The sequence below is a fragment of the Streptomyces sp. NPDC004435 genome (assembly GCF_042873895.1).
Lineage (GTDB): Bacteria > Actinomycetota > Actinomycetes > Streptomycetales > Streptomycetaceae > Streptomyces.
Genome location: NZ_JBIAMB010000001.1, coordinates 57,159 through 111,771 on the forward strand (window position 1 = coordinate 57,159; position 54,613 = coordinate 111,771).

The window sequence follows — 54,613 nt, forward strand, 5'->3', positions numbered from 1 at the left end:
TCAAGCGCTCCTGACCAGCACCGTCTCGGCATCCGGGCCGCTCCGTACCAACCCTCGGTACGGAGCGGCCCGTCTGCTTATCCTGTCGGCATGCTGACCATCACCCGGGACCTGTACGACCGGATCGTGGAACACGCCCGCGCGGACCACCCCGACGAGGCCTGCGGCGTCGTCGCCGGGCCGGTCGGCTCGGGCCGCCCCGAGCGGTTCATCCCGATGCTCAACGCCGCCCGCTCGCCCACCTTCTACGAGTTCGACTCCGCCGACCTCCTCAAGCTCTACCGCGAGATGGACGACCGGGACGAGGAACCCGTGATCATCTACCACTCGCACACGGCGACCGAGGCGTACCCCTCCCGCACCGACATCACCTACGCCAACGAGCCCGGCGCCCACTACGTGCTCGTCTCCACCGCCGACACCGACGCCGCCGGACCCTTCCAGTTCCGCTCCTACACGATCGTCGACGGCGTCGTGACCGAGGAGGACGTCAAGGTCGTCGAGGCGTACGAGTAGTCTGACCCCGACCTTCAGGGCGGCAGGAACCAGGAAGCCGGTGCGAATCCGGCGCGGTCCCGCCACTGTGACCACCCCGCGTGGAAGCCAGGAACTGACCTGCCGCCTTCTCACCACCGATCGGGGACGTGGAAATCCCCGGAGGAGGCCCTCGCCATGACCCGGCGCCCCCGGCTGCTCGCCGCCACCGCCCTGCTGCCCCTGCTCGCCGCCTGCGCCGGCCCCGCGAGCACCCAGGACGCCGCGAAGCCCGCCCCCGGCTTCCCGTACACCGTCACCAACTGCGGCGAGACCACCACCTTCCAGGCCCCGCCGAAGCGCGCGGTCACCATGAACCAGCACGTCACCGAGATCCTCCTGGCCCTCGGCCTGGAGAAGTCCCTCGCCGGCACCGCCTACCTCGACGACGCGATCCTGCCCGCCTACCAGAAGGCGTACGACTCGGTCCCCGTCCTCTCCAAGGAGTACCCCTCCAAGGAGGCGCTGCTCGCCGCGAACCCCGACTTCGTCTACGGCGGTTACGCCTCCGCCTTCGACGCCAAGGACGGCCGCGGCCGCGACGACCTGGCCGAGGCCGGCATCACCACCCGCCTCAACAGCGAGTCCTGCCCCGCCGGCACCCCCTCCGTCGACGACCTCTACCGCGAGGTCACCGAGGTCGGCCGCACCTTCGGCGTCCCCGACCGGGCCGAGAAGTGGAACAAGGAGGCCCGCGCCACCGTCGCCGCCACCGAGAAGCGCCTCGGCGGCCTCGACCCCGTCTCCGTCTTCGTCTACGACAGCGGCGACAAGACCGCCTTCACCGCCGGCGGCAAGGGCATCGGCAACGAGCTCATCAGCCGGGCCGGCGGCCGCAACGTCTTCGCCGACCTCCCCAAGGCCTTCGGCGACGCCGCCTGGGAACAGGTCGTCGCCCGCAAGCCCGAGGTCATCGTCATCTACGACTACGGCTCCACCACCGTCGAGCAGAAGAAGAAGCGCCTCCTCGACGACCCCGCCCTCAAGGACGTCCCCGCCGTCAAGAACCGCCGCTTCGCCGTCCTCCCGCTCTCCGACACCGTCCTCGGCGTCCGCGTCCCCGCCGCCGTCGACAAGCTCGCCGCCCAGCTCCACCCGGCCACCGGCCGATGACCGCCGTCGCCGCCGCCCCGGCCCCTCCGGCGGCGGCGACGCCCGGCCGGGGCCGGTACGCCCTCGTCGTCGCCGGGCTGCTCGCCGCCCTCGCCGCCGCCGTGCTCGGCTCCCTCGCGCTCGGCTCCGTACGGATCCCGCCCGGCCAGGTGCTCGAAGCCCTCACCGGGCGCGCGGACCCCTCCCCGTACCGCACCATCGTGCTCGACGTCCGGCTGCCCCGGGTGATCCTCGGGATCGTCGTCGGCGCCGGGCTCGCGGTCGTCGGGACCGTCCTCCAGGCCCTCGTCCGCAACCGGCTCGCCGACCCCTTCCTGCTCGGGATCTCCTCCGGGGCCTCCACCGGCGCCGTCCTCGTCCTGGTCCTCGGCATCGGCGGCGGGCTCACCACCACCCTCGCCCTGCCCGCCGGCGCCTTCGCCGGCTCCCTCGTCGCCCTCGTCCTCGTCTACGCGCTGGCCCGCCGCGGCTCCACCATGACCGGACCCCGGCTCGTCCTCGCCGGCGTCGCCGTCTCGTACATCCTCACCGCCCTCACCACCCTCATCCTGGTCGCCGCCGCCCGCCCCGAGCACTTCCAGGAAGCCCTCTACTGGTCCTTCGGCGGCCTCGGCTCCGCCCGCTGGGACACCCTCGTGCTGCCCGCCGCCGTCCTGGTCCTCGGCACCGGCGTCCTGCTCGCCCTCGCCCGACCGCTCGACCTCCTGCTCACCGGCGACGAGGGCGCCACCGTCCTCGGCCTCGACACCGGACGCTTCCGCGCCGCCGTCTTCCTCCTCGCCTCCCTCGTCACCGCCGTGATGGTCGCCGCCAGTGGCGCCGTCGGCTTCATCGGCCTGATGGTCCCGCACGCCGCCCGCCTCCTCGTCGGAGCACCACACCGCCGGCTGCTGCCCGTCGCCGCCCTCGGCGGAGCCGTCGCCCTCGTCGTCGCCGACCTCGGCGCCCGCACCGTCGCCGCCCCCCAGGACATCCCCGTCGGCGTCCTCACCGCCCTCACCGGCGGCCCGCTCTTCCTCTGGCTGATGCGCCGCCGCCCCGAAGGAGCCGCCTTGTGACCGGACTGCGCATCGAGGGCCTCTCGTACGAGCACCGGCTCCGCGACGCCCACCTCACCGCCCGCCCCGGCGAGACCGTCGGCCTCATCGGCCCCAACGGCAGCGGCAAGACCACCCTCCTGCGCTGCGTCTACGGCACCCTCGCCCCCACCGCGGGCCGCGCCCTGCTCGACGGCGCCGACCTGCGCGCCCTCGGCCCCAAGGCCCGCGCCCGACGGGTGGCCACCGTCCCGCAGGACTCCACCCTCGAATTCGAGGTCACCGTCCGCGAACTCGTCACCCTCGGCCGCTCCCCGCACAAGCGGTTCTGGGAGGGCGACACCGCCGTCGACGCGGCCCGCACCGACGCCGCCCTCGCCCGCGTCGGCCTCACCGCGCTCGCCGACCGCGCCTACCCGACCCTCTCCGGCGGCGAACGCCAGCGTGCCCTGGTCGCCCGCGCCCTCGTCCAGGAACCCGAGCTCCTCGTCCTCGACGAACCGACGAACCACCTCGACATCCGCCACCAGATGGACGTCCTCGCCCTGGTCCGCACCCTGGGCACCACCAACCTCCTGGCGCTCCACGACCTCAACCTCGCCGCCGCCCACTGCGACCGGATCTACGTCCTCGAAGCCGGCCGGGTCGTCACCGGCGGCACCCCGGAAGAGGTCCTCACCCCCGAACTCCTCGCGGCCGTCTACGGGGTGGAAGCCGACGTCGTCCCGCACCCCAGGACCGGCGCCCCGACCGTCCTCTACACGCCGAGCCAGGCGGTCGGTCCGGCCCTCGGTCAGAAAACATCCAGCATCTGAGATCACATTCCGAAACCCGGACCGGGAATCGATACGATGACCGCATGGTTTCCCACGACGTGAGCGAAGAGACGCCAGGCACCCTGCTGCTTGTGGCGCGCCTGCACGTCGACCTGTGCCGCCTCGCCAGCGCGATCTGTCCGTCCCGCGCTGCGCTCTGAGCGACCGGCCGAGCGCACTCACGCACGACCCCCCTCCGCGCGGGGGCCCCAGCAGCGCGCCCACCACGTCACTTCCGACAGGAGCCCACGCCATGGCCATCGAGGTCCGCATCCCGACCATCCTCCGCACCTACACCGACGGCGAGAAGGCCGTCGCGGGCAGCGGCGCGACCCTCGCCGAGCTCTTCGCCGACCTGGAGACCCGCCACGCGGGCATCGAGGCCCGCATCGTGGACGGCGGCAAGCTCCGCCGCTTCGTCAACGTCTACCTGAACGACGAGGACGTCCGCTTCCTCGACGGCATCGACACCAAGCTGGCCGACGGCGACAGCGTCACGATCCTGCCGGCCGTCGCCGGCGGCATGGTCTGATCCACATGCGCTACGACTCCTCGCTGGCGGCGGTCGGCAACACGCCGCTCGTCCGCCTCCCCCGGCTCTCGCCCTCGGACGACGTCCGCATCTGGGCGAAGCTGGAGGACCGCAACCCGACCGGCTCGGTCAAGGACCGCCCCGCGCTCCACATGATCGAGCAGGCGGAGAAGGACGGCCGCCTCACCCCCGGCTGCACCATCCTGGAGCCGACCAGCGGCAACACCGGCATCTCGCTCGCCATGGCCGCCAAGCTCAAGGGCTACCGCATCGTCTGCGTCATGCCCGAGAACACCAGCGAGGAGCGGCGGCAGCTGCTCGCCATGTGGGGCGCGGAGATCATCTCGTCCCCCGCGGCCGGCGGCTCCAACACGGCGGTGCGCGTCGCCAAGGAGCTCGCCGCCGAGAACCCGACCTGGGTGATGCTCTACCAGTACGGCAACCCGCACAACGCGGGCGCCCACTACGCCACCACGGGCCCGGAGATCCTCGCCGACCTGCCGTCGATCACCCACTTCGTGGCCGGCCTCGGCACCACCGGCACCCTGATGGGCGTCGGCCGGTACCTCAGGGAGCACAAGCCCGGCGTCAAGATCGTCGCCGCCGAGCCGCGCTACGACGACCTCGTCTACGGGCTCCGCAACCTCGACGAGGGCTTCGTACCGGAGCTGTACGACGCCTCCGTCCTCACCACCCGCTTCTCCGTCGGCTCCGCCGACGCCGTCACCCGCACCCGCGAACTCCTCCAGCAGGAGGGCATCTTCGCGGGCGTCTCCACCGGAGCGGCCCTCCACGCGGCCATCGGCGTCGGCAACAAGGCCCTCAAGGCCGGCGAGACCGCCGACATCGCCTTCGTCGTGGCCGACGGCGGCTGGAAGTACCTCTCGACCGGCCTCTACACGGCGGCCACCACCGAAGAGGCGATCGAGGCGGTCCAGGGCCAGCTCTGGGCCTAGCCCCGAGGGCCCGGAGCCTGCCTCCGGGCCCGGCGCCCGGGCCCGCGCCCCGTCAGCGCGCGAGATGGCGGACCTGGTCCCACACGACCGGGTCCGCCTCCCCGACCCTCCGCCGGAAGTCGCCCACCGGCACGTCCCGCAACTCGTCGGTCTCCAGGAAGCTCGGCCGCCCCCGCGCGTCACCCACCGCCCCCGGCGGCAGCGCGATCACCCCGGCCCGCTCGTCGTGGTACCTGCTGGTGATCTTCGCGACCAGCGCGCGCTGCCCGCGCACCGACAGCACCAGACACGGCCGGTCCTTCGACCCCGGGCCGTCCTCGAAGGGCACCTCGGCCCACCAGATCTCCCCGGCCCGGGGCGCCCGCGCCCCCTTCTCGCGCCCCGCCGGCCGGCCCGGCGGACGGGTCCGCCCCGGAGGCCGCGTCCTTCCCGAGGGCCGTGTCGGACCCTGCGCCCGGGTCCACCGACCGGCGACCGCCACCACCAGCGCGATCACCACGACCGCGACCAGCGCGGGCCACCACGACGTGTCCATACCCCATGACGTTACCGGCGCCCGGGTCACCGCGCCGCCGCGCCCCGCCGTCCATCCGAACCGGTGACAGAGCCCGTGAGTTGCCCCACAACGGGACGCCACGAAGGAGCGACCGGCCCCTGTGCGCCTTACGCTCGTCTGACCGCACGGCCTCCCCCCTCCCCTTTGCGTGCCTGACCGCACCCGTCCACGGAGGTTCACGCCCCTATGAAGCTCACCGTCGTCGGCTGCTCCGGGTCGTTCCCGTCCGCGGAATCGGCCTGTTCGAGCTACCTCGTCGAGGCCGACGGCTTCCGGCTGCTCCTCGACATGGGCAACGGCGCCCTCGGCGAGCTGCAGCGCCACATCGGCCTGTACGACCTGGACGCGATCTTCCTCAGCCATCTCCACGCGGACCACTGCATCGACATGTGCGGCTACTTCGTCGCCCGCTACTACCGGCACGAGGGCGGCCGCTGCGACGCGCTCCCCGTGTACGCCCCCGAGGGCGCCGAGCAGCGCCTGACCACGGCGTACGCCGACACGCCCTCGCCGAGCTCGATGAGCGAGGTCTTCGACTTCCGCACCCTGGGGTCGGGCACCTTCGAGCTGGGCCCGTTCACGATCCGCACCGAGAAGGTGTGCCATCCGGTGGAGGCGTACGGCATCCGGGTCGAGCACGGCGGCCGGTCGCTGGCGTACTCCGGCGACACCGGGGTCTGCGACGCCCTGCACGACCTCGCCGACGGGGTGGACCTCTTCCTCTGCGAGGCGTCCTTCACCCACGGCAAGGAGGACATTCCGGAGCTCCACCTCAACGGCCGGGAGGCCGGCGCCCACGCGGCCCGGGCCCGGGTGGGCCGCCTCGTCCTCACCCACATCCCCCCGTGGACGGACGGCGAGCGCAACCTGGCGGACGCCCGCGCGGTGTACGGGGGCGCGGCCGAGCTGGCGAAGGCGGGTGCGGTCTACGAGGTCTGAGCACCGGCGCGGACGCGTGCGCGGGCGTACGGACACGGGGAAGGCCCCGGAACCCTTCGGGGGTTCCGGGGCCTTCGCCTCGTACGGGGGAGGGGCTCACGCCTTGGTGAGGTCCTCGACCTCCTCCTCGGGCTCGCGGCCCGGGGTGGTGAGGTTGAACTTGGTGATCGCGAAGCGGAAGACCACGTAGTAGATCGCCGCGAAGACGAGACCGATCGGGATGATCAGCCACGGCTTGGTCGCCAGGTTCCAGTTGAGCAGGTAGTCGATGCCGCCGGCCGAGAAGGTGAAGCCGGCGTGGACCCCGAAGGCCCAGGTGACGGCCATCGAGACGGCGGTCAGGACCGCGTGCACCGCGTACAGGACCGGCGCGATGAACATGAACGTGAACTCGATCGGCTCGGTGATGCCGGTGACGAAGGAGGTCAGCGCGAGGGAGACCATCATGCCCATCACGGCCTTGCGGCGCTCGGGGCGGGCGGCGTGCGCGATGGCGATGGCGGCGGCCGGGAGGCCGAACATCATGATCGGGAAGAAGCCCGACATGAAGATTCCGGCGCTCGGGTCACCGGCGAAGAAGCGGTTGAGGTCACCGTGGACGACCTTGCCGGCGGCGTCGGTGAAGTCACCGATCTGGAACCAGGAGACGGTGTTCACGAACTGGTGCATGCCGACCGGGATCAGCGCGCGGTTGATGAGGCCGAAGAGGCCGGCACCGGCGGCGCCGAGGCCCGTCATCCACTCGCCGAAGCTGGAGATGCCGTTGCCGATGGGCTCCCAGACCAGGCCGAAGACGACGCCGACGAGGGTGCCGACGAAGGCCATGATGATCGGGACGAGGCGGCGGCCGTTGAAGAAGCCGAGCCAGTCGACCAGCTTGGTGCGGTGGTACTTCTGCCAGATGACCGCGGAGATCAGACCCATGAGGATGCCGCCGAGGACACCCGGGTTGTTGTACTTCGCGGCGATGTCCTCGCCGGGCTGGATGACGGCCTCGGCGACGGGGAACGCCTTCAGCACGTTGCTGTAGACCAGGAAGCCGACCAGGGCGGCGAGAGCGGTGGAGCCGTCCGCCTTCTTGGCGAAGCCGATGGCGACGCCGATGCAGAAGAGCAGGGGCAGGTTGTCGAAGACCGCGCCACCGGCAGTGGCGAAGACCGACGCGACCTTGTCCCAGCCGAGCCCGTCCTTACCGAAGACGTCAGGCTGGCCGAGACGGAGCAAGATACCCGCGGCCGGCAGAACGGCGATCGGCAGCTGCAGGCTGCGACCGACCTTCTGCAGGCCCTGGAACAGGCCGGATCCGCGCTTCTTCGCGGGAGCGGCGGCCTGGGCGGTGGCCGTACTCATCAACTTCCTCCAGTAGGCAAGGCGCCGCCAGAGGACAGTGAAAAGGGGGTGACGGCGGCGTCTCGGGAACGCGGTGGTCTGGACCGCGTGGTCTACACCAATGAGTGGTGTAGACCAGTTGTAGCACGTGAGACTTAGATAAGGAACCTGCGAATTTTTCTCCGCCGGGCATAGTGATGAAGGCGTGACAAAAGGCCCCCGGACCACGAGGTCCAGGGGCCTTCGCACACCTCCGACCGGGGTCCGAAAGCCCCGGAACGGACGGTTCTACTTGGTGTTGTCCCGCTCCATCTCCTCCTGCACCTCCTCGGGCTCGCGGCCCGGGGTGGGGAGGTTGAACCTGGTGATCGCGAAGCGGAAGATCACGTAGTACACGACCGCGAAGGCGAGGCCGATCGGGATGATCAGCCACGGCTTGGTCGCCAGGTTCCAGTTGATGACGTAGTCGATCAGACCCGCCGAGAAGCTGAAGCCGTCCTTCACGCCCAGCGCCCACGTCACGCCCATCGACACACCCGTCAGCAGCGCGTGGATGGCGTACAGCACCGGGGCGATGAAGAGGAACGAGTACTCCAGCGGCTCCGTGATGCCCGTGACGAACGAGGTCAGCGCCACCGACAGCATCAGACCGCCGACCTCCTTGCGGCGGTTCGGGCGCGCGCAGTGGGTGATCGCCAGGGCCGCGGCCGGCAGGGCGAACATCATGATCGGGAAGAAGCCCGTCAGGAACTGGCCCGCCTCGGGGTCGCCCGCGAGGAACATGCTGATGTCACCGTGGACCACCGTCCCGTCCGGCTTCGTGTACGAACCGAACTGGAACCAGATGGGCACGTTCAGGAACTGGTGCAGACCGATCACCAGCAACGCGCGGTTCGCCACACCGAAGATGCCCGAACCCCAGGCCCCGAGCCCGACCAGCCAGTCGCTGAAGCTCTCCAGGGCGTCACCGATCGGCGGCCAGATCCACAGGCACAGCGCGGCGAAGAGGATGCCGACGAAGGACATGATGATCGGGACGAGCCGGCGCCCGTTGAAGAAGCCCAGCCAGTCCACCAGCTTGGTGCGGTGGTACCGCTGCCACAGATAGGCCGTCAGCAGACCCATGATGATGCCGCCGAAGACACCCGGGTTCTGGTACGTGTACCCCGCGAAGGAGTCGTCCGCGCCCAGGCAGCCACCCCCGATGTCCGTCGTCCCCGTCGGGCAGTCCTTCGGGAACTGGCGGAGCACCGTGTAGTAGACGAGGAAGCCGACCACCGCGGCGAGGGCGGTCGAGCCGTCCGACTTCTTCGCCATGCCGATCGCGACACCGATGCAGAACAGCAGCGGCAGGCCGAGGCTGCCGTCGAGCAGCGCACCACCCGCGCCGGCCATCACCTTGGCGACGTTGTCCCAGCCGAGACCGTCGGCGCCGAAGACGTCCGGCTGGCCGAGCCGGTTGATGATGCCCGCGGCGGGGAGCACGGCGATGGGGAGCTGGAGGCTGCGGCCCATCTTCTGCAGGCCCTGGAAGAAACCTCCCCACGAGACCCTCTTCCGGCCCGCTGCTGCGCTGTCCGTACTCATCGGCGACCTCCCTGTCCCGGAACAACCCGGGGCCGCGTCTCGTTGCACACTGGTGTAGACCACTTGCGGTAGGCTCCGGGAGCCCGCTGAGGGCAAGCCGCCGGTGATCGTCATCATTCGGCAGAACGGCGGCATGCGCTCGCGAAGTTGGGCCAACCGTGGGTTACCGTGACGAAGCGGACCGTCGGTGCGCCGAGATTCGCGTGTCCCGCGAACAGAACGGACAGGGAGAAAGACATGGCCAGCAAGGCTGAGAAGATCGTCGCCGGCCTCGGCGGCATCGACAACATCGAAGAGGTCGAGGGCTGCATCACCCGCCTGCGCACCGAGGTCAAGGACGCCGGCCTCGTCGACGAAGCCGCGCTCAAGGCCGCCGGCGCCCACGGCGTCGTGAAGATGGGCACCGCCATCCAGGTCGTCATCGGCACCGACGCGGACCCGATCGCCGCTGAGATCGAAGACCTGATGTGAGCAGCTGACACCAGCTGACGAGGGCCCGTTCCGGCAGGGGAACGGGCCCTCGTGCGTACCCCGCCACCGGCCCCCCGCGCGCCCCCGCGACCGGCCCCCAGCACGCCCCCGCCACCGAGCCCTCCCGCGTCCCCGGAGACCGGCCGGGACCCCGTACGGATGGGGCTAGGCTCGTCCCATGTCTCGCATCGACGGCCGTACCCCCGAACAGCTCCGCCCCGTCACCATCGAACGCGGCTGGAGCAAGCACGCCGAGGGCTCCGTCCTCATCTCCTTCGGCGACACCAAGGTCTTCTGCACCGCCTCCGTCACCGAAGGCGTCCCCCGCTGGCGCAAGGGCAGCGGCGAGGGCTGGGTCACCGGCGAGTACTCCATGCTCCCCCGCTCCACCAACACCCGCGGCGACCGCGAGTCCGTCCGCGGCAAGATCGGCGGCCGCACCCACGAGATCTCCCGCCTCATCGGCCGCTCGCTCCGCGCCGTCATCGACTACAAGGCGCTCGGCGAGAACACCATCGTCCTCGACTGCGACGTTCTCCAGGCCGACGGCGGCACCCGCACCGCCGCCATCACCGGCGCCTACGTCGCCCTCGCCGACGCCGTCGCCTGGGCCCAGGGCAAGAAGCTGGTCAAGGCCGGCCGCAAGCCGCTGACCGGCACCGTCTCCGCCGTCTCCGTCGGCATCGTCGGCGGCGTCCCCCTCCTCGACCTCTGCTACGAGGAGGACGTCCGCGCCGACACCGACATGAACGTCGTCTGCACCGGCGACGGACGCTTCGTCGAGGTCCAGGGCACGGCCGAGGCCGAGCCCTTCGACCGCGCCGAGCTCGACGCCCTCCTCGACCTCGCCGCCGCCGGCTGCGCCGACCTGGCCGACCTCCAGCGCAAGGCACTCGACGCCACGCTCTGAGCGCGGAAACGCCACCGGGCCGGCGGAAGGCCGGCCCAGTGGCCACGGACGTCACCAGCGCACGGTCACCGGTGCCCGGGCACCGGCCTCCGCTCAGCCGACCAGACCCAGCTCGGTCCCGTACCGGTCGGTCAGGACCCGCTCCAGCACCGGCGCGACCTTGAGGGCGAACCCCTCGGAGAGGTGGTGCCGGTCCCGGTACACCAGGGTGTCGCCCACCACCAGAGGGCACCTGCCGTTCGAGGAGCAGAGCCAGGGACGCGTCTCGATGACGTCGACACCGGTCTTCCTCGCCGCGTCCCGGACCGCCTGCGTGACGACCGGAGCGGCATCCGCGTTCTTCGTCGTGCGCTCGCAGGCCGGGAGATCGAGCGGCTGCGCCAGGGCGCAGTCCAGAGCGTGCTGCCGCAGGTACGGGATGTCGGTCAGCGCCGCCACCCGCGCCCCGCTCCTCCTCAGGTCCTGGTACCCCTCCACGAGCCCGCGGGTCCACTCGGTCCGCGGGTCCAGCTTGGAGTCGGCCAGCGGGTTCTGCACCGCGAACGAGGTCAGCACCACGTCGGGCTGGAGCGAGTCGATGTACTCGACGGCCTTCGCCCGCCACTCGTTGCACTGCTCGTACGGACCGCCGCGGCCCGCGTGGACCGTGGTGACCCTGCCAGGCTTGCAGTGCGCCTTGGTGAGGGACACGAGCCGCCAGTTGTGCTCCTTGGCCAGCGCGTCCACGGCCGGGAACCACTGCGTGACGTGCGAGTCGCCGAAGAGCACCACCAGCCGGTCGCCGTTCCTGTCGCCGTACTCACAGGGAGTCTTCAGCTCCACCGTGTCGGGCGAGGAGTGGCAGCCGTCCAGGAACGGCGTGTTCGGGGTGACGGTGATCTGGTCGATCCGCGGCCGCAGGTTGCCGGGAAGCCTGGTGGGCGCGACGTCCAGCAGCTCGGCCAGCGCGCCCTCCGGCTGCTCCGCCGCGGCCAGCGTCCGCCCGAGCTCGGGGGCGTCGGGGCCGGTGGCGACCTTCAGCGGGACCTGGGCGGCCAGCAGGGCGATCGCCGCCGACCCGGCCGACAGCGCCAGCCCGAGAGACAGGCCCCGCCACGACGCGCCCTTGAAGGCGCGGTGGAACCGCACCGGGTCCTCGACGAACTTCAGGGTCAGCCAGGCCAGGTTCAGCGCGAGGACGGCCGCGAGCAGCTTGACCAGGATCCGGTCGTCGCCGAGCTCCGCAGGCAGGATCACCATGAGCGGCCAGTGCCACAGGTACCAGCTGTACGAGAGCCCGCCGATCCACACCGCAGGCCTCAGCCCCAGCAGCGCGCCGGCGCCGTACCGCGGCCCGCCGTCCTTCATGCCCGCCGCGAGCACGGCCACCGCGCCGAACACCGGCACCACGGCGTACCACCCGGGGAACGGAGTGGACTCGTCGAAGGCCAGCGCCGCGTACGAGATCGCCGCCAGTCCCGACCAGCCCAGCAGGGCCGCCACCGGGCCGGGCAGCCGCGAGAGCCGGCCGGCCGCCAGCGCGAGCAGGGCGCCGGCCCCGAGCTCCCAGGCGCGGGCGGGTGAACCGAAGTACGCCCAGGAAGACGACGTCTCGATCCAGTCCAGATTGAGGAGGAACGATCCTGCGCACAGGGCGGTGAGCAGAACGGCGAGCACCAGCCGACGACGCGCCAGCCACCGTACGGCCAGCAGCATCACCAGCGGCCACACCAGGTAGAACTGCTCCTCCACCGCCAGCGACCAGAAGTGCTGGAACGGGGAAGGCGGAGCGTCGGCGTTCAGGTACTGGGTCCCGACGTCCGCCAGACGCAGGTTCACGAAGTACAGGGCGCTCGCGAAGGCGTCCTTCGTGTACTCGACGAACCGCAGCGGCCCGAGGAAGAGCCAGGCACCCGCCAGCGTGGTCAGGACCACCACGGTGGACGCCGGAAGCAGACGCAGCGCCCGCCGGGCGTAGAACCGCCCCAGGGCTATCCGGCCCGTCGCCTCGACCTCGCGCAGCATCAGCGAGGTGATCAGGAAGCCGGAGATGACGAAGAACACGTCCACGCCGACGTAACCGCCGGCCAGGCCGCCGATGCCCGAGTGCGACAGCACCACGAGGCCCACCGCGACGGCACGGAGCCCCTGGATGTCCAGCCGCATCCCCGCGCCCTTCGGCGCGCCACCCGCCGCGGAAGCGCCGGGCTGCGCGGGAACACCGGGCGGTGCGGTCGCCGCCGGCGTCCTCTGGGCTACATCTACGACCTGCACTTGATGCTCTCTCCCCTGGAGACACGCCGACGTCTGGTCGGTGGGCGAATATATCCCAAGCGCCATGGGCGCTCCCGGGCCGATTCCCCGTACCGGCGGTGGCGCGCCCCCGGCCGGTACGGGCCGCTTCCCTCCCGCGGAGCCCACTCCGCCCCCACCCGCGCGTGCAGCGGCGGGGACCACGGCGCCGCGCGGGCGGCGGTCAACCGTCCGCGCCCTGGGTGCGTCCTTTACGGCGGAGGGCACACGGCCGTACCGTGCGCCCCGTCGATACGTACGCAACCCGGGGAGGACCCGAAAGTGAAGCGCCGCCGCACCATAAAGCTCGCCGTCGCCACGGCGGCAGCCGTGACGACCTTCGCCCTGACCGGCTGCGACGCCATCGACAAGGCGATGGACTGCGTCACGACGGCCGACGCCATCGCCACCTCGGTGGGCAAGCTCCAGGACGCCGTGTCCAACGCCTCCAACGACCCCACGCAGATCGAGGAGTCCCTCAACTCCATCTCCACGGAGCTGGGCGACCTCAAGAACACGACGGACAACGCCGACCTGTCCAAGGCCGTCGAAGACCTCACCAAGGGAGTCGAGACGGTCCGCGACGCGGTCAAGAACGGCGACGCCACCCCCGACATCACCCCGATCACCAGCGCCGCGACCGAGCTGGGGAAGGTCTGCAGCCCGGGATAATCGGGGGCATGACCCGACAGCGCCTGATCCTCGCCACCCGCAACGCGGGCAAGATCACCGAACTCCACGCGATCCTCGCCGACGCGGGCCTCGACCTCGACCTCGTCGGCGCGGACGCGTACCCGGACATCCCCGACGTCAGGGAAACGGGCGTCACCTTCGCGGAGAACGCCCTCCTCAAGGCCCACGCCCTCGCCCGGGCGACGGGCCTTCCGGCCGTGGCCGACGACTCCGGCCTCTGCGTCGACGTCCTGAACGGCGCCCCCGGCATCTTCTCGGCGCGCTGGTCCGGCACCCACGGCGACGACAAGGCCAATCTGAACCTGCTCCTGGCCCAGCTCTCCGACATCGCGGACGAGCACCGCGCGGCCCACTTCGCCTGCGCGGCGGCCCTGGCCCTGCCCGACGGCACGGAGCGCGTGGTGGAGGGCCGCATGGAGGGAACCCTCCGCCACCAGCCGACCGGCACCAACGGCTTCGGCTACGACCCGATCCTCCAGCCCGCCGGCCACGAGGTGACCTGCGCGGAACTGACCCCGTCGGAGAAGAACGCCATCAGCCACCGCGGCAAGGCGTTCCGCGAACTGGTGCCGGTGGTGCGGGAGCTGTTGGGCTGAGGGTGGCAGAGGGGTCGCCCTTGCGGGTGCCCCCTCTGGCGACGTGCGGCCGGTGGGATTCGAACCCACACGGGCTTTCGCCCACTGGGACCTAAACCCAGCTTGGCTACCAGTTACAACACGGCCGCGAGTACAGCCATGGTAGCGGTCACATGGGATTTGTCTTCGGGGTGCTGCCGGCTTTTCCGCGGCACCAGGTCGCGGTCCGTGAATGGCAGTTGGGGCACAGGTAGCGGAGGTTCTCGCGACGGTTGTCGAGCCAGTTGCCGTTGATGTGGTCGATCTGCAGGGTGATGGACCCGCCCCGCCATCGCCCCTCGTTTCCGCACTCGACGCAGCGATACGGGACGCCCGCCTCGGTGAGGGCGCGGTGGAGCCGGTTGCGGTTCTCGCGCGACGATCCTTCCGGGCGTACCCGGAAAACCACGCCCGCGACTGTTCTCGGTGCGGCGACCCGCACCGTTCCCCACGTGCGTCGCTTGAAGTGGGTCGTGTCGAGGCCCAACTCCGCCGCCCGTCGCCGCACCCGGCGGTGGTTCTGGTCGCTCACGGGGAGGCCGAGCGCGCGCATCACGTCGGCGAAGCTCGTGGCGTCGGCGACTGCCGCGCGCAGCTGTTCCTCCACGATGTCCATGCGCCGGTGAGTGAAGTGGGCGACGTCGATACCCCACGTGTGGAGCATGTGCCGGAGGGCGGCTCGCGATGTGCCGTCGTCCCCCACGCCCAGCAGGCGGGCCATCTCCCTGACACTTCGGGTGGACGCTGCAGCGGTCCGCAGCTCGGTCTTGCTGAACGGTAGGTCCGTGGTCGCCCGGTTCAGGCCGGGGATGTGGCGCACATCGATTCCGGCCGCACTGATACGCCGCCGGATGTGCGAGAGCGTCCCCGTCGCCGGCGGTGCGCCCAGCTTGAGTGCGACCTCACGCAGGGTTGTGGACGATGCGACCGCCTCCGCGATGGCGCTGTCCGTGTACTTGCGCCAGGGGCTTCGATGCTTGAAGTGGCTCGTGTCGATCCCGTGTGCGGCCACCTTCGCCTGGAGCGTACGCCGCCGCCCTCCGCTTTCCCCGACCCCGAGCCGACGCATCAGGTCGGCCCACCCCTCCGACTCCGCCACGGCGGCGCTGAGCCGGTCCTTCGTGTACGGGCTCGTGCTCACGTGATCCCCTCCCCAGTACGGATCTCGCACGGATCAACGAGCCGAATATCGGACGGTTACGCCCTTCGGGGTACGGAATGCGGACGGGCCCGCGCCCTCCGGTGGGGAGGGGGCGGGCCCGTCGCGGGGTGGACCGGAGGTCAGATGCCCAGGTCGCGGATGATCTTGGCCACGTGGCCCGTCGCCTTGACGTTGTAGAAGGCGTGCTCGACCTTGCCCTCCTCGTCGACGACGACCGTGGAGCGGATGACGCCCGTGACGACCTTGCCGTAGAGCTTCTTCTCGCCGAAGGCGCCGTAGGACTCCAGGACCTCCTTGGACGGGTCGCCGACCAGGGTGACCTTCAGGTTCTCCTTCTCGCGGAACTTCGCGAGCTTCTCCGGCTTGTCGGGGGAGACGCCGATGACGTCGTAGCCGGCGGCGGCCAGCACGTCGAGGTTGTCGGTGAAGTCGCACGCCTGCTTGGTGCAGCCCGGGGTGAGGGCGGCGGGGTAGAAGTAGACGATGACCTTGCGGCCCTTGTGGTCCGCGAGGGAGACCTCGTTGCCGTCCGCGTCGGGCAGGGTGAAGGCGGGGGCGGTGTCGCCGGGCTGCAGTCGCTCGCTCATGGCTTGCTCTCCTCGGGAATGTTCGCGTACGCGATGAGAGCCTAATGGGGGTCGGGGACAGCCTCCCGGCGGCGGAACTGACAGACTGTCCATCAACGACCGGATCACGACTACGGAGGCAGCGCGGTGTCGGACGCCAGGACCCCTGCGCAGATCGAGGCGGACATCGTCCGCCGGCGCGACCAGCTCGCCGTCACGCTCGACGAGATCGGCATTCGGGTGCATCCGAAGACGATCATCGGGGACGCCAAGGCCAAGGTGGCCTCGACCGTGGACGAGACTGCCGGACGGGCGTTCGTCGCCGTCAACCGGGTGGTCTCCGACGTGAAGGCACGTTTCACCGACGAGGAGGGCGCTCCGCGCCTGGAGCGCGTCGTCCCGGTGGCCCTGGTGGCCGTCGCGGTCGTCGGGCTGCTGCTGACGTCCTCCCGGCGGCACAAGGGCTGAGCCCGGCCGGTAGGTTCGTCACGTGAGCGAGAACACGCACGACAAGCTGCCCATCCGGATGCTCCACGACCGGGTCCTGGTCCGCACCGACACCCCGGAGGGGGAGCGGCGCTCCGGCGGCGGGATCCTCATCCCGGCGACCGCCGCGGTCGGCCGGCGTCTGGCCTGGGCCGAGGTCGTCGCGGTCGGGCAGAACGTCCGGACCGTCGAGATCGGCGACCGCGTGCTGTACGACCCCGAGGACCGGGCCGAAGTGGAGGTGCGGGGCGTCGCCTACGTACTGATGCGGGAGCGGGATCTGCACGCCGTGGCGGCCGACCGCTTCCAGAGCACGGACTCGACGGGTCTGTACCTGTAGGGCGGATCCGTGCGGCGGAGACTTGAGAAGGCCCTGGTGACCGGTGTCACCAGGGCCTTTGCCCGTTCTTTGCTAGGCTGGGGGGACCCCGACGAGACGCGCCGTACCGGGTAGAGCAAAGACGACGCACTCCTGTTGTTCCGTCTCGCGGAGGTGTCGTCGTCATGGCCTGGGTTCTTCTGATCGTCGCGGGTCTGCTCGAGGTCGGCTGGTCGATCGGGATGAAGTACACCGAGGGCTTCACCCGTCTGTGGCCCAGCGTCTTCACCGGCGCCGGGATCGTCGCCTCGATGCTGCTGCTGTCGCAGGCCGCCAAGACCCTCCCCATCGGTACCGCCTACGGCGTCTGGGTCGGCATCGGCGCGGCGGGTGCGGCGGTGCTCGGCATGGTGGTGCTGGGTGAGCCGGCGACCGCCGCCCGGATCTTCTTCGTCGTCCTGCTGCTGGTCGCGGTGGTCGGTCTGAAGGCGACCTCCGGACACTGAGGCGCCGGCGGGCCCGCCGATGCCCGGGAGCGACGGCCTGGCACCCGGGCTTCCCCTGCCCGGCGCCCGCGCGCCCGCCCGGCCCGGCGCCCGGGCCGGCCTAGCGCTCGCGCCTCCCCGGCCTGGCCGGCTTCGCTCCGGGGCCCGCCTCGCCCGTCCCGTACCAGCCCTCGTCGCCCTCCTCGGCGCGTTCCCTGTCGCGTTCCTTGTCGCCGTCCCGGTCGCCTTCCCTGTCGTTCTCCCCGCCGTCCTCCCCGCCGTCCTCGGGTCCGTCCGGGACCGGGGGTACTTCGGGGAGGTCGGCGCCCGGCATCAGGTGCAGGTCGAAGTCGCGTACGGGGGCGTCGGCGAGGGCCTCGCGGGTGAAGCGGGCCCAGATCTCGGCGGGCGGGCCGCCGCCGTTGACCCGGGGGAGGCCCAGGGCGCCGTAGAGGGGTTCCTGGCGGCCGGTCTCCGGGTCCTGGCCCATCAGGGCGACGACGGTGGCGAGTTCGGGGGTGTAGCCGGCGAACCAGGCCGCCTTGTCGTCCTCGGCGGTGCCGGTCTTGCCGGCCGCCGGGCGTCCGGCGGCCATGGCGGCCGTGCCCGTACCGGCCTCGACGACGCCCCGCAGCACGGCGGTCGTGGTGTCCGCCGCCTCCCGTCCGACCGCCTGCCGGGGCTCCGCGGAGGGCAGCGGCAGCTGCTCCCCGTCGCGGCTGATCGCGGCGACCAGGGTGTGGTCCCCGCGCCGGCCGTGCGCGGCGAGCGTCGCGTACGCCTGCGCCATGTCGAGGACGCTCGCGGTGGCCGGGCCGAGGGCGATGGAGGGGGAGGCGGTGAGGTCGGGGGTGGTGCCCGGCAGGCCGAGCGCGACGGCGGTGCGGCGCACGTGCGCGGGGCCGACGTCCACGGCCATCTGGGCGTAGACGGCGTTCACGGAGAGGTCGGTGGCGGTGCCGACCGGGATCTCGCCGTAGCTCTCGCCGTCCTCGTTGGCGGGGTCGTACGGGGCGCCGGCCCAGCCCTCCACGGGGCGCCGGTCGGTGCCGTCGTAGAGCGTGTACGGGGTGATCGGCTCGCCGTACTGGGTCCGCGCGCCGCTCTGGACGGCGGCCGTGAAGACGAAGGGCTTGAAGGTGGAGCCGACCTGGTAGTCGCGGCGGGTGGCGTTGTTGACGTACTGCCGGGTGTAGTCGACGCCTCCGTAGAGGGCGACGACGCGGCCGGTCGCCGGTTCGACGGCGGCGGCCCCGGCGCGCACGTACCGGTCGGAGGGGTGGGTGGCCGGGTCGAGGCGGTGGGTGACGCGGTCCTCGACGGCCCGGACGAGCGCGGCCTGGCGGTCGGGGTCGAGGGTGGTGACGATCCGGAAGCCGCCGCCGGCGAGGGTCTTCTCGTCGACGATCCCGCGGCCGGTGAGGTACTCCTCGACGGCCTGCACGACGTAGCCGCGCTGTCCGGAGAGGCCGGTGCCCGGGCGGGCGGTCTGCGGGTCGGGGAAGCGGAGCGCGGCGCGCTCGCCGGGGGTGAGCCAGCCCTCGCCGACCATGCCGTCGAGGACGTAGGCCCAGCGGGCGAGGACGGCGGGGCGGTTCTCGGGGTGGGTGGTGACGTCGTAGGCGCTGGGGGCCTTGAGGAGGGCGGCGAGGTAGGCGCCCTCGGCCGGGGTGAGGCGTTCGACGTCCTTGCCGTAGTAGGCGTGGGCGGCGGCCTGGACGCCGTAGGCGTTGCGGCCGAAGTAGCTGGTGTTGAGGTAGCCCTGGAGGATCTCGTCCTTGGTCTTCTCGCGTTCCAGCTTGATCGCGATGAAGAACTCCTTGGCCTTGCGGGTGAGGGTCTGCTCCTGGCCCAGGTAGTAGTTTTTGACGTACTGCTGGGTGATGGTGGAGCCGGACTGGCGGCCCTTGCCGGTGACGGTGTTCCAGGCCGCGCGGACCATGGCCTTGGGGTCGACCGCGCGCGAGGTGTGGAAGTCGCGGTCCTCGGCGGCGAGGACGGCCTGCCGGACGGGGAGCGGGATCCGGTCGAGGCGGACGTTCTCGCGGTTGACCTCGCCGTCGCGGGCGAGGACGGTGCCGTCGCGGTAGAGGTACAGGTTGGACTGGGCGAGGGCGGCGGCGTTGGCGGCCGGGATGGACACCAGCAGGTACCCGGCGACGAAGGCCCCGGCGAGCAGCACTCCGCCGAGCAGGAACAGTCCGGCGGCGGCGCGCAGCAGGCGGCGGGGGAGCGAGGCCCTGGGGCGCCGCCGGGCGTCGGCGCGGGGCGGGGGTGCCGGGAGGGTGGGGTCCCTCGGCTCCCAGCCGGGATCCGGAGGTGGTGCGGCGGAGGAGGAACGCACGGAAGGGGACATGGCATCACATAGTGCACACAAAGCGGGCAAAACTCCCGAAGGTGGTGGGTGGCCGCCGAGAAATAGCCGGGAAAGGTGCGGGGGGCGGGTGTCTGGGGGGCGCCGGGGAGAGTGCTGGGTGACGTGCCTGGGTGGGTGCCGGGCGAGGTGCCTGGGTGGGGCCGGGTGAGGTGCCCGGGAGGTGCTTAGGCGGGGCCCGGACGGGGTCCGGGGTGGGGCCGGGAGGGTGCTCGGGAGGTGCCTGGGCGGGGCCCGGATAGGGCCCGGGAGGGTGCTCGGGCGGTGCCCGGGAGGGTGTGCGGAACGACCCGGGGGATCGCGTACGACCACCGGGAAAACCGTTCGCCGCGGTGTGTCCCGGACCACTAGGGTCGTGCGCTTCGTCCGTTTTCCGCATGCCCTTCGAAGGGAAGCACCATGCTGCGGCTGTACGCGACCGTGGCCGCGGGCGGCTTCCGGCGGTACTCCACCTACCGGGTGGCGACGCTGGCGGGCCTCTTCACCAACACGGTCTTCGGTTTCGTCTTCTCGTACACCTACATCGCGCTGTGGGCCGAACGCCCCCAGCTCGGTGGCTACTCCATGTCCGACGCCCTCGCCTACGTATGGATCGGGCAGGCCCTCCTCACCGTCTGCGGCCTCATGGGAGGCGGCTTCGAGGAGGAGCTGATCGAACGCATCAGGACCGGCGACATCGCCGTCGACCTCTACCGCCCGGCCGACCTCCAGGGCTGGTGGTGCGCGGCCAACGCGGGCCGTTCCGCCTACCAGTTGCTCGGCCGCGGCGCGGGGCCCCTCGTCATCGGCGCGCTCGCCTTCGGGTTCACTCTTCCGGACGGTCCGGTCGGCTGGGCCGCCTTCCTGCTCGCGGTGGCCCTCGGCTCGCTCGTCTCCTTCGCGCTCTGGTACCTGGTCGCGATGAGCGCGTTCTGGCTCCTCGACGGCCAGGGCGTGGTCCAGGTCGCCTGGCTGACCGGCCTCTTCTTCTCCGGGATGCTCCTCCCGCTCAACGTCTTCCCCGGCGCGCTCGGCGAGATCGCCCGCGCCCTGCCCTGGGCCGCCCTGCTCCAGGTCCCGGCCGACGTCTACCTCGGCCGCTACGAGGGCGGCGCGGGCCTGCTGCGCGCGTACGGCTTCCAGCTCGGCTGGCTCGCGCTGCTCCTGATCGCGGGCCGCGCGGCCCAGGCGGCGGCGACCCGGAAGGTGGTGGTCCAGGGTGGCTGAGTCACTGATGGCCGGGCAGGTCACGCACGACACGGCCCCCGGTGTCCCGGCCGGCCTCGGCGGCCGCGCCGGCGACGCCCTGCGCACGTACCGGATGGTCGCGGCCATGTGGATCCGCTCCACCATGACCTACCGCGCCTCCTTCGCCCTGACCCTCGTGACCTCCTTCTGCGTCACCTTCTTCGACTTCGTTGTCATCCTGCTGATGTTCGGGCAGGTCCGGGGGCTCGGGGGCTTCTCCTTCGCCGAGGTCGCCTTCCTGTACGGCACCACCGGGACCGCCTTCGGGATCGCCGACCTCACCCTGGGCTCGCTCCAGCGGATGGGGCGCCGGATCCGGGACGGTTCGCTCGACGTGTTCCTGCTGCGCCCGGCGCCGCTGCTCGCGCAGGTCGCGGCGGACAAGTTCGCCCTGCGCCGGCTCGGCCGGGTGCTCCAGGGGCTGATGGTGCTCGTGTGGAGCCTGGTGCTGCTGCGCGACGAGGTCGCCTGGACCTGGGCGAAGGTCCTCATGGTCCCGGGGATGGTGGCCTGCGGGGCGGTGATCTTCATGGCGGTGATGGTGCTGGGCGCCTCGGCGATCTTCTGGCTCCAGGACGGGGCCGAGGTCACCAACTCGTTCACGTACGGAGGGAACACGCTGCTCCAGTACCCGCCGACGATCTTCGCGCAGGACCTGGTGAAGGGCGTGGTGTTCGTGATCCCGCTGGCCTTCGTGAACTGGCTTCCCGCCCTGTACGTCCTCGGCCGCCCGGCCCCCGCCGGAGTGCCGTCCTGGACGGCCTTCGCCTCCCCGCTCGTGGCCCTCGTCTGCTGCGGCGTCGCGGGCCTGGCGTGGCGGGCGGGCATCCGTTCCTACCGATCGACAGGAAGCTGACCGCGCATGTCCAGCACGTCACCCACGCCGCCACCCACGACATCACCCGCCCCGTCACCCACGACATCACCCACCCCGCCACCCACGCCCCTCGCAGCGGGTACGCCCCTCGCACCGGGCATGCCCCTCGCACCGGGCACGCCCCTCATCGAACTCGACGGCCTGGAGAAGACCTTCACCGTCCGCCGCAGGGCGGGCCTGCTGCGCCGGGAACGGCGGGAGGTCCGCGCCGTCGACGGCATCTCGTTCACCGTGGACCGCGGCGAGATGGTCGGCTACATCGGCCCGAACGGCGCCGGGAAGTCGACCACCATCAAGATGCTCACCGGCATCCTCACCCCGAGCGGCGGCCGCCTCCGCGTCGCCGGCATCGACCCCGCGCGGGACCGCACCCGCCTGGCCCGCCGCATCGGCGTCGTCTTCGGCCAGCGCACCACCCTCTGGTGGGACCTGCCGCTGCGCGACTCGTACCGGCTGACCCACCGCATGTACCGGATCCCCGACGACCGCTTCAGGGAGAACCTGGCGCGCTGTGTCGAGCTCCTCGACCTCGGCGACCTCCTCGACGTGCCCGTGCGCCAGCTCTCCCTCGGCCAGCGGATGCGCGGCGACATCGCCGCCGCGCTCCTCCACGACCCCGAGGTGCTCTACCTCGACGAGCCGACGATCGGCCTCGACGTCGTCTCGAAGTCCCGGGTCCGCTCCTTCCTCCGGGAGCTCAACGCGGAGCGCGGCACCACCGTCCTCCTCACCACCCACGACCTCACGGACATCGAACAGCTCTGCTCACGGGTGATGGTCATCGACCACGGACGGCTGATGTACGACGGCGACCTCGCCGGCCTGCACGAGGCCGGCGACGGCGAACGGCTGCTCGTGGTCGACCTGGCGCGCGAGCTGCCGCCGATCGACTCGGTGCCCGGGGCCCGCTTCGTACGGGCCGACGGGCCGCGCCAGTACCTCGCCTTCCCGGCCTCCGCATCCGCCGCGCCGCTGGTGGCCGCGGTGGCGGAGTCGTACCCGCTGGTGGACCTCTCGGTGCGGGAACCGGACATCGAGTCCGTGATCGCGAAGATGTACGGGGGAACTCGTGAGGATCGCCGGGAGTCCCTGATGTAGGCCCCTCACGGAGGCGGGCAGGGAGGTCGGGCTGACATGGTGAGTTTCTCGTACACGGCCGCGGACGAGGAGAAGAGCAGAGGCGTCCGCAGGATGAAGGCCCTGGCGACGGGGCTCCTCGCGCTGGTCGCGGCGGTCTACGCCCTCGCGACCTGGGCGAAGAGCGCGGGCGCGGGCCCCTGGGCGGGGTACGTGGCGGCGGCGGCCGAGGCCGGCATGGTCGGCGCGCTCGCGGACTGGTTCGCCGTGACGGCCCTCTTCCGGCACCCGCTCGGCCTCCCCATCCCGCACACCGCGATCATCCCGACGAAGAAGGACCAGCTCGGGGCCTCGCTGGGCTCCTTCGTCGGCGAGAACTTCCTCTCCGCGGACGTCGTACGGGGCCGGCTGCGCGCCCTCGGCGTGGCCCGGCGCCTCGGCGCCTGGCTGGCCGAGCCGGCGCACGCGGACCGGGTGACGGCCGAGGCGGCGACGGCCCTGCGCGGCGCCCTGACCGTGCTCAGGGACGCGGACGTGCAGGCCGTGGTCGGTGAGGCGATCACCCGCCGCGCCGACCAGGCCGAGGTCGCCCCCGGCCTCGGCAAGACCCTGGACCGCATGGTCACGGAGGGCGCCCACCACCGGGCGGTCGATCTGGTCTGCGTCCGCGCCCACGACTGGCTCGTCACCCACGGCGACTCGGTGATGGACGCGGTCCAGGGCGGCGCCCCCGGCTGGACCCCCCGTTTCGTGGACCGCAAGGTCGGCGAGCGCGTCTACAAGGAGCTGCTCCGCTTCGTCACGGAGATGCGCGACATGCCCTCGCACCCCGCCCGGGGCGCCATCGACCGCTTCCTCACGGACTACGCGGCCGACCTCCAGTCCGACACGGAGACCCGCGCCCGCGTGGAACGCCTCAAGTCCGACCTCCTGGCCCGCCCGGAGGTCCAGGACATCATCGCCTCCGCCTGGGCGTCGGTCCGCGCCCTGATCCTGGCGGCCGCCGAGGACGACCAGAGCCAGCTGCGCCTCCGCGCCCGCGCCTCCCTGATCTCTCTCGGCAAGCGCCTCGCCTCCGACCCCCGCCTCCAGGCGAAGGTCGACGGCTGGCTGGAGGCGGCCACGACGTACGTGGTCACCACCTACCGCGCCGAGATCACCTCCCTGATCACCGACACGGTCGCCGGCTGGGACGCCGACCAGACCTCGAAGAAGATCGAGGCCAACATCGGCCGCGACCTCCAGTTCATCCGCATCAACGGCACGGTGGTCGGCGCCCTGGCCGGCCTGACGATCTACACCATCAGCCACGCACTGGGCGGCTGATCCGGCGGCCCGACCGCCCACGGGCGCCCGCCGCGCTCAGCCCTTGTCGCGGGTGACGGCCCACGCGGTGGCCGCCATCCCGCCGGCGACGGAGAACACGGCGGGCCAGGCCCCGACCTTCTTGGCCAGCGGATGCGACCCCCCGAACGCCGCCACATAGGCGGCCGACAGCCCCACGGCCACCTTCCCCCCACCCACCCGCTGCCACTCCCGCGCCGCCACCCCACCGGCCACCGCCAGCACCACCCCACCGAGCGGCCGCTTCTTGGTCCACCGCGCGACGGCGTATCCGCCGACGAGTCCGGCGGCGGCTATGGCGGGGGAGGGGATGGTGGGCATGGGGGGTCCTTTCGGCTGGAACGTGGCCCTTTGAGCGTACGGGGTGAGTAACCCCAGGGGTCAGTGGGCCTCAAGGTGGCTGAGGAGAGCACGGAGGTCAACCGCGTCCATTCCCCACGGGGTGAGGTCTTCTTCTGGATCAGCCAATTCCCTGACGAGGGGGTCGTCCAGGATCTGGCCCATGAATTCCAGCTTGTGCCCAAGGCGCTCGTGCACGATGCCGTCGATGGTGCCCTCGGCGACCAGGACGGTCACCCGGGTCTCAGTGTCTGGGGCCAGCCCGAGCCGGTGGATCCGGTCAAGGCTCTGCAGGTAGCGTCCGGCCGCGAAATCCCGGTCCAGGTAGACGGCGTCGTGGCAGACGTGGTGCAGGCTGATCCCCTCGCCGAGCGTCGCCGGGTTGGAGAGCAGCACCATGCAGTCCGGGTCCTCCCTGAACCTGCGGATCTGCTCGTCGCGGTCGGGAGTCGCTCCGTGGACCACGGCGGGGCGGAGGGGATGGAGCGCTGCCGCGAGCGTGGTCAGGTTCCTGACGAACGTCGACCAGACCAGGGTCTTCCGTCCCGCGCGGGCGTTCTCCGTCACCGTCCGCAGGACCGCCTCGTACTTCGGGGAGGTCTCGTAGCGGGGCAGCTCACGCATGAGTTCCCTCAGCGGGAGACCTGCGGCGGCCCGCTGCGGAGCCGCGAAGATGGGCAAGGGCCGGTGCCGGTCCGACCCGGACTCCAGCAGAGCCGGGTTGGTGCTGGCCATCATCAGGTACACGAGGACCTTGCCCAGCCGGGCGAACTCCTCCTGTTCGCCGTCCTGGAGATCGGTCAGCTGGTTCTTCAGCGCCGAGTAAAGCCTGCGGTGCGCCTCGGGAAGCTGGACGTATTTGACCCGTACATCCACGGGCGGCAGCTGGAGCTCACTCTTCGTCGTACGTGTGAACAGCGGACGGAGAACCCGGCTCGCGTGGCTGAGGTCACCGCCGGACACCGCTCGGTCCACCGCCCGTCGGCCGTGGCCGGGCCAGACGAAAGAGAGCAGGCTCTCCAGGTCCTTGGCCCCGTTCGGTGCTGGGGTTCCCGTGAGTATGAGCCGGTGCTTGGCGAGTGGCCCCAGCGCCATGCAGCTGGCGCCGTAAGTGCCCCTGACCCCGAGCTTCATGCGATGCGCTTCGTCCAGCACCATCAGGGACGGTGCTGTCGTGAGCCAGTCGGCGAGCTGGGACTGCTGCCGGCTGAGCCTTTCGTAATTGACGAGCAGGATTTCGGTCTCCCCATCTGGCGTGCGCTTGAGGACCTGCACGCGGGGAGGCTCCGTGAAGCACTGCGCGGCCTCGTCGGTCCATGCCTCGTAGGCGGATTTCGGGCTGACGACCAGGAGCCGCCTCACTTTGCCGGCCTGGCGGAGCGCCGCGTACACGGCGAGGGCGGCGCGGGTCTTTCCCGCCCCGGGCACGCTGAAGTTGGCGCCGTGGGTGAGGGACAGGAGCTTCGCGATGTCCCGCTGCTGGAAACTGGTCAGCGGAGCGTCCCAGGACGGCCCCAGGAGGCCGGGAACCTCGGAGGGAGCGACCTCGCCCAGGACGGGCTCTCCACGGCTTCCGGCCTGGAGCCGTGCCTCGACGGCCTGGGAGTCCTTGACCGATCCTTCGGCGAGGTCCCTCAGATCGGGCGCGAAGGACACCCCGGTCGGGTCGTGCCAGTGCCTGAGGAGCGGGAGCTGGGCGAGGAACTCCTCCAGGTCCACCTCGGCGGCCTGTGCGCCGCGCTGGCTTCCGCTCGCATAGCGGGCGACGAACCGCACCAGGTGTTCCTGGCCGTCCGCGAGGGAGCGGAACACGACCTTGGTGCGGCTCTCGTCGAAGCCGAGTCTGAGCGAGGGTTCTCTGGTTCCGGACACGGTCAGTTCTCACTCGCCTTGATCAGCCAGGTGACTCCGTCTCCGCGCGTGGCGACGCCGCGGCTGGCCTGACGGGCGAGTTTCGTGAGGCTGCTCCTGACGCGAAGCAGCGCGCTGTCGAAGCTTGCCTCGTCCAGACTGTTGCTTCCGAGTGCCTCGACCAGGTCGTTCACGCTCTGATCGATGGCCGCGCGGGCGTCGTCGAGGCGTTCGGCGGTGGTCTGGCGGACCTTCTTCAGGCGGTCGTCCCGCTCGGCCGAGTCCAGTGCGCGGCGCATTCCCTTGCGGGCGGTGGCGAGTTCGTGCTGAGCGGCTTCCCGCGCCGCGTCCGGGACGTGGCGCGAGGACTTGGTGGCATGGGCCCGCAGAATCTGGTCAGTCACGGCCCGGGCCCGGACGACAGGATCGGCGGGCGGAGCCACGGAGACGGAGAGGCCCGGGATCGCGATCCCCGCCGGCTCCTCGTCCCGGGACTCGGTGGACTCGAAGAGCTCGGGCAGGCTCTCTTCCAGGTAATCCCCCTGGAAATCCTCGCCGATGAAGCGGGTCTTCGTCTTGGCGAAGTCCAGGATGATCGCGGCGATCCGGTTCTCCTTGACGCGTTCCGCCTTCTCCTGGCTTGAGGCGGCCACCTTCGTGTACGTGCGGTACAGCTCCTTCAGGTTCTCCTGGTGGCCCTCGAAATCAGAGAGGGCGAGCTGGGCACCGTCAGGCGTGGCGCTGCGGTCGATCATGTCCCGGATCACTCCGAGGATCCAGCGCTCCTGCCTGAACGTCTTGAGCTGGATGTGGAAGTCGCGGACGATGTCGGCGGCCTCGCGCCCCAGCAGCTCCTGTTCTTCCATCGCGATCAGGCGGTTGATGTAGGAGTAGTCGCGGCGCTTGTCGGGACGCAGCTGGAGAGCCAGCTCCACTGCGTTGATGTCCTCCCAGGTGAAGGACGGAGGCAGGACGCCGACCCGGATGCTGGATCGTCCCAGCTTGCGCAGTGCCGCGGCCCGGGTGTTGCCGTTGACGAGGATGCCCTCGTGCGTCATGAGGCCGGGCTCCTGCTGTTCGACGGAGCGCAGGCTCTCCATCAGCGTCTCGAAGTCCGGGTCTGTCTCGTCGGGGTTGGAAGGCTTCCCCATGAGCAGCTGGTACAGGTAGTTCTGGCTCTCCGCGCTCCAGGGATCCGTCTCAAGCCCACGGGCAAGCACGGGGTCGTGATCGCGCTGGGCCCTGATCCGGTGTGTTGCCGGGTTGTAGTACACGTCGCGCAGCGGCATGTCGATGACGCCGACATGGTGTGGCCGGCCGTTCCACTCCACCGTCACGGTCTCGTGGATTTTGTCGCCCGTCGTCGCCTCACTGAGCCGGCGTGCGACGAACTCGGCGTTCTCCAGGCTGTTCGACGGAAGTTCGAACTTCAGCATCCCCACGGTTCTCCTCAACTCCGGGCCCGTGCCCGTTTCCTTCCAGCTCTCCGGACCGACAGCTACGGGCGGTCGACTGCCGCCCGGACGGTCTCGCGAGACTCCGCCGGCAAGCTGCGGTACTCCCCCCAGAGCCGTTCCATGGCGCTGAAGTCCCGCCGGTCCGCGGCCACCCACTGAGCGAAGAGCTCGCGCTCGACCCCGCTCATCTTCGCCAGTCGGCCAAGCACTTCGGTCACGTCCGTCGGCCGGCCGCGGCCGCCGACCCTGCACTTGCGGCATTCGATGACCATCTCAACGGACTTCCCCCCGGGCTTCAGCACCTCGCGGCGGGCGATGTCCAGCTGCGCCGTCTCGATTCCGCCGTCGTATGCCTCGCCGGCGGCGATGCCGCAGACCCGGCAGAGGTGATCGTCCCGGTCGAGGATCTCACGGCGCTGTGTGCCGGTGAGGGCGGCGGCCGCCTTCGCCTGACCGGGCTTCCACACCTCCGCGCCCATCTCGACGAACCGGTGCTCGTGCGGGGAGAGGGTGGGGTCCTCCCGGTTCGTCGCGATGTTCCAGCCGTGCACCCGGAGGTCCCGCATGCGGCGGTCGATCTGAGAAGTCTCCGGAAACGCCTCGCGGAGCTGGGTCTTCGTGAATACCTCGCCCACTCCGACCTCGGTGACGAGCCACAGTGCGCAGCGGATCATGGTCCCCTGCCCGTTGTTCCGCCACGACGGAATACTCGCGTTCGTCAAGATTCTCTCCTTCTCTACCGGTCTGATACTGCACGCCGCTGATGTCTGCCGGCGGACTCAGCCGGTCTGCCTTCCCATTGGACGGGGGGAGCGACGTGAAGATCAAGCGATCCTGGGTGTTTGCGGGGCTATCGCAAACACCCAGGACCGAGACGGACGAGAAACGCAAACACAGGAGGCGGCCGGTCGCCTCCAACGCAAACACCGAGACGTGCGGAACGAAGCATTCCTGGTTGCGAAGCGCCCGCATGATCAAGAGAGACTGATTGCCCGCCATATCCGCATGTCTCTGGAGGTTCAGTGGCCGCATTAGGTCAGGTCCGTTTGACGTTCTGGGCCGGGTGTACGCCCGCTCGTACCGAGTTCGTGATCCGGTTTCGCGAACTCGTCGGCGCCATGCCGTCCGAGAAGCAGCGTGCCCGCGCGCTGCAGCTGGCGCTTCCGCCCAGCACCCTGTCCAACTACTGGAGCGGGCGCCGGATGCCGCGGGCTGCGACGCTCCGCGCGATCTTCGAGGCCGTGCGGGCGCACGCCATCGCGGGCGTGCCCGTTACCCTCGCCGAGCTTGAGGAGCTGCGCTCGTACGCCGTGGAAGGGCGCCAGGAGCGGGACGTCCAGGCGGCATGCGCCATCACCGGTCCCGTGCCCTCGGAGCGGGCGCCGCAGACGGCCGCCAGGCCGTCCGGCGGGAGTCCGGCGCAGGGACCGGCGCAGGGACCGGCGCGGGACCGGCAGGGCGAGCGAAGCGCCACGGTGCGGGAAACGCTGGAGATCCTTCGTTCGGCGCGGGCGTCCGGTGACCTGCGCCACCTCGTCGGGACGGCGTGGTCCGCCAGCAGGACGCTCGGCGAGGCCGACTTCTGCGACGCGGTGGCGGCGCTCCATGCCTCGGGTGACACGGAGCTCGCGGAGGCCCTTCTTCTCGCCGACGGACAGCGCGGCGCCGATGACACGATGCGGCTCGCCCTCGCCCTGATGGGGGCTGGTCTGACCAGTTCCGCCGAGCTGGTCATGCGGGCCAGTCTGCCCTCCGGAGGTGAGGCCCAGCACTAGAGGAAGCAGCCCCTGCGGCATATCCGAAGAAACACCAGTACGGGGTGAGACACGTCATCCACTCCGGCCTTCGCGGCGCCCGGATCGGGGCTGCCTTCACCACGTCACACTGGAGTCATTTCCTCATGCTGCACTTCTCGCTCCCCTTGATCGTCGCGCTCGGGTTCGCTCTCCTCGGGTCGGCGTTCGCCGCCGTGTGCGCCGTCGTCCTGGCCTGGCGTGTGGAGCAGCCCACGGTCGCCGCAGTCGCGTGGGGGGCGGTGACCTTCGCCGGCGCCTTCACGCTCATGATCCCGGTGATCAGCCTGCTGTCCGGGGCGGACGGATAGCGCCGGCTCGGTTCCGCCACGCCTCTGAGGGCCCCTCGCACGCGCGGGTTAGGGGGAGGCCGCATCATGCCTCACACTTGGGGGGCGTTGTCAGTGGGGTCTGTCACCCTCTGTGATAGCTGGTGGCACAAGGCGCCAGCAGGGTTCGTGTTCGAAGGAGGGTGCATGGCCAGCACTGAATCGGAGTTCACCTCGATCGAGATCTGTGCTGGGGCCGGCGGACAGGCCATCGGCCTGCACCGTGCCGGGTTCCGGCACCTGGCGCTGGTCGAGATCGACAAGCACGCGAGGGAGACCCTGCGGCGGAACATCGAGACGCGGCCGGAATGGGCCTGGGAGAAGCAGCACTGTGACCTCCGCCATGCGGACGTCAAGGACTTCAAGCCGTTGGCGGATGTCCGTACGGGCGACAAGCTCATTGAGTCAGGCGAGGTAGACCTCCTCGCCGGCGGCGTGCCGTGCCCGCCGTTCTCGCATGCCGGGAAACAGCTTGGAAGGGACGACGAGAGGGATCTCTTCCCCCGGATGCTTGAGCTCATCGATGAGCTCAAGCCCCGCGCGGTGATGATTGAGAACGTGCGAGGGATCCTGGACCCGAAGTTCTCCGACTACCGGGACTACATCAAGGCCAGGCTGCAGAGCGGGACCTACCGCGCCGATGACGGCACGCTCGTGACCGACAGGGGGCTTGGCTACAAGGTCTGCCACTGGGGGATCCTGGAAGCCCACGAATTCGGCGTGCCGCAGTTGCGGCCCCGCGCGATCCTCGTCGCGATCCGCAAAGATGTTCTCGGCGACGACGTGAAGTACGAGTGGCCGACTCCGACCCACGAGCACCCGGTCAGTGTCGTCGAGGCGCTTGAGGAGTCGATGGAGGAGCGCTACCAGGCGTACTACGACGGTCCCCGCGGCCAGGCGGCGCGTGCCGCCTACGCGCGCTGGCACGCCAAGGCCACGGAACGTCACCAGGAGCTGGAAGGTAAGGGCAGCGCCGGCATCGCTCCCACGCTCGTGGGCGGCTCGAAGAAGCACGGCGGAGCTGACCTCGGACCGAGCCGTGCCAAGGCGGCCTGGAAGCAGCTGGGCGTCTCCGGTCTCGGCGTGGCCAACGACGCTGAGACCGCCCGGAAGAAGCAGTCCGAGAACCGCGATCTGTTCGGTCCGGACGGGCCGATGCTGACCGTCGAGCAGGCCGCCATCGTGCAGGGATTCCCTGTCGACTGGATCTTCGACGGCGGCAAGACCGCTCAGTACCGCCAGGTCGGCAACGCCTTCCCGCCGCCGGTTGCGGAGGCCGTGGGACGGTCGATCATGGATGTCCTCAAGGCTGCCCGGGAGCGGGACGCGGAGCAGTCCTGATCACGTCGTGCCCGTGCCGCGGGCACGGGCACGACGTTGTTCCACCTCGGCCGCGATCCGCGCCGCGCACTCTTCCGGGGGCTCGTGCTCCCAGAACCGGAGCACCGTCCAGCCGGCTTCCTGGAGCCGCTGGTCAGTGTCGCCGTCGCGCGCCATGTTTCCGGCCACCTTGCCGGACCAGTAGCCCTGGTTCGTACGGGGGGCCACGTAGTGCTCGGGGCATCCGTGCCAATAGCAGCCGTCGATGAAGACGGCCAGCTTCACCGGACGAAAGACGATGTCCGCCGTCCGCCTGAGTTCGGGCAGTGGACGAGCGGCGACGCGGTAGCGCAGGCCCTGTGCGTGCAGAAGCCGCCGGACCAGCTGCTCCGGCTTGGTGTCACGGCTTCGGATCGCCTGCATGTTCCGGCGCCGGGCGGCGGACGACGCCCAGGAGCCCTCCGGCGGCGACCACTCCGGTGTGTCACTGGACTGTGGCATTGGTGTTCTGATCCTCCCGCTATCAGCGTGCCAGAGAATCGCGGGCGGGATCTGGCCGAGGGCGGACTACGCCGTGTGCGAGGGCAGCGACGGCCCCTGCGCGGGAGCCTCCCCAGCGCGGGCGCGAGCCCAGAGGCGCCCGTCCAGGAGCACGCTGCGCCGTGTGTCCTGCGGACCCACCTCCGTGACGCGGGTGCTCACGAACTCCCCATCGAGTGGCACGGGGGCGCCCAGCCCTGCTGCGATCCGGCGGTGGCTTTCGTATTCGCCCATGATGAGGAACCCCTCCTTGCGCAGCGCGGAGCGGGAGCCGCCGTTGCCCCGAACCCGCTTCATGTAGTCCTTCTGCTGAGCCACAGTGCGGATCACATTTCTCCCGATCCGGCGGTCCTGGACCCGGCGGAAGAGTTCGTTGAGACGTGCCTGCCCGGATCGCGGCAGGAAGACCGCCGCGCGGTCGTCGGAGGCCATGTGCAGCAGCACGTTCTCCGGCAGCTCCGAGTCCCGCCACAGCCAGGCGATCTTGTCACGGTGCTGCGCCTTCACCGTCAGCTTCAGGTCGCGGTTGTTGCCGCTGTTCAGCCATTCGTCCCGGACTCTGAACACACCAGCGCTCCACCGGCTCTGCTCGTCGTTCGCCCAGACCAGCAGGCAGAGGTGCCCCCGCGCCTCAGGCGGGATCATCCATCCGCCGAACTGCTGCGAGTACTTGCAGTCGACGTCGACGCCGGCGATGCGGTAGTCCATGTCGACGCCATCCCCGAACCGGAACTCACGCTGGAGTCTGATTTCCACCAGCGTGCCCGCATGCGTCTTCTCTGTCTTGTAGAGAGAGTTCCAGTCGTAGCGCCCGGTGTCCTCACCGTTCAGCAACTGGTCGATCGTGTCCCGGAGCGTGCGCGCGAAACGCCGCTCCGCGGAATCCAGGGAACGGAGCTGATTCCAGACGGCGGCGAGTTCGGGGTCTTCGACCAGCAGGGCCTGCGTCTGGATGTTTATGGCCGCGGCGACATCTATGGGGAGCACCAACAGGTCCTGTCTGTGGGCGGAGCGGGCATGGGAGGGCTACTCCGGCTGCCGACGAGTGTCGCCGCGACTGCTGGGGCTGTGTCAAACGCTCTCGCCTCGTTCGTCACATGCTGGTCGGGCTCTGCTCCTGGGCCGCCCCGTGGCACTCCCCGTAAGTCCGCCCCGAGTCGCACCAGCAACCCTCCGTGCGCAGAGGGGGCCAAGGGGTGGCGCGGGCGCGGGCGGCGAGGGTGGTGGCGTACTGGGGGAGGAGGGCCGGGGTCGACGGGGGGAGGGACTCCGAGGCGGCGAAGGCCTCGTAGGAGGGGACCGTGGCGCGGACGATGCCGAGGTTGGGGGTGCCGGCCGCGGAGAGTTCGCGGAGGGACGCCTCGATGTCCGTCAGGTGGGCGCGGTGGGTGGGGTACTCCGTCTCCAGCTCCGGGTAGGCGGCGAGTAGTTCGTCCAGTTCACCGGAGGGCCAGTGGAGGACCGCCACCGGGAAGGGGCGGGAGAGGGCCGTGCGGTAGGTGCCCAGTTCGGAGCGGAGGCGGGCGATCTCGGCCTGGAGTTCGGTGGGGTCGGAGGAGCCGAGGGACCACAGGCGCTTCGGGTCGTGGAGTTCGTCCAGGGGGATCGTGCCGGTGTGCAGGCGGTCCGCCAGGGTGTCCCGGTCGTCGTGATCCAGGGCCAGCATGCGGCGGATGCGGTGGCGGGTCGCGAGGAGCGAGCGGGTGGCGTGGGAGAGCTCCGTGCCGGGGGCCAGGAGCTGGTTCGCCGCCTCCGTCAGCATGGCCTCCGCCGACTGCAGTTCGTCGTGGGCCTCCAGCGTCTCCGCCGCGATCTCCCACGGGGCCGCGTCCGCCGGGCGGGCGCTGCGGACGCCGTCGATGATGGCCCTCGCCTCGGCCTCGTGCCCGTACTCCCACAGGTTCGACGCCTTCAGCGCGCGGATCAGGTGCGGGTCCGCCGGGTCGCCGGCGAGGAGGTCGTCGTAGAGGGCCGTCGCCCCCGGCCGGTCGTTCGCCAGCTCCAGGTGGGCCGCGGCCCGGAGCAGCAGCGGCTCCCGGTCCCCGGGGTACTGCGCGGCGGTGCGCAGCAGACGCTCGGCTTCGGCGGTGTGGGCGGCAGGCGTGTCGGGGCGCATGCCTTCACCGTACTGCTGTACGGCCCTGGAGAGTTGGCGCGGCAGCGCCTATCGTGCCCGGCGTGTGGGACAGGGGACGTGGGGGACGGGAGCGGGTGCCGGTCGTCGTCCAGGCGCGCTCGGGGCGCCGTGGACTCGCCCGCGCGCTCTGGATCGCCGCCGAGACCGTCGTCACCTGCGGTGTTCTCATCCTCCTGCTCGTCGTCCACCAGCTGTGGTGGACCAACCAGCAGGCCCGTGCCGAGGCCGGCGCCGAGGTGCGGGCGCTGGAGCGGGAGTGGGACATCTCTCTCCCGGGGAGCGGGGCGGGGGACGGGGGGACGAGTGAGGGGCCGGCCCCGTCCGCGCCCGCGCCCGCCGCCGGGCCGTCCGTCACGCCCGGGTCCGCGCCCGGGAGCCCGCCTCCCCGGCGTACGGAGTCCCCGGCGCCGCCCGCGGCGCCGGCCGCCGTCCCGCCGCCCTCCGGCGCGACCTTCGCCGTGCTGCGCATCCCGCGGATCGGGCTGACGGTGCCGGTCGCCCAGGGGATCTCCAAGAGCAAGGTGCTGGACAGGGGGTACGTGGGGCACTACCCCGGCACCGCCGCCCCCGGCCGGGTCGGGAACGTCGCGCTCGCCGGGCACCGGAACACGCACGGCGAACCGTTCCGGTACGTCAACCGGCTGCGGAAGGGGGACGAGATCGTCCTGCGGACGCGCGAGGGCACGTACACCTACCGCGTCGACCAGATCCTTCCGGTCACCTCCCCCCGCGACACCGGCGTCATCCAGCCCGTGCCCCGGTCGATCGTCAAGCCCTCGTACGGGTACTCCAAGACCGGGTCCTACCTCACCCTCACCACCTGCACGCCCGAGTTCACCTCCCGCTACCGGCTCATCGTCTGGGCGACCCTGCGACGGTGAGGACCACGCCCGCCAGCGCGAGGACCGCCGAGGCCACCACGGCCGCGTCGGGGCCCGACCCCGACAGGGCGAGCATCAGCGCCACGCCCGCCGCCGAACCGATGTACCGGGCCGTGTTGTTCGCGCCCGAGCCCATCGCCGCCCGCTCCGGGGGCACCGAGTCGACCGCGAGCCGGGGCAGCGCCGCGTTCAGCAGACCGCTGCCCGCGCCCGCCACCACCAGGCCCGCGATCAGCCGCGGCCAGGGGAGGTCGGGAGAGTCGAGCGCGCCGAGGAGGGCGAGGACGCCCGCCGCGGACAGGACGAAGCCGACGGCCAGCTGGTGCGGGGCCGAGAGCCGGCCCGAGAGCCGGCGGGCCTGGAGCGCCACCACGAACGACGTGCCCGACCAGAGGACGAAGAGCCACGCCGCCACCAGGGGCGCCATGCCCGCGCCGCGCTGGATCATCGCCGGGACCACGCTGAACAGGCCGATGACCGCCAGGCCCGTGAAGAGCGCCCCCACAGCCGACACCCGGAACTCCGGCCTCCGCAGCAGTCCCAGGTCGATCATCGGCCGCGCCACCCGGCGCTCCACCAGGAGGAACAGCGCCGTCAGCGCCGCCGACGCCAGGAGGAGCAGACCGATCACGGGACGCAGCCAGCCGTCTCGGCCCAGGGTCAGCGCCGTCAGCAGCGCGCCGAGGGCCGGTGCGAGGGTGGCCGCTCCCGCCAGGTCGGGGCGGGCCGGGGCGATACGGGGCTTCGCCGCCGGCCGGGCGAGCGTACGGGTCCCCACCGCCGCCGTCAGCACGGCCGCCGCGCCCAGCGCCACGTACGCCAGCCGCCAGTCCACCAGGCCGAGCGCCCCCGCGAGCAGCGGGCCCAGCGCGATCCCGCCGCTCACCGCCGCGCCCCAGACGCCGGTGGCCCGGACGCGGTCGCGGCCCGAGGGGTACGCGTCGGCCAGCAGGCCCAGGCTGCCGGCGAGGATCGCCGCGCTCGCCGCGCCCTGCGCGATCCGCGCCGCCGTGAAGAGGGCCGTCGAGCCGGCGAAGGCCCCGAGCGCGGTCGTCACGCCCAGCGCGAGCGTGCCGAGCAGGAAGACCCGGCGCCGGCCGTGCGCGTCGGCCAGCGCGCCCGCGACCAGGAGCAGCGCGGCGAGGCCGAGCGGGGTGCCGTTGAGCAGCCACGCCTGCGCCGAGGACGGCGTCCCGAACGCCTCCGCCATCGCCGGGAGGGTCAGCATCGGCGCCGTGTAGTTCATCAGCGCGAGGGCGGTGGCGAGGGCCGTGACGGCGAGGGTGGCCGTGCCGCGGGCGGGCGGGTGGGCGGAGGCGTCGCCGGGGCGGGTGCCGCGGGCCGGTGTGTCGGGGAGGTCGGGGCGGTCAGGACGGTCGGGGTGGTCAGGGCGATCGGGGTGTGGCTGCGGCTGGGCTGTGCGCACGGGGGCCTCCGCCCTCTCGGTCCGGCCGGTCGGTCGGTTCAGTCACTGAACTCATACCCTACTCGCTGAGTTCGTTCAATGAACCGGCTTTTCGATACGATGGTCCGCATGGCCCTCGGCAAGGACTACGCCCAGCAGCAGTGCTCCATCGCCCGCGCCCTGGAGATCGTCGGCGAGCGCTGGACGCTGCTCGTCGTGCGCGACGCCTTCTACGGCGTCCGCCGGTACAGCGACTTCCTGGCCCACCTCGGCGCCCCCCGTGCCGTCCTGGCCGCCCGCCTCCAGGCCCTCGTCGACGCCGGTGTCCTCGACCGGCGCCGCTACCAGGACTCCCCGCCCCGCGACGAGTACGTCCTCACCGGGCGCGGCCTCGCCCTCTGGCCCGTGCTGTGGGCCCTCGGAGCCTGGGGCAGGACCGAGGTCCCCGGCACCTTCCCCATGCGCCACTTCCACCACGCCGCCTGCGGCACCGAGCTGGGCCCGTCCGGCGAGTGCCCGGCCTGTCGCCTCCCCGTGGCCCCCGCCGACATCGAGATGCGCCCCGGCGCCGGACTCGACCCGGACCCCGCCGACCCCGTCGCCCGCGCGCTCCTGGCCCCCCGCCGCCTCCTCGTCCCGCTGGAGCCGGCCGCTTCCTGAACGGACCGGGAACTCTCCCGTACGGCCGTTCGTCCCACCTGGCAGACAGTGAAGTCCGGGGAACGGGGGGTGTGATGAGCGGGAGTCTGGTCCCGCGCCGAGTCGCGCCCCCCGCCTTCCTCCCCGCCCTCCTGGCCTTCTTCCTCCCGCTCGTCCTCGCGCTCGCGTTCGCCGGGACGTTCCTCTCCGACGGCGCCGTCGGCGCGGGCGTCGTCCTCGCCGCCTCCGCCGTCCTCTGCGCCCTCGTCGGCGCGCGTACGGCTCCGGCCGTGCCCCCCACCCTCATCCGCACCGCGCTGCGCGACCGGGCCCGCCGTACGGCCTTCCTCCCGCAGCGCGACCCCGACGCCGCCGGCCGCAGCCGGCCCAGGGCGCCCGGGCGCTCCCTCCCGACGGCCGCGTAGGGGTCCAAGCACACCACGCCCGAAGACCCCTTCGCGCGGTCCGTCATGCCGAGACACACCATCCACGGCACGACGAACCCCGGAGGGTTCCCTTGTCCTTGCCCCTGACCTTGTCCTTGCCCCTGACCTTGTCCTCGTCCCTGGCCTCCTCGGCGCACCCTTCCTCCGCGCCCCTCCTCTCCGCACCCGCACCCGAGCCCCTCGCCCTCACCGTCTTCCCGGCCTCCGTCCTCGACGTCTTCGCCGCGCTCGTCGAGAGGCTCGCCGCGCTGCTCCAGCCCTTCGCCGACGGCGCCTCGACCGCCGCCGCGGTCGTCCTCCTCACCGCCCTGGTCAGGCTGGCCGTCCACCCGCTCTCCCGGGCCTCCGTCCGGGGGCAGCAGGCCCGCGTCCGGATCGCGCCGCGGGTCGCCGCGCTGCGGGAGAAGCACAAGCGGCGGCCGGAGCGGCTCCAGCGGGCGATCCTGGAGCTGCACGCCGAGGAGAAGGTCTCGCCGTTCGCCGGGATCCTTCCGAGCCTGCTCCAGGTGCCCGCCTTCCTCCTCCTGTACGCGCTGTTCTCCTCCGGCGACCGGATGGCCGGGCACAGCCTCCTCGCCGCCCCGCTGGACGCGCGGTGGACCGGCGCCCTCGCCGACGGCGGGCCCTTCGGACCGGCCGGGCTCGTGTACCTCGGCCTCTTCGGGGTGGCCCTCGCCGTCGCCGCCCACCAGTACCGCAGGGCGCGCAAGGAGACGCCGCAGGCGCCGGAAGGGGCGCCCGCGGCGCTGGGGCGGGTCCTGCCGCTGCTCTCCTTCGGCACCGTCGTGACCGTCGCCGTCGTCCCGCTCGCCGTCGGGCTCTACCTCGTCACCAGCACCACCTGGTCCGTCGTCGAGCGGGCCCTACTCATGCGTAAGGGTCCGCAGGCTGAACGGGGTCTTGCGGGCTGAACGGGAACCTTGGAGGATCAGACGATCCTCCGATGGCCGCACTCCATCGGCCGGGGCACCGAAGGGCCTCCCCCCGGGCCCACCTCGACCACAGGGAGAAGACCATGAAGCTGCTGCGAGTCGGCCCGCCGGGCGCCGAGCGTCCCGCCCTCCTCGACGGGGACGGGACCCTCCGTGACCTGTCCTCCTTCGCCGACGACGTCGACGGCCGGCTGCTCTCGGACACCGCCACGCTCGACCGGATCCGCGCCGCCGCCGAGGCCGGGGTGCTCCCCGCGTACGGCGGCTCCGGCGACGCCACCGGGCTGCGCGTCGGCCCGCCGGTCGGCCGGATCGGCAAGGTCGTGTGCATCGGGCTGAACTACCACGGCCACGCGGCCGAGACCGGGCAGGCCACCCCGGCCGAGCCGGTCGTCTTCCTCAAGGCCGCCGACACCGTCGTCGGCCCGGACGACACCGTCCTCGTGCCGCGCGGCTCGGTGAAGACCGACTGGGAGGTCGAGCTGGCGATCGTCATCGGCCGGACCGCCCGCTACCTGGAGACCGACGAGGAGGCCCTGGCGCACGTCGCCGGGTACGCGCTCGCGCACGACGTCTCCGAGCGGGAGTTCCAGATCGAGCGCGGCGGCACCTGGGACAAGGGCAAGAACTGCGAGACCTTCAACCCGCTCGGGCCCTGGCTGGTGACCGCCGACGAGGTGCCCGACCCGCAGGACCTCACCCTGCGCCTGTGGGTGAACGGCGAGCTGAAGCAGGAGGGCCACACCTCCGACCAGATCTTCCCGGTCGCCGAGGTCGTCCGGTACGTGAGCCGGTTCATGACGCTCTACCCCGGCGACATCATCAACACCGGCACGCCCGCCGGAGTCGCCATGGGGCAGCCTGACCCCAAGCCGTACCTCCGCCCCGGCGACGTCGTCGAGCTGGAGATCGAAGGCCTCGGCCGCCAGCGCCAGGAGCTGAAGAGCGCCTGACCTCGCAGCCGGCCACACGTCGCACGGCGGGCGACGGCAGCCCGTCGCCCGAATCTGACGGCACCCCGCGTGGGGTGCCGTCATTTTCGTCCTTTTTTATGCATATTGCGGCGTATGGAACCTGTGAAGAACGGAAGCGCCTCCCGCCGCGGAACACGTCTCGCCCTCTCCGCCGCCACCGCGGTGCTCGCCTCCGGCGCCCTCGTCGGCGGACTCGCCGGCACCGGCGCCGCCGATCCGCTGCCCGGAGGGCTCGGCCCCTGCAAGCCGGGAAAGTGCCCGCCCACGTACCCCGACCCCAACAACGGCGAGGTCGTGTGGCGCGACAACGCCGTCAACGTCTTCGTCGGCGGCGACTTCCTCGTCCGCGAGGCCGCCGCGGAGGCCGAGGGCAAGGTCGTCGTGCTGGGCGGCTTCGACCAGGCCAAGCGCGCGGACGTCTCCCAGGTCTACAACGTCGGCGTCGCCGGCGGCGGTTCGCGGGTCGTCCCCGACAATGGGACCGCCTTCCTCAGCGTCGGCGGGAACATCACCGTCGCCGCCGGGCAGCGCCTCCTCACCGAGGAGGGCACGGTCACCGGCAAGACGCTGTACGCGGGCACCGCCACCGGCACCGTGACCCCGGCGCCCGTCAAGGACGCCGCCGCCGTCGCCCCGTACACCGCGCTGCGCGACCAGCTGACCGCCGCGAGCCAGTGCTACGCGTACGTCGACGGGGCCTCCCGCACCCCCACCGGGACGGCCGTCAACAAGGGCTACGAGACCCTCTTCACCGGTGACGGCACCTCCGCGCTCCAGGTCTTCAACGTCGACTTCGACCTGGAGTCGGGGCCCGGCGGGCAGCAGGGCATCCGCTTCGACGGGATCCCAGCGAACGCGACCGTCCTCGTCAACGTCCTCGGCGGCGACCGGACCGTCGACACGTACATCGACGGCCTCCCGGGGCTCCGCGACCGGCTGCTGTGGAACTTCCCCGACGCGACCCGGGTCAAGTTCGAGGGCACCGCGCAGTTCGCGGGCAGCGTCCTCGTCGGCAACCAGGCCAGCACCGCCACCCTCACCATGCCGGGCATGAACGGCCGGTTCTTCACCACCGGCAACCTGACCCACGCGTCGGAGCCGGGCGGGGGCGGCGGCCAGGAGATCCACAACTACCCGTTCGACGGCGACCTGCCGTCCTGCGACGAGGACCCGACCCCGACCCCGACGGACACCACTCCCACGCCGACCGGGCCGACCCCGACGGAGACCACCCCGACCCCCACCGAGCCGACACCGACCGAGACGACCCCCACCCCCACGGAGCCGACGCCCACGGAGACCACCCCGACCCCGACGGAGCCCACTCCCACGGAGCCCACCCCGACGGATCCGACCCCCACCGAGACCACGCCCACGCCGACCGAGCCCATCCCCAGCCCGACCGACTCCGCCGACGGCGGAGCCACGAACGGCGGGAGCACGAACGGCGGGGGCACGAACGGCGGCCTGACGAACGGCGGCTCCGACGGCGGCGACTCGGGCGGCTGGACCGGCGGCGGCACCGACACCGGCGGTGGGTCCGACAGCGGAGGCTACGGCGACGACACCGGCGGCCACCACGGCCCGGACGGCGGGGGCGAACTCCCCGAGACCGGCGCCGGCACCGGGAAGATCGTCATGGGTGCGACGGCGGCCGTGCTCGCCCTCGGCGGAGGCGTCCTCGTCGCCGTCAGCCGCCGGCGCCGCCGGTCGCGCTGGTCAGCCTGACCGTGACGCCCTCGCGGGCCGACCGCCGCGCCGCCTCCAGGACGTCCAGGGCGGCGGCCGCCTCGTGCGCGGTGACCGGGTTCGGGCCGGTGCCGCGCAGGGCGGCGGCGACGGCCGCGTAGTACGCCGGGTAGTCCCCCGGCACCGACTCGACCGGCGTCCCGCCGCCGGTCAGCGGGGACTCCCCGGAGCCGATCCGGCCCCACAGCCCCTCGGGCTCCACGCCCCAGGCCGTGCCGGGGCGGGGTCGCAGCCCCTCGCGCAGCGCCGCCTCCTGCGGGTCGAGGCCGTACGTCACGAAGCCGGCCCGCTGTCCGAGCACCCGGAAGCGGGGCCCCAGCTGGGCGGCGGTGGCGCTCACGTACAGGTGGGAGCGGACGCCGCCGGCGTGGGTGATCGCGACGAAGGTGTCGTCGTCGGCCTCCGCGCCCGGGCGGCGCACGTCCGACTCGGCGTAGACGGAGACGGCCGGGCCGAAGAGGACGAGGGCCTGGTCGACGACGTGGCTGCCGAGGTCGTACAGCAGACCGCCGATCTCCTCCGGGGCGCCGGACTCGCGCCAGCCGCCCTTGGGACGCGGCCGCCACCGCTCGAAGCGGGACTCGAAGCGCTGGACCTCGCCCAGTTCGCCCTCGTCCAGGAGGCGGCGGAGGGTGAGGAAGTCGCTGTCCCAGCGCCGGTTCTGGAAGACGGAGAGCAGCAGCCCGCGCTCCTCCGCCAGCCGTGCCAGGGCGCGGGCCTCGGCGGCGGTCGCCGCGAGCGGCTTGTCGACGACGACGGGCAGCCCCGCCTCCAGAGCGGCCCCGGCGATCGGGACGTGGGTCTTGTTGGGGGAGGCGACCACGACGAGGTCGAGCTCCGGGCCGCCTTCCGCCCACAGCTCCTCCGGGCGGGCGAGCACCTCGACGCCCGGGTGGGCCGCCCGCGCCTCGGCGGCGCGCTCGGGGTTGCCGGTGGTGACGGCGGCGAGCGTCAGGCCGGGGGAGGCGGCGATCAGGGGGGCGTGGAAGACGGAGCCCGCGAGGCCGTAGCCGACGAGGCCGACGCGGAGGGGGCGGGGGGTGGTGAGGGGCGTCATGAGCAGCACTTAAGCAACGCTGTTGCCAAAGTGCAAGCAGGAGGCAGAATGAGCCGGTGACGGTGATGACGAGGGACCCCGGTGGCGGCGCGAACCTGTCGGCGCTGCGCGGCCACAACACGGCGCTCGTGCTGGACCTGCTGCGTACGGCGGGGGAGGAGGGGATCAGCCGGCTCGAACTGGCCGAGCGCACCGGCCTCACCCCCCAGGCCGTCAGCAAGATCACCGCCCGGCTGCGCGCCGAGGGCCTGGCCGCGGAGGCCGGCCGCCGCGCCTCGACCGGCGGCAAGCCCCGTACCGTCCTGCGGCTGGTCCCCACCGCCGGGTACGCCGTCGGCGCCCACCTCGACCGCGACGACCTCACGGTCGCCCTCACCGACCTCACCGGCGCCCCCGTGGCCCTCCGCCACGGCCCGCTGGACCTGGCCGCCGGCCCGGTCCCGGTCCTCGCCGCCGTGGAGCGGGAGCTGCGCGCCCTCCTGGCGGAGGCGGGCCTCCCCCTCCCGCCGCCGCGGAGTTCCGCGTCCGGTCCCGTTCCCACGGTTGTGTCCGTTCCCGCGGCCGGTGTCGCGGGGGGTGCCGAGGTGCCCGGAGTGGGGGTGCCCGGGGTCGGGGTGCCCGGTGTGAGGGTGCCCGGGGTGGGGGTGCTCGGGGTCGGGGTCGCGATGCCGGGGCCTCTGGACCATCGGGGCGGGGTGCCGGGGCGGGTGACGGGGGCCGCGGTGTGGGACGGGTATCCGGTACGGGACGTGCTCGGCGCGCGCCTCGGCCTGCCCGTCGCGCTCGACAAGGACACCAACGCCGCCGCCCTCGGCCTCGCCGTCCGGCCCGGGGCGCCCCGCTCCTTCGCCTACGTCCACCTCGGTACGGGGCTCGGCGCCGGCCTCGTCGTCGGCGGCGCCCCGCTGCGCGGCGAGCGGACCGGGGCGGGCGAGCTCGGCCACCAGACCGTCCAGCTCGACGGGGACCCGTGCGCCTGCGGCGCTCGCGGCTGTCTGGAGGCGCTCTGCCTCGCGGCAGTGGCCCGGGGGGACCTCCCCGGGGCGGCGCGGATCCTCGGTACCGGCGCCGCCAACCTGGTCCGGCTCCTCGACATCGACCGGGTCCTGCTCGGCGGCCGGGTCGTCCGCTCCGCGCCCGAGGTCTTCGCGGACGGCGTGACCGCGGTGCTCGCCGGCCTCCGCCTCCCGACCCCGGTCGAGGTCGCGGCCGCCCCGCACGCCATGGCCCTCGGCGCGGCCCACCTCGTCCTGGCCCCCGTCTTCGGCCTGGCCCCGTCTCCGGCCGACGCCCCGGCCTCCTGACAGGGGAATCCAGGACCGCCGTTCATAGGAACGTCGGACCATACGCTGATCGGGCGGATCCGGCGGGCGGTCGGGGGGCGCGGCGGTGTCGTCGCCCGTTTCCGGCCGGCGCATGTGGCAGCGTCGCGGGCGTCCCGTACGTCCGCGAGCAGCAAAGGCAACCGCACATGGCACCCGCCCCCCGGCCCCTGCGCAGCGCCGCCGCGGCCGTCACCCTGCCCCTGGCGCTCGGCCTCGCCCTGCCGGCCGGCCCCGCCTCCGCGGCCCCCGTACCCGTACCCGCTCCGCTCTGCGGCAGCGCCTCCGCCGCCGGGTTCCCGCTCGACACCGAGATCCGCGACGGTGCGGGCGACTATCCCGCCGGGGGAGCGTTCCGGGCGTGGGAGCTGGAGCTGCGGAACACCACCGGCGGGGACTGCACCGGGGTGTATCCGGTGCTCGTGCTCGCGGACGCGGGGCGGGTGCTGAGGCCCGAGCAGATCCGGCTGGAGTTCTACGACGGGGAGGCGGAGCGCTGGCTGCCGGTCGTGTTCGAGGCGACCGAGGAGGCGGAGAGCGTCGGCGCGTTCACCGGGTTCGGCGGCTTCTCCGTGCCCGCCCGACGGGCCGTCACCGTGCCGGTCAGGCTGGCGTTCCGGGCCGACGCCGCACCCGACGAGGTCGTCGTCAACGCCGCGCTCGTCCAGCGCCGGGGCGCCGACGGCGACTGGGTCGGCCGCTCCGACGACCACCGCCTCACCATCGGGCCGCCCGACCCCTCCGAGCCCGCCGCCCCCTCCGCTCCGGCCGAGTCCGCGACCACCGCACCCAGGCCCACCCCCACGACCGTCCCGACCCCCGCCCCCGACGGATCCCCGTCCGCGGTCCCCCCGCCCCCCGCCGTCCGTCCCCCCGCCACCGGCACCCACCCGCGCCCCGAACTCGCCCACACGGGGCCGGAGGAGGAGGCCGCCCGCCTGGCCCCCTGGGCCGCGGCCCTCGCCCTCGCGGGCACCCTCCTCGCCCGCGCCGGCCGCCGCCTGCGCAACGGCCCCCGCACCTGACGTACGGCCCCGCGCCCGCCGTAAGGCCCCCGCCCCGACCCCGAACCTCCCCGCCTACTCCGGAACCCGCCCCCGAACCCCCACCCGAACCCCCACCGGGACACCCGCCGTACACCCGCCCGTTCACCCCCGTCTGCGACGATCCCCGGATGAACCAGCACCGCACCCCGAGCGCCCCCGGCAGCCCCGCTCCCCCCGGCGCCCCCGCTCCCCCCGGCGCGCCGAGCGTCCCCGGCGCCCCCGTCCGCTCCGGCGTCCCGGAGCACGGCCGGGTGCCCAAGTACTACGCCGTGAAGGCGAGACTCGCCGTCCTCGTCGACGAGTTGGGGGAGGGGGGCGCGCTGCCCACCGAGCGCGACCTCGCCGTCCGGTACGAGGTCTCCCGCGAGACCGTCCGGCAGGCGCTGCGCGAACTCCTCCTGGAGGGCAGGCTGCGCCGGCAGGGGCGCGGCACGGTCGTGGCGGGGCCCAAGCTCGAACAGCCGCTCTCCCTCGCCAGCTACACCGAGGGCCTCCGCCGCCAGGGCCGCCGCCCCGGCCGCGGCATCGTCTCCCTGGACCGCTTCCCCTGCCCCGACGCGCTCGCCCCCGAGGTCGGCGTCGCGCCGGGTGAGCCCGTCTGGCACATGGAGCGGGTGCTGCTCGCCGACGACGAGCGGGTCGGCCTGGAGAGCACGTACGTCTCCGAGGCCCGCGTCCCGCGCCTCGACACCGAGTTCGACCCCGACTCCTCCTTCTACGCCTACCTCCGCGACCGGCTCGGCATCTCCTTCGGCGACGCCGACGAGCGGATCGAGACGGTGCTCGCCACCCCTCGCGAGGCGCTGCTCATCGGCACCCCGCCGGCCCTGCCGATGCTCCTGCTGCACCGCGTCTCCCGTGACGAGCGGGGGCGGCCCCTGGAGCGCGTCCGCACGCTCTACCGCGGCGACCGCTTCAGCTTCACCGCCCACCTCGGCCGCCAGGAGTAACCCGCGTCCCACCGATCCCGGCAACCCGTGAACATCACGAGAAGGTAACGGGTCTAGGCCAACCTTGGCGGGCCGTTCACCGTCCCGACGTCCGCGCGACCCGCCCGGGTCACCCACCGCCCCGACCGTGGACGGCATGAAGGTGATCGTCGTAGGAGCCGGCGTGGTGGGCACCATGCACGCCTGGCAGGCAGTGGAACGCGGCCACGAGGTCGTACACATCGAGCGCGAGGCCGAGGCGCGCGGAGCCTCCCTGAGGAATTTCGGCCAGATCTGGGTCAGCGGTCGCGCGGGCGGCGAGGAGCTCGACACCGCCCTGCGCGCCCGTGAGCTGTGGGAGGGGATCGGCGCCCGCGTCCCCCGCCTCGGCTTCCGGGCGATCGGCTCCCTCACCCCCGTCCGGGGCGCGCTGGAGCTGGCCGTCGCCGAGGCGGCCGTCGCCCGCGCGGACGCCCCCGCCCGCGGCTACAAGCTGCTCACCCCCGAGGAGGCCCGGGCGGTCAACCCGGCCCTGCGCGGCGCCTTCGACGCCGCCCTCTGGTGCGAGCGGGACGCCGCCGTCGAGCCCCGCACCGCGCAGCTCGCCCTCCGCGAGGCCCTCCTGGCCACCGGCCGCTACACCTTCCTCCCGAACCGCGAGGTCCGCGAGGTCGTCGGCGAGCACGCCGTCCGCGACGACCACGGCGACCTGCACAGCGGCGACGCCGTCGTCCTGTGCACCGGCGCCTGGCTCTCCGGCCTGGTCCGCGAGGTCGCGGGACCGGTCCCCGTCCGCCGCGTCCGCCTCCAGATGATGCAGACCGCCCCGCTCGGCGAGCCGCTGACGACCTCCGTCGCCGACGCCGACTCCTTCCGCTACTACCCCGCCTACGCCTCCGGGGCGCTCGACGCCCTGAACGCGGGCCAGGCGCAGGATCCGACCGCCGCCGCGCACAAGATGCAGCTGCTCATGGTGCAGCGCCTCGACGGCGGACTGACCATCGGCGACACCCACGAGTACGAGCACCCCTTCGCCTTCGACACCGTCGAGGACCCCTACGAGCACCTGGTCCGCGTCGTCGAGTCCCTGCTCGGCCGCCCCCTGCCGGCGATCCGCCGCCGCTGGGCCGGGGTGTACGCGCAGTGCGTGGACACCACGCGGGTGGTCCACCGCCAGCGGGTGAGGGACGGGGTCTGGCTCGTGACCGGACCCGGCGGGCGCGGCATGACCTGCTCGCCCGCCATCGCCGAGACGACCGCGAACGAACTGGGCTGGTGACACGCATGACCACGAAGAACACCCTCGACCTGATCGTCCTCGACATGGCCGGCACCACCGTCGCCGACGACGGCCTCGTCGAAGCCGCCTTCACCGCCGCCGCCGAACGCCTCGGCGAGGACCCCGCGACGATGATCGGCCACGTCCGCGCCACCATGGGCGAATCCAAGATCACCGTCTTCCGCCACCTCTTCGGCGGCGACGAGGACCGCGCCCGCCGCGCCAACCTCGCCTTCGAGCAGGCGTACGGCGAACTCGTCGACGGCGGCCGGATCGCCCCGGTCCCCGGCGCCGCGGAGACCGTCGCCGCCCTCCGCGAGCAGGGCCGCACCGTCGTCCTCACCACCGGTTTCGCCCGCGTCACCCAGGACGCCATCCTCGACGCCCTCGGCTGGCGGGACCTCGCCGACCTCACCCTCTGCCCGGCCGACGCCGGCGGCCGCGGCCGCCCGTACCCGGACATGGTCCTCACCGCCTTCCTCCGCACCGCCGCCGTCGACGACGTGCGCCGGGCCGCCGTCGCCGGCGACACCTCGTACGACATGCTCAGCGGCGCCCGGGCCGGCGCCGGGCTCGTCGCCGGTGTCCTCACCGGCGCCCACGCGGAGCCCGCCCTCAAGGAGGCCGGCGCCACCCACGTCCTCGCCTCGATCGCCGGACTCCCGGCGGCGATCAGGGAGTACGAGTCGTGACCAGCGGCATCCGCTTCGACGGCGTGTCCGTCGCGTACGGGGACACCACCGTCCTCGACGCGCTCACCCTCACCGTCGAACCCGGTGAGGTGATGGCCCTCCTCGGCCCTTCCGGCTCCGGCAAGACGACCGCCCTGCGCACCGTCGCCGGCTTCGTCACGCCCTCCGTCGGCCGCGTGTACATCGGCGACCGCGACGTCACCGACCTCCCGCCGTACAAGCGGGGCATCGGCATGGTCGTCCAGCAGTACGCCCTCTTCCCGCACCTGCGGGTCCGGGAGAACGTGGCCTTCGGGCTCAAGGCCCGCAAGCACCCCAAGGCCGAGATCCCCGGCCGGGTCGCCGAGGCGCTGGAGATGACCGGGATGGCGGCGTACGCCGAGCGCCACCCCCGCGAGCTCTCCGGCGGCCAGCAGCAGCGCGTCGCCATCGCCCGCGCCCTCGCCATCCGCCCCGACGTCCTCCTCCTCGACGAGCCGCTCTCCGCGCTCGACGCCCAGCTCCGCTCCGGCATGCTCGCCGAGCTGGCCCGGCTCCACCGCGAACTCCCCGACGTCTCCGTCCTGTACGTCACCCACGACCAGGTCGAGGCACTGACCCTCGCGGACCGGATCGCCGTCATGGACCGGGCCCGGCTCCAGGACTGCGGCACCCCGCAGGAGCTGTACCGGCGGCCCCGCACCGAGTTCACCGCCTCCTTCGTCGGCAACGCCAACCTGCTGCCGGTCCGGGTGGGCGCCGACGGCGTCGACTTCGCCGGCACCGGCCTGAAGGTCCCGGTCGGCGAAGCCGCCGCCGGAGCCGCCGCCACCCTCTGCGTACGCCCCCACCTCATCGGCCTCGGCGAGGGCCCCAACGCCCTGCGCGGCCGGATCGCCGAGGTCCAGTGGCGGGGCGCCACCCACCGCCTGTACGTCGACGTCGACGGGCACCGCGTGAAGGCGGACGTGCGCGAGCTGCGGGACACGCCGCCGCTCGGCTCGGAGGTCGTGCTGCACTTCGCGCCCGAGGACGCGGTGCTGCTGGCGGCGGGGGTGAACGATGGCTAGCGCCCAGGCCACCGCGCCCCCGGTCGTCACGACCGCCGGCCCGCCCCGGAGCCGTACCGTCCCCACCTGGGTCTGGGCCCTGCCCCCCGTCGCCGTCCTCGGGCTCGTCTTCCTCTACCCGCTCGCGCTCGTCGTCCAGGAGTCGCTGGCGCCCGGCGCGTACGCCGAGGTGTTCTCCTCCGCCTCCTTCTGGGACGCGCTCCTCACCACCGTGTGGCTCGCGGTCGGCGCCACCGTCGGCTGTCTCGTCCTCGGCTTCGTCCTGGCGCTGATCGTCGCCTTCGTGCCCTTCCCCGGGGCGAAGGCCGTCTCCCGCTTCATCGACGTCTTCCTCTCCTTCCCCTCCTTCCTCATCACCCTCGCCCTGCTCTTCGTCTACGGCACGGTCGGCATGGCCAACGGGCTGTGGACGGGAGCGACGGGGGCCGCCGAGGGGCCGTTCCACTTCCTCACCACCCCGTGGGGCGTGCTCCTCGCCGAGATCACGTACTTCACGCCCTTCGTGATGCGGCCGCTGCTCGCCGCCTTCTCCCAACTGGACACCGCCCAGCTGGAGGTGGCGTCCTCGCTCGGCGCCCGGCCCGCGCGGATCGTGCGGAAGGTGATCCTGCCGGAGGCACTGCCCGCGCTCGCGGCCGGCGGCAGCCTCGTCCTCGTCATGTGCCTCAACGAGTTCGGGATCGTGCTCTTCACCGGCGCCAAGGGCGTCACCACCCTCCCGATGCTCGTCTACTCCAAGGCCATCCTCGAATCCGACTACGCCGCCGCCTGTGTCGTCGCGGTCGTCAACGTCGTGATCTCCGTCGGCCTCTACACGCTCTACCGGGTGGTGAGCCGCCGTGCTGGTGCATAGCCGCAAGGGCCGGGCCGCCTCCTGGCTCGTCTTCGCCGTCCTCTTCGTCCCGCTCTTCGCCGTCCCCCTCCTCGTCATCGTCGCCGCGTCCTTCTCCACCCACTGGTCCGGCGCCTTCCCCTCCGGGCCGACCGCCGAGCACTACACGGCCGCCGTCCGCGGCGAGTCGCTCCAGGCCCTGACGACCAGCCTCGTCACCGCCGTCGCCGCGAGCCTCCTCGCCCTCACCCTCGGCACCTGGGCCGCGCTCGCCGCCGCCTCGCTGCGCGGCCGGGGCCGCCGGCTCCTCGACGGCCTCTTCGTGCTCCCGCTCGCCGTCCCGTCGGTGGTCGTCGGCCTCGCCGTCCTGGTGGCCTTCTCCCGGCCGCCGCTGCTCCTCAACGGCACCCGCTGGATCGTGATCCTGGCCCACACCGTCCTGGTCACGGCCTTCGCCCACCAGTCGGTCTCGGCGGCGATCCGCCGCCTCGACCCGATGTACGAGCAGGCGGCGGCCGGACTCGGCGCCCGCCCCTCGTACGTCCTGTTCCGGGTCAAGCTGCCCCTGCTGCTGCCCTCGCTGAGCGCCGCCGCCGGGCTCTGCTTCGCCCTGTCCATGGGGGAGCTGAGCGCCACGATGATGCTCTACCCGCCGGACTGGATGCCGCTGCCGGTGCTGGTCTTCACCGCCACCGACCGCGGCTCCCTCTTCACCGGATCGGCGCTGGCCGTGGTCCTCATGACCGCCACCCTGCTGGTCCTGCTCGCCGTCTCCCGTATCCGCACCAGAGCGTCCTACCGCTAGGGCCTGTCTGACAGACAGGCCCTGACCCTCACGCAGGAGAAGAACCACGCCATGGTTACGTACGCCAAGCCGGTCGCCGCCGTCACCGGCGCCCTCGCCCTCGCCGTCACCCTCATCGCCTGCGGCGGCTCCTCCGCCGCCTCCGACGAGAAGGTCGTCACCGTCTACAGCGCCGACGGCCTCAAGGGCGAGAAGGGCGACGGCTGGTACGACAAGGTCTTCGCCGACTTCGAGAAGGAGACCGGCATCAAGGTGAAGTACGTGGAGGGCGGCTCCGGGGAGATGGTCCAGCGGGCCCTCCGCGAGAAGTCCAACACGCAGGCCGACATCATCGTCACCCTCCCTCCCTTCATCCAGCAGGCCGGCTCCAAGGGCCTCCTCCAGAAGTACACCCCGAAGGGCGCGAACCAGGTCGACGGCGGCGACAAGGCCGCCGACGGCTCCTGGACCTCCGTCGTCAACAACTACTTCGGCTTCATCCACAACAAGAAGGAGCTGCCCGAGGCCCCCGGCACCTGGGAGGCGCTGCTCGACGGGAAGTACGAGAACAAGCTCCAGTACTCCACCCCCGGCGTCGCCGGCGACGGCACCGCCGTCCTCATCAAGGCCATGCACGACTTCGGCGGCCAGGCGCCCGCCATGGAGTACCTGAAGAAGCTCCAGGCCAACAACGTCGGCCCGTCCTCCTCCACCTCCAAGCTCGCCCCCAAGGTCGACAAGGGCGAACTCCTCGTCGCCAACGGCGATGTGCAGATGAACTTCGCCCAGGCCAAGTCCATGCCGAACCTCGCCATCTGGTTCCCGGCCAAGGAGGGCGGCAAGCCCACCACCTTCGCCCTGCCCTACGCGGCCGGCCTCGTCGACAAGGCCCCGCACACCGAGAACGGCAAGAAGCTCCTCGACTTCATGCTGAGCGAGGGCGCCCAGCGCGAGGTCAGCGCCGTCGGCGGCGGCTTCCCCGCCCGCAAGGACATCAAGGCCACCGACGCCAACGCCATCGAGCTGGCCCGGCTGATCGACGGCGTCGAGATCTTCGAGCCGGACTGGGCGGACATCGACGAGAACCTCACCTCCTACGTGGACGCGTGGAAGTCCGCGACCGGCAGCTGAGAGTTCACCGCACCGACCCTCGACCCCCTCCAAGGATCGCGGAAAGATAACGGGTACGGACCGACGCCCCTGAGAAATCAGGGGTGTCGGTCCGTAGCGCTCTTCTGTGGAGGGGCTCTGACACGTACGGAGTCGATCAGTACAGATGTTCTGATAAGCAGCAGTAAGTCGGCCGTTGTACGGTGATCGGCATGCAATTGAGGTACAGCTTCCGTCTGTACCCGAACGGGCCTCAGCGCGCCGCACTGGCAAGGGCGTTCGGGTGCGCTCGCGTCGTGTTCAACGACGCGCTGCGCGCGCGTGAGACCGCTCGCGCCGCGGGCGAACCGTTTCCGAAGGCCGGCGACCTGTCCAAGCTGTTGATCACCGAGGCGAAGAAGACCGGGGATCGGTCCTGGCTCGGTGACGTGTCCGCCGTGGTGCTGCAGCAGTCCCTGCGGGACCTGGACTCCGCTTATCGGAACTTCTTCGACGGCCTTAAGGGAAAGCGCCCGCACACGGGCGCACCCCGCTTCAAGTCCCGGAAGGACAATCGGCAGGCGGTACGGTTCACCGCCAACGCCCGCTGGAAGATCACGCCCGGCGGGGACCTGTCGCTCCCGAAGATCGGAGAGGTGCGGGTCGCGTGGTCCCGCGCGCTGCCGTCCGTTCCGTCGACGGTGACAGTGATCAAGGACGCGGCCGGTAGATACTTCGCGAGCTTCGTCGTGGAGACCGAGCCCGAGGCGCTGCCCGGGAAGGAACAGGTCGTCGGCATCGACCTGGGTCTGGGGCACTTCGCCGTCCTGTCCGACGGCACGAAGGTCGGTGCCCCGCGTTTCCTGCGCCGGGCCGAGAAGAAGCTCAAGCGTGAACAGAAGCGCCTCAGCCGGAAGGCGAAGGGCAGTAGCAACAGGGCCAAGGCCCGTGTCAAGGTCGCCCGCGCTCACGCGCGAGTGGCCGACGCGCGAAGGGAGTTCCACCACCAGCTCTCCACACGGATCGTTCGCGACAACCAAGCGATCGCCGTCGAGGACCTGGCGGTGAAGGCCCTCGCCCGTACGCGGCTGGCCAAGTCCGTGCACGATGCGGGATGGTCCGCGTTCGTCGCGATGCTGGAGTACAAAGCCGCGATGTACGGGCGCCGGTTCACCCGCATCGGACGCTTCGAGCCGACCTCTCAGATCTGCTCGGTCTGCGGCGTCAAGGACGGCCCCAAGCCCCTGCACATCCGGGAGTGGACGTGCCGTGCTTGCGGGGCCGTCCTCGACCGGGACATCAACGCGGCGGTCAACGTCGCCAAGGCCGCCGGACTGGCGGTGTCGGCCTGTGGAGCGCAGGTAAGACCGGTACGCGTACCGGCGCAGCGCGGTGAAGCAGGAACCCGCCGAGACGGTCAGCCGACCGTGGCAGGAATCCCTGCCCTCTAGGGCGGGGAGCGGAAGTCAAACCGGCTCCAACAACTGGTACTGGACGATCGACGGGGTCACCGTGACCACTTCCTGACCCCAGGCCCTCCCCGCCCACGCGGGCAGGGTCGGGGAGCGGGGTCCGGTGCGCACATCTGCCGCGTTGTCGTCAGTCGTCGACGCTCCGCGTCGCCTCCTTCCTCCGCCTTGCAGCTGCACGCACCGGACCCCGCTCCCCGACCCTGCCCGCGTGAGCGGGGAGGGCCTACGCTGGGGGCGTCGCCACAGCGCTGTCGCGTCGCCCCCAGCACACGCACGTCACGTACGGCAGGAGTCCCGCACCCATGGCAGAGCGCAAGCCGATCGAATCCTGGCTCACCGACATGGACGGCGTCCTCATCCACGAGGGCGTCCCGATCCCCGGCGCCGACGCGTTCATCACGAAGCTGCGGGAGACCGGGAAGCCGTTCCTGGTCCTCACCAACAACTCGATCTACACCGCCCGCGACCTGCACGCCCGCCTCCGCCGCATGGGCCTCGACGTCCCCGTCGAGAACATCTGGACCTCGGCGCTCGCCACCGCCAAGTTCCTCGACGACCAGCGCCCCGGCGGCACCGCGTACGTCATCGGCGAGGCCGGCCTCACCACCGCCCTCCACGACATCGGCTACGTCCTCACCGACCACGAGCCCGACTACGTGGTCCTCGGCGAGACCCGGACGTACTCCTTCGAGGCCATGACCAAGGCCGTCCGCCTCATCAACAACGGCGCCCGCTTCATCTGCACCAACCCCGACGAGACCGGCCCCTCCCTGGAGGGCCCGCTCCCCGCCACCGGCTCCGTCGCCGCCCTCATCACCAAGGCCACCGGCAAGGACCCGTACTTCGCGGGCAAGCCCAACCCGCTGATGATGCGCACCGGCCTCAACGCGATCGGCGCCCACTCCGAGTCCAGCGCGATGATCGGCGACCGGATGGACACCGACATCCTCGCCGGCCTGGAGGCGGGCATGCAGACCTTCCTCGTGCTCACCGGCCTGACCTCGGAGGCGGAGATCGACCGCTTCCCCTTCCGCCCCTCCAAGATCGTGAAGTCGATCGCGGACATCGTCGACCGCGTCTGAGGCCGCTCCCGCCGCCCCTGCGGATGCGGAAAGCGGCGAACCGGGTGACCCTGCCAGTACCAGGAGGTCACCATGCGTTCAGGTTCCATCGCTCTCCGTGCCACGGGGGCGGCACTGGTTCTGGTGCTCGCGCCCACGGCGGGCACCGCCCTCGCCCGCGACGGAGTCGAGGCCGGCGTCACCCCGGCCACCGCCGCCCCCGGCGCGGACGTCGACATCCGCGTCAAGGGCTGCGGGGGCACCACCGGCGCCGCCAGGTCCCAGGCGTTCGTCGCCGACGCCGAGCTCACCGGCCGCGACCGGGGCCGCGGCCTCTCCGGCGGCGCCACCCTCCGCACGGGCCTGCGCGACGGCACGTACAAGGTCTCCGTCACCTGCGACGGACAGGACCACCCCGACGTCGGCACCCTCACGGTCGAGCACCACCGGGAGCCGACCCACCGCCCGACGCCGGTCACCCCGGTCGCCCCGGTCCGCGCGGGCGGCGGCGGCACCGCCGCGTTCGCCGCCCCGGCCGCCCCCGGCGTCGCCCAGACGGCGAGCGGCGAAGGGCTCGGCACCCCCTACACCCTGCTGGGCCTCGGCATGGCCGCGGTGGCCGCCGTGGCCGTCGCCTTCCGAAGCTCCCGCCGCCGGGACCAGGAGGGGGCGGCCCCCACGGGATCGGGCGAAGGCACGGCCTAGCCGTGGCCGCGTCGAGCCGCCCGGTCGCCGGGGTGGCCTGGGCGGTCCTGCTCCTCGGCCTCTGGCTCTGGGGCCGCGACGCCGCCTGGGGCCCGAGCGGGAGCTCGGCCCCGACGCACGGCGACATCGCGGCGGTCGGGCGCCCGCCGGGAGTGGACCTGCCGCCCTCCCGGCAGCCGATGTCCGCCACGGCCGGACCGAGCCGCGTCCGGATCCCCGCCCTCGGCATC

The 54,613-nt window shown here is 72.2% G+C and carries 58 protein-coding genes, 1 tRNA gene and 2 riboswitches (2 of these 61 only partly in view); of the genes, 42 read left to right on the plus strand and 17 right to left on the minus strand.

Features of this window, described 5'->3' with window-relative positions; genetic code table 11:
- The 8 genes from ACFYT9_RS00265 to ACFYT9_RS00300 all read left to right on the plus strand — a co-directional run.
- On the plus strand, positions 1–14 hold the 3' portion of the coding sequence (locus tag ACFYT9_RS00265) for an amino acid permease (RefSeq protein ID WP_376604393.1). Its footprint begins 1,414 nt before the window's first position; only the last 14 of its 1,428 coding nucleotides appear in the window; its start codon lies beyond the left edge, outside the window; the stop codon is at positions 12–14.
- Between the two features lie 76 nt (positions 15–90).
- Positions 91–516, plus strand: a complete 426-nt coding sequence (locus tag ACFYT9_RS00270; RefSeq protein ID WP_376604391.1) for a Mov34/MPN/PAD-1 family protein — start codon at positions 91–93, stop codon at positions 514–516.
- A riboswitch (cobalamin riboswitch) is annotated at positions 494–634 on the plus strand. It overlaps the preceding gene by 23 nt.
- 38 nt (positions 635–672) lie before the next feature.
- Positions 673–1,647, plus strand: coding sequence for an ABC transporter substrate-binding protein (locus ACFYT9_RS00275; protein WP_387273728.1), 975 nt, complete (start codon positions 673–675; stop codon positions 1,645–1,647).
- Positions 1,644–2,705 (plus strand): FecCD family ABC transporter permease, encoded by a 1,062-nt coding sequence (locus tag ACFYT9_RS00280; RefSeq protein WP_387273727.1) that lies wholly within the window; start codon positions 1,644–1,646, stop codon positions 2,703–2,705. Before ACFYT9_RS00275 ends, ACFYT9_RS00280 begins: the two co-directional genes overlap by 4 nt.
- A complete protein-coding gene (locus ACFYT9_RS00285; RefSeq protein WP_389159968.1) occupies positions 2,702–3,499 on the plus strand; it encodes an ABC transporter ATP-binding protein in 798 nt (265 codons plus the stop codon). The genes ACFYT9_RS00280 and ACFYT9_RS00285 overlap by 4 nt, the downstream gene beginning before the upstream one ends.
- A gap of 44 nt (positions 3,500–3,543) precedes the next feature.
- Positions 3,544–3,660 (plus strand): putative leader peptide, encoded by a 117-nt coding sequence (locus ACFYT9_RS00290; protein ID WP_373307794.1) that lies wholly within the window; start codon positions 3,544–3,546, stop codon positions 3,658–3,660.
- Positions 3,661–3,752: 92 nt separating this feature from the next.
- Positions 3,753–4,031: a MoaD/ThiS family protein gene (locus ACFYT9_RS00295; protein ID WP_376602743.1), complete on the plus strand. Its 279-nt coding sequence runs from the start codon at positions 3,753–3,755 to the stop codon at positions 4,029–4,031.
- A gap of 5 nt (positions 4,032–4,036) precedes the next feature.
- Positions 4,037–4,987 carry a PLP-dependent cysteine synthase family protein gene (locus ACFYT9_RS00300; protein WP_389159970.1) on the plus strand — a complete coding sequence of 317 codons (951 nt, stop codon included), beginning with the start codon at positions 4,037–4,039 and terminating at the stop codon, positions 4,985–4,987.
- A 52-nt stretch (positions 4,988–5,039) separates the two neighbouring features.
- On the opposite strand, the gene ACFYT9_RS00305 is transcribed toward ACFYT9_RS00300, so the two are convergent.
- Entirely contained in the window at positions 5,040–5,522 is a 483-nt protein-coding gene (locus tag ACFYT9_RS00305; RefSeq protein WP_387273724.1) for a type II toxin-antitoxin system PemK/MazF family toxin, read from the minus strand.
- 207 nt (positions 5,523–5,729) lie between these two features.
- On the opposite strand from ACFYT9_RS00305, the gene ACFYT9_RS00310 reads away from it, so the two are divergent.
- Positions 5,730–6,482 carry an MBL fold metallo-hydrolase gene (locus ACFYT9_RS00310; protein WP_376602740.1) on the plus strand — a complete coding sequence of 251 codons (753 nt, stop codon included), beginning with the start codon at positions 5,730–5,732 and terminating at the stop codon, positions 6,480–6,482.
- Positions 6,483–6,578: 96 nt separating this feature from the next.
- On the opposite strand, the gene ACFYT9_RS00315 is transcribed toward ACFYT9_RS00310, so the two are convergent.
- Positions 6,579–7,832, minus strand: a complete 1,254-nt coding sequence (locus tag ACFYT9_RS00315; RefSeq protein ID WP_360312077.1) for a PTS transporter subunit EIIC — start codon at positions 7,830–7,832, stop codon at positions 6,579–6,581.
- Positions 7,833–8,099: 267 nt separating this feature from the next.
- Positions 8,100–9,398 (minus strand): PTS transporter subunit EIIC, encoded by a 1,299-nt coding sequence (locus ACFYT9_RS00320; protein WP_376602739.1) that lies wholly within the window; start codon positions 9,396–9,398, stop codon positions 8,100–8,102.
- 237 nt (positions 9,399–9,635) lie between these two features.
- Between ACFYT9_RS00320 and ACFYT9_RS00325 the strand changes: the two genes are divergently transcribed.
- Both ACFYT9_RS00325 and rph read left to right on the plus strand, forming a co-directional pair.
- Complete coding sequence (locus tag ACFYT9_RS00325; RefSeq protein WP_376602738.1) at positions 9,636–9,869, plus strand: glucose PTS transporter subunit EIIB; 234 nt, start codon at positions 9,636–9,638, stop codon at positions 9,867–9,869.
- A 178-nt stretch (positions 9,870–10,047) separates the two neighbouring features.
- Positions 10,048–10,779, plus strand: a complete 732-nt coding sequence (gene rph, locus ACFYT9_RS00330) for a ribonuclease PH (protein WP_376595465.1) — start codon at positions 10,048–10,050, stop codon at positions 10,777–10,779.
- 93 nt (positions 10,780–10,872) lie between these two features.
- Here rph and ACFYT9_RS00335 read toward each other — a convergent pair whose 3' ends face one another.
- Positions 10,873–12,924: an acyltransferase family protein gene (locus ACFYT9_RS00335; protein ID WP_389159974.1), complete on the minus strand. Its 2,052-nt coding sequence runs from the start codon at positions 12,922–12,924 to the stop codon at positions 10,873–10,875.
- A 408-nt stretch (positions 12,925–13,332) separates the two neighbouring features.
- Between ACFYT9_RS00335 and ACFYT9_RS00340 the strand changes: the two genes are divergently transcribed.
- Positions 13,333–13,722, plus strand: coding sequence for a hypothetical protein (locus ACFYT9_RS00340; RefSeq protein WP_376595466.1), 390 nt, complete (start codon positions 13,333–13,335; stop codon positions 13,720–13,722).
- A gap of 8 nt (positions 13,723–13,730) precedes the next feature.
- Positions 13,731–14,339: an RdgB/HAM1 family non-canonical purine NTP pyrophosphatase gene (gene rdgB, locus ACFYT9_RS00345; RefSeq protein ID WP_387273716.1), complete on the plus strand. Its 609-nt coding sequence runs from the start codon at positions 13,731–13,733 to the stop codon at positions 14,337–14,339.
- Between the two features lie 44 nt (positions 14,340–14,383).
- Here the strand turns inward: rdgB and ACFYT9_RS00350 are convergent.
- The 3 genes from ACFYT9_RS00350 to bcp form a co-directional block, all read right to left on the minus strand.
- Positions 14,384–14,467: transfer RNA gene (locus tag ACFYT9_RS00350), tRNA-Leu, on the minus strand.
- A 20-nt stretch (positions 14,468–14,487) separates the two neighbouring features.
- Positions 14,488–15,498 (minus strand): HNH endonuclease signature motif containing protein, encoded by a 1,011-nt coding sequence (locus ACFYT9_RS00355; RefSeq protein WP_389159977.1) that lies wholly within the window; start codon positions 15,496–15,498, stop codon positions 14,488–14,490.
- 140 nt (positions 15,499–15,638) lie between these two features.
- Positions 15,639–16,106, minus strand: a complete 468-nt coding sequence (gene bcp, locus ACFYT9_RS00360) for a thioredoxin-dependent thiol peroxidase (RefSeq protein ID WP_362176845.1) — start codon at positions 16,104–16,106, stop codon at positions 15,639–15,641.
- A 126-nt stretch (positions 16,107–16,232) separates the two neighbouring features.
- Here bcp and ACFYT9_RS00365 point away from each other — a divergent pair, with 126 nt between their 5' ends.
- The 3 genes from ACFYT9_RS00365 to ACFYT9_RS00375 all read left to right on the plus strand — a co-directional run bounded on the left by ACFYT9_RS00365 (position 16,233) and on the right by ACFYT9_RS00375 (position 17,396).
- On the plus strand, positions 16,233–16,553 hold the full coding sequence (locus ACFYT9_RS00365) for a DUF3618 domain-containing protein (RefSeq protein ID WP_376595470.1): 321 nt from the start codon (positions 16,233–16,235) through the stop codon (positions 16,551–16,553).
- Positions 16,554–16,575: 22 nt separating this feature from the next.
- On the plus strand, positions 16,576–16,911 hold the full coding sequence (locus ACFYT9_RS00370; protein WP_360312095.1) for a co-chaperone GroES: 336 nt from the start codon (positions 16,576–16,578) through the stop codon (positions 16,909–16,911).
- 61 nt (positions 16,912–16,972) lie between these two features.
- Positions 16,973–17,042, plus strand: a riboswitch (guanidine-III (ykkC-III) riboswitch).
- Positions 17,043–17,075: 33 nt separating this feature from the next.
- Positions 17,076–17,396: a DMT family transporter gene (locus ACFYT9_RS00375; protein WP_387273711.1), complete on the plus strand. Its 321-nt coding sequence runs from the start codon at positions 17,076–17,078 to the stop codon at positions 17,394–17,396.
- Between the two features lie 100 nt (positions 17,397–17,496).
- On the opposite strand, the gene ACFYT9_RS00380 is transcribed toward ACFYT9_RS00375, so the two are convergent.
- Positions 17,497–19,731 (minus strand): transglycosylase domain-containing protein, encoded by a 2,235-nt coding sequence (locus ACFYT9_RS00380; protein ID WP_389159980.1) that lies wholly within the window; start codon positions 19,729–19,731, stop codon positions 17,497–17,499.
- Positions 19,732–20,151: 420 nt separating this feature from the next.
- On the opposite strand from ACFYT9_RS00380, the gene ACFYT9_RS00385 reads away from it, so the two are divergent.
- From ACFYT9_RS00385 to ACFYT9_RS00400, 4 genes are all read left to right on the plus strand, one after another.
- The gene (locus ACFYT9_RS00385; RefSeq protein WP_389160590.1) at positions 20,152–20,955 is read left to right on the plus strand and encodes an ABC transporter permease; all 804 of its coding nucleotides are present in this window, start codon (positions 20,152–20,154) and stop codon (positions 20,953–20,955) included.
- 7 nt (positions 20,956–20,962) lie between these two features.
- Positions 20,963–21,832, plus strand: a complete 870-nt coding sequence (locus ACFYT9_RS00390; protein WP_387273756.1) for an ABC transporter permease — start codon at positions 20,963–20,965, stop codon at positions 21,830–21,832.
- Positions 21,833–21,952: 120 nt separating this feature from the next.
- Positions 21,953–22,951: an ATP-binding cassette domain-containing protein gene (locus ACFYT9_RS00395; protein ID WP_389159982.1), complete on the plus strand. Its 999-nt coding sequence runs from the start codon at positions 21,953–21,955 to the stop codon at positions 22,949–22,951.
- A 36-nt stretch (positions 22,952–22,987) separates the two neighbouring features.
- Entirely contained in the window at positions 22,988–24,256 is a 1,269-nt protein-coding gene (locus ACFYT9_RS00400; RefSeq protein ID WP_376595474.1) for a DUF445 domain-containing protein, read from the plus strand.
- A gap of 36 nt (positions 24,257–24,292) precedes the next feature.
- Here ACFYT9_RS00400 and ACFYT9_RS00405 read toward each other — a convergent pair whose 3' ends face one another.
- The 4 genes from ACFYT9_RS00405 to ACFYT9_RS00420 form a co-directional block, all read right to left on the minus strand.
- Positions 24,293–24,595 (minus strand): hypothetical protein, encoded by a 303-nt coding sequence (locus ACFYT9_RS00405; protein ID WP_387273705.1) that lies wholly within the window; start codon positions 24,593–24,595, stop codon positions 24,293–24,295.
- Positions 24,596–24,655: 60 nt separating this feature from the next.
- Positions 24,656–26,485: a DEAD/DEAH box helicase gene (locus ACFYT9_RS00410; RefSeq protein ID WP_389159985.1), complete on the minus strand. Its 1,830-nt coding sequence runs from the start codon at positions 26,483–26,485 to the stop codon at positions 24,656–24,658.
- Positions 26,486–26,487: 2 nt separating this feature from the next.
- Positions 26,488–27,900 carry a transcriptional regulator gene (locus tag ACFYT9_RS00415; RefSeq protein WP_389159987.1) on the minus strand — a complete coding sequence of 471 codons (1,413 nt, stop codon included), beginning with the start codon at positions 27,898–27,900 and terminating at the stop codon, positions 26,488–26,490.
- A gap of 62 nt (positions 27,901–27,962) precedes the next feature.
- Positions 27,963–28,643, minus strand: a complete 681-nt coding sequence (locus ACFYT9_RS00420; protein ID WP_389159989.1) for a hypothetical protein — start codon at positions 28,641–28,643, stop codon at positions 27,963–27,965.
- A gap of 366 nt (positions 28,644–29,009) precedes the next feature.
- Here ACFYT9_RS00420 and ACFYT9_RS00425 point away from each other — a divergent pair, with 366 nt between their 5' ends.
- From ACFYT9_RS00425 to ACFYT9_RS00435, 3 genes are all read left to right on the plus strand, one after another.
- Positions 29,010–29,696, plus strand: coding sequence for a hypothetical protein (locus tag ACFYT9_RS00425; RefSeq protein WP_389159991.1), 687 nt, complete (start codon positions 29,010–29,012; stop codon positions 29,694–29,696).
- Between the two features lie 125 nt (positions 29,697–29,821).
- Positions 29,822–30,025 (plus strand): hypothetical protein, encoded by a 204-nt coding sequence (locus ACFYT9_RS00430; protein ID WP_389159993.1) that lies wholly within the window; start codon positions 29,822–29,824, stop codon positions 30,023–30,025.
- Positions 30,026–30,190: 165 nt separating this feature from the next.
- The gene (locus ACFYT9_RS00435; RefSeq protein ID WP_389159995.1) at positions 30,191–31,384 is read left to right on the plus strand and encodes a DNA cytosine methyltransferase; all 1,194 of its coding nucleotides are present in this window, start codon (positions 30,191–30,193) and stop codon (positions 31,382–31,384) included.
- Here the strand turns inward: ACFYT9_RS00435 and ACFYT9_RS00440 are convergent, their stop codons facing one another.
- The 3 genes from ACFYT9_RS00440 to ACFYT9_RS00450 all read right to left on the minus strand — a co-directional run bounded on the left by ACFYT9_RS00440 (position 31,385) and on the right by ACFYT9_RS00450 (position 34,019).
- Positions 31,385–31,864, minus strand: coding sequence for a very short patch repair endonuclease (locus ACFYT9_RS00440; protein ID WP_389159997.1), 480 nt, complete (start codon positions 31,862–31,864; stop codon positions 31,385–31,387).
- 66 nt (positions 31,865–31,930) lie between these two features.
- Entirely contained in the window at positions 31,931–32,890 is a 960-nt protein-coding gene (locus ACFYT9_RS00445) for a NaeI family type II restriction endonuclease (RefSeq protein WP_389159999.1), read from the minus strand.
- Positions 32,891–32,996: 106 nt separating this feature from the next.
- A complete protein-coding gene (locus tag ACFYT9_RS00450) occupies positions 32,997–34,019 on the minus strand; it encodes an SEC-C metal-binding domain-containing protein (RefSeq protein WP_389160001.1) in 1,023 nt (340 codons plus the stop codon).
- A 62-nt stretch (positions 34,020–34,081) separates the two neighbouring features.
- Between ACFYT9_RS00450 and ACFYT9_RS00455 the strand changes: the two genes are divergently transcribed.
- Positions 34,082–34,921 (plus strand): class E sortase, encoded by an 840-nt coding sequence (locus ACFYT9_RS00455; RefSeq protein WP_389160003.1) that lies wholly within the window; start codon positions 34,082–34,084, stop codon positions 34,919–34,921.
- Here ACFYT9_RS00455 and ACFYT9_RS00460 read toward each other — a convergent pair.
- A complete protein-coding gene (locus tag ACFYT9_RS00460) occupies positions 34,893–36,347 on the minus strand; it encodes an MFS transporter (protein WP_389160005.1) in 1,455 nt (484 codons plus the stop codon). The two genes, ACFYT9_RS00455 and ACFYT9_RS00460, sit on opposite strands and share 29 nt — an antisense overlap.
- Before the next feature lie 108 nt (positions 36,348–36,455).
- Between ACFYT9_RS00460 and ACFYT9_RS00465 the strand changes: the two genes are divergently transcribed.
- The 5 genes from ACFYT9_RS00465 (at position 36,456) to ACFYT9_RS00485 (ending at position 41,045) form a co-directional block, all read left to right on the plus strand.
- Positions 36,456–36,986, plus strand: coding sequence for a winged helix-turn-helix transcriptional regulator (locus ACFYT9_RS00465; RefSeq protein WP_387273688.1), 531 nt, complete (start codon positions 36,456–36,458; stop codon positions 36,984–36,986).
- A 74-nt stretch (positions 36,987–37,060) separates the two neighbouring features.
- A complete protein-coding gene (locus ACFYT9_RS00470) occupies positions 37,061–37,390 on the plus strand; it encodes a DUF6412 domain-containing protein (protein ID WP_376595490.1) in 330 nt (109 codons plus the stop codon).
- Between the two features lie 269 nt (positions 37,391–37,659).
- Positions 37,660–38,322, plus strand: coding sequence for a YidC/Oxa1 family membrane protein insertase (locus tag ACFYT9_RS00475; RefSeq protein WP_387273754.1), 663 nt, complete (start codon positions 37,660–37,662; stop codon positions 38,320–38,322).
- Between the two features lie 104 nt (positions 38,323–38,426).
- The gene (locus ACFYT9_RS00480) at positions 38,427–39,296 is read left to right on the plus strand and encodes a fumarylacetoacetate hydrolase family protein (protein WP_387273686.1); all 870 of its coding nucleotides are present in this window, start codon (positions 38,427–38,429) and stop codon (positions 39,294–39,296) included.
- A gap of 114 nt (positions 39,297–39,410) precedes the next feature.
- A complete protein-coding gene (locus ACFYT9_RS00485) occupies positions 39,411–41,045 on the plus strand; it encodes a choice-of-anchor A family protein (protein ID WP_389160007.1) in 1,635 nt (544 codons plus the stop codon).
- Here ACFYT9_RS00485 and ACFYT9_RS00490 read toward each other — a convergent pair.
- A complete protein-coding gene (locus ACFYT9_RS00490; protein ID WP_389160592.1) occupies positions 41,008–42,123 on the minus strand; it encodes a Gfo/Idh/MocA family oxidoreductase in 1,116 nt (371 codons plus the stop codon). The two genes, ACFYT9_RS00485 and ACFYT9_RS00490, sit on opposite strands and share 38 nt — an antisense overlap.
- Positions 42,124–42,188: 65 nt before the next feature.
- Between ACFYT9_RS00490 and ACFYT9_RS00495 the strand changes: the two genes are divergently transcribed.
- The 13 genes from ACFYT9_RS00495 to ACFYT9_RS00555 form a co-directional block, all read left to right on the plus strand.
- A complete protein-coding gene (locus tag ACFYT9_RS00495; protein WP_389160594.1) occupies positions 42,189–43,427 on the plus strand; it encodes an ROK family protein in 1,239 nt (412 codons plus the stop codon).
- 167 nt (positions 43,428–43,594) lie between these two features.
- Positions 43,595–44,470, plus strand: a complete 876-nt coding sequence (locus tag ACFYT9_RS00500; RefSeq protein WP_389160009.1) for a hypothetical protein — start codon at positions 43,595–43,597, stop codon at positions 44,468–44,470.
- A gap of 149 nt (positions 44,471–44,619) precedes the next feature.
- A complete protein-coding gene (locus ACFYT9_RS00505) occupies positions 44,620–45,441 on the plus strand; it encodes a GntR family transcriptional regulator (RefSeq protein ID WP_376595494.1) in 822 nt (273 codons plus the stop codon).
- A gap of 136 nt (positions 45,442–45,577) precedes the next feature.
- Positions 45,578–46,699, plus strand: a complete 1,122-nt coding sequence (locus ACFYT9_RS00510) for a TIGR03364 family FAD-dependent oxidoreductase (protein WP_387273678.1) — start codon at positions 45,578–45,580, stop codon at positions 46,697–46,699.
- Between the two features lie 5 nt (positions 46,700–46,704).
- Positions 46,705–47,391, plus strand: coding sequence for a phosphonatase-like hydrolase (locus ACFYT9_RS00515; RefSeq protein WP_389160011.1), 687 nt, complete (start codon positions 46,705–46,707; stop codon positions 47,389–47,391).
- Positions 47,388–48,440, plus strand: coding sequence for an ABC transporter ATP-binding protein (locus ACFYT9_RS00520; RefSeq protein WP_389160013.1), 1,053 nt, complete (start codon positions 47,388–47,390; stop codon positions 48,438–48,440). Before ACFYT9_RS00515 ends, ACFYT9_RS00520 begins: the two co-directional genes overlap by 4 nt.
- Positions 48,433–49,293, plus strand: coding sequence for a 2-aminoethylphosphonate ABC transporter permease subunit (locus tag ACFYT9_RS00525; protein WP_389160015.1), 861 nt, complete (start codon positions 48,433–48,435; stop codon positions 49,291–49,293). The genes ACFYT9_RS00520 and ACFYT9_RS00525 overlap by 8 nt, the downstream gene beginning before the upstream one ends.
- Positions 49,280–50,077, plus strand: coding sequence for an ABC transporter permease (locus ACFYT9_RS00530; RefSeq protein ID WP_376595499.1), 798 nt, complete (start codon positions 49,280–49,282; stop codon positions 50,075–50,077). Before ACFYT9_RS00525 ends, ACFYT9_RS00530 begins: the two co-directional genes overlap by 14 nt.
- A gap of 51 nt (positions 50,078–50,128) precedes the next feature.
- The gene (locus ACFYT9_RS00535; protein ID WP_389160017.1) at positions 50,129–51,187 is read left to right on the plus strand and encodes a 2-aminoethylphosphonate ABC transporter substrate-binding protein; all 1,059 of its coding nucleotides are present in this window, start codon (positions 50,129–50,131) and stop codon (positions 51,185–51,187) included.
- 191 nt (positions 51,188–51,378) lie between these two features.
- Entirely contained in the window at positions 51,379–52,596 is a 1,218-nt protein-coding gene (locus ACFYT9_RS00540) for an RNA-guided endonuclease InsQ/TnpB family protein (protein WP_389160596.1), read from the plus strand.
- Positions 52,597–52,919: 323 nt separating this feature from the next.
- On the plus strand, positions 52,920–53,699 hold the full coding sequence (locus ACFYT9_RS00545) for an HAD-IIA family hydrolase (RefSeq protein ID WP_376595502.1): 780 nt from the start codon (positions 52,920–52,922) through the stop codon (positions 53,697–53,699).
- Positions 53,700–53,771: 72 nt separating this feature from the next.
- Positions 53,772–54,383, plus strand: a complete 612-nt coding sequence (locus tag ACFYT9_RS00550; protein ID WP_389160019.1) for a hypothetical protein — start codon at positions 53,772–53,774, stop codon at positions 54,381–54,383.
- Between the two features lie 2 nt (positions 54,384–54,385).
- Positions 54,386–54,613, plus strand: partial view of a class F sortase gene (locus ACFYT9_RS00555; RefSeq protein ID WP_387273666.1) — the start only. It continues 420 nt past the right edge of the window; only the first 228 of its 648 coding nucleotides appear in the window; its start codon is at positions 54,386–54,388; its stop codon lies beyond the right edge, outside the window.

Excerpts from the sequence above, each read along its gene's own strand:
- ACFYT9_RS00415 (WP_389159987.1), bottom strand. The coding sequence starts at position 27,900 with ATGCTGAAGTTCGAACTTCCGTCGAACAGCCTGGAGAACGCCGAGTTC.
- ACFYT9_RS00450 (WP_389160001.1), bottom strand. The coding sequence starts at position 34,019 with ATGCGCCCCGACACGCCTGCCGCCCACACCGCCGAAGCCGAGCGTCTG.
- ACFYT9_RS00545 (WP_376595502.1), top strand. The coding sequence starts at position 52,920 with ATGGCAGAGCGCAAGCCGATCGAATCCTGGCTCACCGACATGGACGGC.
- ACFYT9_RS00550 (WP_389160019.1), top strand. The coding sequence starts at position 53,772 with ATGCGTTCAGGTTCCATCGCTCTCCGTGCCACGGGGGCGGCACTGGTT.
- ACFYT9_RS00300 (WP_389159970.1), top strand. The coding sequence starts at position 4,037 with ATGCGCTACGACTCCTCGCTGGCGGCGGTCGGCAACACGCCGCTCGTC.
- ACFYT9_RS00275 (WP_387273728.1), top strand. The coding sequence starts at position 673 with ATGACCCGGCGCCCCCGGCTGCTCGCCGCCACCGCCCTGCTGCCCCTG.
- ACFYT9_RS00270 (WP_376604391.1), top strand. The coding sequence starts at position 91 with ATGCTGACCATCACCCGGGACCTGTACGACCGGATCGTGGAACACGCC.
- rdgB (WP_387273716.1), top strand. The coding sequence starts at position 13,731 with ATGACCCGACAGCGCCTGATCCTCGCCACCCGCAACGCGGGCAAGATC.
- ACFYT9_RS00510 (WP_387273678.1), top strand. The coding sequence starts at position 45,578 with ATGAAGGTGATCGTCGTAGGAGCCGGCGTGGTGGGCACCATGCACGCC.
- ACFYT9_RS00505 (WP_376595494.1), top strand. The coding sequence starts at position 44,620 with ATGAACCAGCACCGCACCCCGAGCGCCCCCGGCAGCCCCGCTCCCCCC.
- ACFYT9_RS00310 (WP_376602740.1), top strand. The coding sequence starts at position 5,730 with ATGAAGCTCACCGTCGTCGGCTGCTCCGGGTCGTTCCCGTCCGCGGAA.
- ACFYT9_RS00430 (WP_389159993.1), top strand. The coding sequence starts at position 29,822 with ATGCTGCACTTCTCGCTCCCCTTGATCGTCGCGCTCGGGTTCGCTCTC.
- ACFYT9_RS00380 (WP_389159980.1), bottom strand. The coding sequence starts at position 19,731 with ATGTCCCCTTCCGTGCGTTCCTCCTCCGCCGCACCACCTCCGGATCCC.
- ACFYT9_RS00485 (WP_389160007.1), top strand. The coding sequence starts at position 39,411 with ATGGAACCTGTGAAGAACGGAAGCGCCTCCCGCCGCGGAACACGTCTC.
- ACFYT9_RS00280 (WP_387273727.1), top strand. The coding sequence starts at position 1,644 with ATGACCGCCGTCGCCGCCGCCCCGGCCCCTCCGGCGGCGGCGACGCCC.
- ACFYT9_RS00290 (WP_373307794.1), top strand. The coding sequence starts at position 3,544 with ATGGTTTCCCACGACGTGAGCGAAGAGACGCCAGGCACCCTGCTGCTT.
- ACFYT9_RS00435 (WP_389159995.1), top strand. The coding sequence starts at position 30,191 with ATGGCCAGCACTGAATCGGAGTTCACCTCGATCGAGATCTGTGCTGGG.
- ACFYT9_RS00305 (WP_387273724.1), bottom strand. The coding sequence starts at position 5,522 with ATGGACACGTCGTGGTGGCCCGCGCTGGTCGCGGTCGTGGTGATCGCG.
- ACFYT9_RS00490 (WP_389160592.1), bottom strand. The coding sequence starts at position 42,123 with ATGACGCCCCTCACCACCCCCCGCCCCCTCCGCGTCGGCCTCGTCGGC.
- ACFYT9_RS00400 (WP_376595474.1), top strand. The coding sequence starts at position 22,988 with ATGGTGAGTTTCTCGTACACGGCCGCGGACGAGGAGAAGAGCAGAGGC.
- ACFYT9_RS00535 (WP_389160017.1), top strand. The coding sequence starts at position 50,129 with ATGGTTACGTACGCCAAGCCGGTCGCCGCCGTCACCGGCGCCCTCGCC.
- ACFYT9_RS00440 (WP_389159997.1), bottom strand. The coding sequence starts at position 31,864 with ATGCCACAGTCCAGTGACACACCGGAGTGGTCGCCGCCGGAGGGCTCC.
- ACFYT9_RS00375 (WP_387273711.1), top strand. The coding sequence starts at position 17,076 with ATGGCCTGGGTTCTTCTGATCGTCGCGGGTCTGCTCGAGGTCGGCTGG.
- ACFYT9_RS00500 (WP_389160009.1), top strand. The coding sequence starts at position 43,595 with ATGGCACCCGCCCCCCGGCCCCTGCGCAGCGCCGCCGCGGCCGTCACC.
- ACFYT9_RS00390 (WP_387273756.1), top strand. The coding sequence starts at position 20,963 with ATGGCCGGGCAGGTCACGCACGACACGGCCCCCGGTGTCCCGGCCGGC.
- ACFYT9_RS00295 (WP_376602743.1), top strand. The coding sequence starts at position 3,753 with ATGGCCATCGAGGTCCGCATCCCGACCATCCTCCGCACCTACACCGAC.
- ACFYT9_RS00480 (WP_387273686.1), top strand. The coding sequence starts at position 38,427 with ATGAAGCTGCTGCGAGTCGGCCCGCCGGGCGCCGAGCGTCCCGCCCTC.
- ACFYT9_RS00335 (WP_389159974.1), bottom strand. The coding sequence starts at position 12,924 with ATGCGGCTGGACATCCAGGGGCTCCGTGCCGTCGCGGTGGGCCTCGTG.
- ACFYT9_RS00470 (WP_376595490.1), top strand. The coding sequence starts at position 37,061 with ATGAGCGGGAGTCTGGTCCCGCGCCGAGTCGCGCCCCCCGCCTTCCTC.
- ACFYT9_RS00495 (WP_389160594.1), top strand. The coding sequence starts at position 42,189 with ATGACGAGGGACCCCGGTGGCGGCGCGAACCTGTCGGCGCTGCGCGGC.
- rph (WP_376595465.1), top strand. The coding sequence starts at position 10,048 with ATGTCTCGCATCGACGGCCGTACCCCCGAACAGCTCCGCCCCGTCACC.
- bcp (WP_362176845.1), bottom strand. The coding sequence starts at position 16,106 with ATGAGCGAGCGACTGCAGCCCGGCGACACCGCCCCCGCCTTCACCCTG.
- ACFYT9_RS00515 (WP_389160011.1), top strand. The coding sequence starts at position 46,705 with ATGACCACGAAGAACACCCTCGACCTGATCGTCCTCGACATGGCCGGC.
- ACFYT9_RS00540 (WP_389160596.1), top strand. The coding sequence starts at position 51,379 with ATGCAATTGAGGTACAGCTTCCGTCTGTACCCGAACGGGCCTCAGCGC.
- ACFYT9_RS00525 (WP_389160015.1), top strand. The coding sequence starts at position 48,433 with ATGGCTAGCGCCCAGGCCACCGCGCCCCCGGTCGTCACGACCGCCGGC.
- ACFYT9_RS00320 (WP_376602739.1), bottom strand. The coding sequence starts at position 9,398 with ATGAGTACGGACAGCGCAGCAGCGGGCCGGAAGAGGGTCTCGTGGGGA.
- ACFYT9_RS00315 (WP_360312077.1), bottom strand. The coding sequence starts at position 7,832 with ATGAGTACGGCCACCGCCCAGGCCGCCGCTCCCGCGAAGAAGCGCGGA.
- ACFYT9_RS00325 (WP_376602738.1), top strand. The coding sequence starts at position 9,636 with ATGGCCAGCAAGGCTGAGAAGATCGTCGCCGGCCTCGGCGGCATCGAC.
- ACFYT9_RS00395 (WP_389159982.1), top strand. The coding sequence starts at position 21,953 with ATGCCCCTCGCACCGGGCACGCCCCTCATCGAACTCGACGGCCTGGAG.
- ACFYT9_RS00465 (WP_387273688.1), top strand. The coding sequence starts at position 36,456 with ATGGCCCTCGGCAAGGACTACGCCCAGCAGCAGTGCTCCATCGCCCGC.
- ACFYT9_RS00405 (WP_387273705.1), bottom strand. The coding sequence starts at position 24,595 with ATGCCCACCATCCCCTCCCCCGCCATAGCCGCCGCCGGACTCGTCGGC.